Genomic DNA, 53,368 nt, shown 5'->3' with positions numbered 1-53,368 from the left:
CGTTCGTCGACAAGTACGTGATCATCGACGAAGCGCAGAACCTGACGCCCAAGCAGATGAAGACGCTCGTCACGCGCGCGGGCCCTGGCACGAAGATCATTTGCCTGGGCAATATCGCGCAGATCGACACGCCGTATCTGACCGAAGGCAGTTCGGGGCTGACATACGTCGTCGACCGCTTCAAGGGCTGGACGCACAGCGGTCACGTGACGCTCGCGCGCGGCGAGCGTTCGCGTCTCGCCGATTACGCGTCCGATATTCTCTAATCACGGCGGAATTTCGTCGCATCGAGACGGCCTGGCGGAGCGATCCGCCAGGCCTTTTCTTTTGCTGGACGTGCACCGGCGGCAACACTTACGGCACAAACTTCATGTAAATCCTCAAGACATCTTGCCGCACGCCCGTTCGGCGGGCTAGTATCGGCACAACCGCCCTTCCTGGCGAATTTTCGCTCGCCTTTCTGCAATGTCTCGAATCTGGTTGCCGCTTCTCGTCGCCGTGCTGCTCGCCGCGTGTGGAACCGCGCCGCAGCAGGCTGCGCGCAGCAAGCCCGCCGCCAGCACGAGTGCGAACCGAACCTATAAGCCGCCGCCCGGCTTCCCGACCTTCGTCGATCACAGCGTCGGGCGTGAGGAAATCTCCATCCAGGCGATGTCGCTCGTCGGCGTGCCCTACCGCTGGGGCGGCAACACGCCCGACGCGGGTTTCGATTGCAGCGGCCTCGTGCGCTATGTCGTCGATCGCGCGGCGTCGGTGAATCTGCCGCGCACGACGGCGGAAATGAGTTCGCGCGGCGACTCGGTCGAACCCGACGAGATCGCGCCCGGCGATTTGATCTTCTTCAACACGACCGGGCGGCCGCATTCGCATGTGGGGATCTACGTCGGCAAGCTGCGTTTCGTGAATGCGCCGTCCACGGGCGGCACCGTGCGGCTCGACTATCTGACAAACCCCTATTGGGCGAAGCGCTTCGACGGCATCCGGCGGGTCGCGCCGCCGAAGTCGACGCCAGCGCCTTTCGATGCGCCGACTTATTTGGCATCGCCTGCGTCCGCGCCTGCCGCGACGCCGCCTGTCGCGACACCTGCGCCGCCGCCCGCACCCGCGCCGACTTACGCGCCGACTTACGCGCGTCAAGCGCCGCCACCGGCAAGCGCCGACGCCTTCGAGCCGCCGCCATCGACGCTCACCGCGGCGCAGCGACAATCGCAAGCCGCCGGCGCGACGACGCCATCGGTTGCCGCCATCGGCGCCGCGCCCGATCCGATCCAGGCCGCCGCCGACGCCTTCGAGCCGCCGCCCCCCACTTCACGCGCTGCGCGTCAGCAGGCGCGCACTGCGCAGGCCGCCGCCGACGACCCCGCCGAACCGCCCGTTCGCGTCATGCGCGCCTCTACAGGATCGCTTGCCGCGCCCCGCCCCGTGCAAAACGACGATCCTATCGCCCGCTTCGCGACCGGCACGAACTGACGCGCGCGGCGCGTCTCTGCTATCGTGTTCCGATCATTCGTCGACGGAGCGGAACATGGACTTGGGACTCGCGGAAAAGGTCGTCCTGATTACGGGCGGCAGCAAGGGAATCGGATTTGCATGCGCGAAAGCGTTCGCGAGCGAGGGCGCGAAAGTCGCCATCGTCTCGCGCGATGCCGCGAATCTCGCCCGCGCCCGCGAGCAACTGGCCAGCAGCGGCTATCACGTGCATCTCGCGCGCGCCGATCTGCATGAGGCGCACAGCGCCGAGGATGTCGTCGAGGAAGCGAGCGCCGCGCTCGGCCCCATCGACATTCTGATCAACAGCGCCGGCGCCGCGCGCCGCTACGACCCCGATACGCTCGATGCCGCCGCGTACAAGGCGGCCATGGACGCGAAATACTTCTCCTACGTCTATCCGCAGCAAGTCGTGCTCAAACGCATGGCCGAGCGACTGCGCAACGAACCGGGCGCCGAGCCGGGCGCGATCGTCAATATCGTCGGGATGGGCGGGAAAATTGCGACGGACATTCATATCGCGGGCGGCGCGGCGAATGCGGCGCTGATGCTCAATACCGTCGGACTCGCGCATCATTACGCGAAGCTCGGCATCCGCATCAACGCGATCAATCCGGGCGGCACGCTCACGGAGCGCGTCGAGGAAGCGCTGGAGCTGGAAGCGAAGCGGCAAGGCGTCACGCGCGATCAGGTGCTCGCCGAGAGCCAGGCGAAGGTGCCGCTCGGGCGTTATGCCAGGCCCGAGGAAATTGCCGACGTGGCGCTGTTTCTGGCGAGCCGCCGCGCGAGTTACGTGTCGGGCGCGATCATTCCGATGGACGGCGTGTCCTCGCCGATCATCTGACGCGCGCCCGCGGGCGCGGGGTGCGGCTCAGAGGAAGTGGTGGCCGACCCACCAGCCCGCCGCGGCAAGCGCGGCGGACGCGGGGATCGTCAGAATCCACGCCCACACGATGTTCCCGGCGACGCCCCAGCGCACCGCGCTGAACTTCTGCGTCGCGCCCACGCCGACGATCGCGCCGGTGATCGTGTGCGTCGTGGATACGGGAATGCCGAGGAACGACGCGACGAAAAGCGTGATCGCCCCGCCCGTCTCCGCACAGAAACCGCCCACGGGCTTGAGCTTCGTGATCTTCTGGCCCATCGTGCGCACGATGCGCCACCCGCCGAAGAGCGTGCCGAGACCCATCGACAGGTAGCAGAGCCCGATGACCCAGGCCGGCGGCGCATCGGCGGTGGACGAAGCGTAACCCGTCGCAATCAGCAGCATCCAGATGATGCCGATGGTCTTTTGCGCGTCGTTGCCGCCGTGGCCGAGCGAATAGAGGCCGGCCGAGACAAGCTGCATGCGGCGAAAACGCCGGTCGACCTTCGAGGGCGGCGTGCGGAAATACAGCCACGACACCAGCAGCATGAAGAACGAACCGAGCACGAAGCCGAGCAGCGGCGAGATGAAGATGAACGCCACGGTCTTGAGCAAACCGTCGATGTTGAGCGACCCCCAGCCCGACTTGGCGAGCGCCGCGCCGACGAGACCGCCGATCAGCGCATGCGACGAGCTCGACGGGATGCCGTAGATCCAGGTGACGATATTCCAGCCGATCGCGCCGACGAGCGCGCCGAAAATCACGTACTGATCGACGATTTCGGGGTCGATCGTGCCCTTGCCGACGGTCGCCGCGACCTTCAAGTGAAAGATGAAATACGCGATCACGTTGAACGCGGCGGCGAACGCGACGGCCTGCTGCGGCTTGAGCACGCCGGTCGAAACGACCGTGGCGATGGAATTGGCGGCGTCGTGAAAGCCGTTCATGAAGTCGAACGCGAGTGCGACTATGACGAGCAAGGCGACTGCCCAGATGGCGAGTTGAATCGAATGCATCAGTTGGTGTTGTTTTCTGCCGGCGCGCGAAACGGCGCGGGTTGTCTGTCGTCGTTACCCGCGGCGCGTCAGGCGTCGCGGGCGCGGCGGCATGATCAGGCGTTTTCCAGCACGATGCCTTCGATGATGTTCGCGACGTCTTCACACTTGTCGGTGATCGTCTCGAGCAACTCGTAGATCGCTTTCAGCTTGATGAGCGTCTTCACGTCGTCTTCCTCGCGGAAGAGCTTCGACATCGCCGAGCGCAGCACGCGGTCCGCATCCGACTCCAGACGGTCGATTTCCTCGCAGATCTTCAGGATCTCGCTCGCGCGCTTCATGTCGGCCAGCAATGCCACGGCCTGCTGCACGCGCGTGACGGTGCCCGTGCAAATATGCGCGAGCTGGCTCGCTTCGGACGTCACCGCCCGCACGTCATACAGCGAAATGGCCGTTGCGACGTCCTCCATCAGATCGAGGATGTCGTCCATCGTGGTGATGAGCTTGTGGATTTCGTCGCGGTCGAGCGGCGTGATGAACGTCTTGTGCAGCAGGTCGATGGTCTCGTGCGTGAGCTTGTCCGCGCGCTTTTCGTTCGCCTGGACCTTCTGCTTGTGAACCTCTGCTTCGTCGAGATTGTCGATCAGCAGCTCGAGCTCGCGGCTGGCGTCGACCATGCACTTCGCGTGCTCGTTGAAGATCTCGAAAAATTTGCCCTCGGTGGGCATGAAACGACCGAACATGAAAATCCCGTTAAATGGGTCAAATGTGAGGCAGACATCAAACTGACATATTGTACCTGCGACCACCATCCGACGCACCGCGCGTTGAACGGGCGCAGGCGCGCGGATGACGCGAACGCTTGACAGTTGATGCGATAAAAGGCTTATTCGCCGCCGTAGAAGTTCTGCGCGCCGGCGAAGTTGTCGAACTTCGTGTACTGACCGTGGAAGGTCAGGCGCACCGGGCCGATGGGGCCGTTACGCTGCTTGCCGATGATGATTTCCGCCGTGCCCTTGTCGGGGCTGTCGGGGTTGTAGACTTCGTCGCGATAGATGAAGAGGATCACGTCCGCGTCCTGCTCGATTGCGCCCGATTCGCGCAAGTCGGACATGATCGGCCGCTTGTTCGGGCGCTGCTCCAGGCCGCGGTTCAACTGCGACAGCGCGATCACGGGCACGTCGAGTTCCTTCGCGAGACTCTTGAGCGAACGCGAGATTTCCGAGATTTCGGTCGCGCGGTTTTCGCCGCCGCCCGAGCCCGACATAAGCTGAAGATAGTCGACGATGATAAGCCCGAGCTTGCCGCATTGCCGCGACAGGCGGCGCGCGCGCGAGCGCAGTTCCATCGGATTCAGGCCGCCGGTTTCGTCGATGAACAGCTGCGCCTCGCTCATTTTCTGCACGGCGTGCGTGAGTTTCGGCCAGTCTTCGTCGGTGAGGCGGCCCGTGCGCATGCGGTGCTGATCGAGCCGGCCGACGGAGCCGAGCATACGCATCGTCAGTTGCGTGCCGGGCATTTCCATCGAGAACACCGCGACGGGCAGACCGTATTCCACCGCCACGTATTCGCCGACGTTCATCGAGAACGCCGTCTTACCCATCGACGGACGGCCCGCCACGATGATCAGCTCGCCGCCGTGCATGCCCGAGGTCATGCGGTCGAGATCGACGAAGCCGGTCGGCGTGCCGGTCACATCGCTCGGATTGGCGGTGTGATAAAGCGTGTCGATGCGCTCGACGACCTGCGTGAGCAGCGGTCCGATTTCGAGGAAGCCTTGCGTGCCGCGCGCGCCGTCTTCCGCGATCGAGAACACGCGCGCTTCGGCTTCGTCGAGAATCTGGCGGACTTCCTTGCCTTGCGGATTGAACGCGTCGGCGGAGATTTCATCCGCGACCGAAACGAGACGCCGCAACACCGCGCGGTCGCGCACGATCTCGGCATAACGGCGAATATTCGCCGCGCTCGGCGTGTTCTGCGCGAGCGCGTTCAGATACGCGAGCCCGCCCACTTCCTCGGCCTTGCCGGCCATCGTGAGCGCTTCGTAGACGGTGATCACGTCGGCCGGGCGCGTCGCCGCGATCAGCTTGCCGATGTGCTCGTAAATGATGCGATGGTCGTAGCGATAGAAATCGCTCTGATGCATGACATCGGCAATACGGTCCCATGCTGCGTTGTCCAGCAGCAGGCCGCCGATCACGGATTGCTCGGCTTCGATCGAATGCGGCGGGACCTTCAGCGCGTCGAGTTGCGGGTCTTTGGACGGAGCGTTCATGGGGTGGAATTATCGATGAAATACAGCGTGCGCTACTACGTTCAGACGAAAAAAAGCGGGAGTCGCATCGACTCCCGCTTTTTGTAATACGACGCGAGGCGCGCGGCCTCGCTTGAAACTTACGCGTGCTCGCCGAGCACCGACACCGTGACGTCGACCAGCACGTCCGTGTGCAGCGCCACTTGAACCGGATGGTCGCCGACCATCTTGAGCGGGCCTTCCGGCAGACGCACTTGCGCCTTTTCCACTTCCGCGAAGCCTTGCTTCTTCAGCGCATCGGCGATGTCCGCGTTCGTGACCGAACCGAACAGACGGCCGTCGACGCCAGCCTTCTGCGAGATCTGAACCGTGAAGCCGCTCAGCTTTTCGCCTTGCGCTTGCGCAGCCGACAGTTTTTCAGCAGCGACCTTTTCGAGTTCGGCGCGGCGAACTTCGAATTCGGCGATTGCGTCTTTCGTTGCGCGGCGTGCCTTCTTGCCGGGGATCAGGAAGTTACGTGCGTAGCCGTCCTTGACCTTGACGATGTCGCCGAGGTTGCCCAGGTTGACGACTTTTTCCAAAAGAATGATTTGCATTTTTGGCTTTCCTTAGTGCGTCGTCTGATTAGGCCTTGTGCAGGTCGGTGTACGGCAGGAGCGCGAGGAAACGCGCGCGCTTGATTGCCGTGTCGAGCTGGCGCTGATAGTGCGCCTTCGTGCCAGTCAGACGAGCCGGCGTGATCTTGCCGTTTTCGCCGATGAAGTCCTTCAGCGTTTCCGTGTCCTTGTAGTCGATCTGCTCGACACCGGCTGCCGTGAAACGGCAGAACTTCTTGCGCTTGAAGAGCGGGTTTTGTTGCTGACGACGCTTGTCGAATTTCTTACCAGTCGGGCGGGGCATGATTAGTCCTTTCCAATGTCCTGCAATTCTGTGATGTGAAACACCAAAGTTCGCGCGTTACGGCTTCGTTTCGCAAGAAAACCCGTGAAGCGTGTTTCGACGCCCATCGGACAGCTTTCCAGCTTGCCGCTCGCTTCGCCGGCCGCGACCGCCTGCAGAGTCAGTTCGATCTTGCGGACGATGCCCGCTTCGACGACTTCCGCGGCGTGTTGCAACGTGCAGCTTGCGATCGGAATGCCGGCGGGCGTGTATCGCACCGGTTCGCGTTCCACGACGCTTGCTGTCAGTTGCAGCCGGTTCACTTAAACCTTGGTGGCTGTGGCGAATGCGTTCGCCTTAAGCCTGCGCTTCGGACGGCTGGCTGGCCGCCTTCTTGGCTTCTTCGCGCTGCACTTCCTTCATCATCGGCGACGGGCCGGTTTCGGCCTTCTTCATCTTGACGATGAGGTGACGCAGCACGGCGTCGTTGAACTTGAATGCGTGCTCCAGCTCTTCGAGCGTGGCCTGATCGCATTCGATGTTCATGCAGACGTAGTGAGCCTTGGCGAGTTTCTCGATCATGTAGGCCAGTTGGCGGCGGCCCCAGTCTTCGATGCGGTGGATCTGGCCACCGTGCGACGTGATCGTGCCCTTGTAGCGCTCGATCATGGCGGGCACTTGCTCGCTCTGATCGGGGTGCACGATAAAGACGATTTCGTAATGACGCATATTCACTCCTTGTGCGAACTTTTGGATAGAAGCCGCCCGGGCGTCGGACCGGTGCGGCAAGTGAGAAGCCGGAGATTATAGCTTTTTGTATGCGCTCGCGCAATTGCCATTTCGAGCGCGTTTTCAAGCAGTTAGCGGCCGTGCGCGGGCTCCCGCGCCGGTTCGCCCGGAAGCGTGAGCGGACGGCTCCAGTAACCGGGTTGCGCGTAGATTTCCTTAAGATAATCAATGAAGTAGCGCACGCGAGCCGGCACGTAGCGCTGCTGCGGATAGACCGCCAGGATGTCGTAGTCGGGCAATTCGAACTCGTCGAGCACCGTTTCCAGCTCGCCCGACTCCAGTTGCCGCTGGATTTCCCATGTCGAGCGCCAGCCGAGCCCGAGTCCTTCCGAGGCCCAGCGGTGCAGCAGCTCGCCGTCGTTGCAATCGAGATTGCCGGAGACGCGCACCGTCACGACTTTACCGTTGCGGCGGAAATACCAGCCGCGGTTCTGCCCGCCTTGCAGATTGAACGCGAGGCAATTGTGACTGGGCAGATCTTCCAGCGTTTTCGGCCGGCCGTGCTTCTTGAAATACGCGGGCGTGCCGCACACGACGCGCCGGTTGCTCGCCAGTTTCACCGCGACGAAGTTCGGATCGACCGCCCCGCCGATGCGTATCGACAGATCGTAGCCCTCGCGCACCAGATCCACGACGCGATCGGTCAGATTGAACGACATCTGCAATTCGGGCTTGTCCGCGAGGAAGACGGGCGCGTGCGGCGCGACATGCATGCGCCCGAACGCCGCCGGCGCCGACACGATCAGATGTCCGCCGACCGCGCGCCGTCCCGCCGCGAGTTCGTTTTCCGCCTGATCCCATTCCGACAGCAGATTCTTGCAGCGATCGAGGAACGCCGCGCCCTCTTCGCTGACGACGAGCCGCCGCGTCGAACGGTACATCAGCTTGACGCCCAGGCGCTTCTCCAGGGCGTCGATGCGCCGTCCGAGGATCACCGGCGACACGCCTTCCTCCAGCGCCGCGGCGGCGAGACTGCCTGCCTCGGCCACGCGCACGAAAGTCTCGATCTGCTTGAAACGGTCCATCTCGCGTCTCCAATCGTCTCCAAACCGCCCCGCAGCGCCATTCGAAACTTTTTGTACGGGATAAAGCGACTCCGACTGATCTTATCAAACCTTTTTCACAAACTTAAAGTGCAATGGAACCCTGCTTCATATGCAGACAGCGATTACGGATAGAGACCCCAGGAAGGAGACAATCATGCCCAAGATGAGAGCCGTCGACGCAGCCGTCCTCGTGCTGGAAAAAGAAGGAATCGATACCGCGTTCGGCGTGCCGGGCGCGGCCATCAACCCGTTCTACTCGGCGATGAAGAAGTCGGGCGGCATCAGCCACGTGCTCGCGCGTCACGTCGAAGGCGCGTCGCACATGGCCGAAGGTTATACCCGCGCGGCGCCGGGCACTATCGGCGTTTGCATCGGCACCTCGGGCCCGGCGGGCACGGACATGATCACCGGCCTCTACTCCGCCCAGGCCGATTCGATCCCCATTCTCGCGATCACCGGCCAGGCGCCGCGCGCGCGTCTGTACAAGGAAGATTTCCAGGCCGTCGATATCGAATCGATCGCCAAGCCCGTCACGAAGTGGGCCGTCACGGTGCGCGAGCCCGCGCTCGTGCCGCGCGTGTTCCAGCAGGCATTTCACCTGATGCGCTCGGGCCGTCCGGGTCCGGTGCTGGTCGATCTGCCGATCGACGTGCAGCTGGCCGAAATCGAATTCGACATCGACACGTACGAGCCGCTGCCGGTCTACAAGCCGAAAGCCACGCGCGCACAGATCGAAAAGGCGCTCTCGATGCTCAACGACGCCGAAAAGCCGTTGATCGTGTCGGGCGGCGGCGTGCTGAACGCCGCGGCGGAAGACCTGCTCGTGCAATTCGCGGAAACGCTCGGCGTGCCCGTGATTCCCACGCTCATGTCCTGGGGCGCGATCCCCGACGATCATCCGCTGATGGCCGGCATGGTCGGCTTGCAGACGTCGCACCGCTACGGCAACGCGACGATGCTCGCCTCCGACTTCGTGCTCGGCATCGGCAATCGCTGGGCGAATCGCCACACCGGCAGCGTCGAGGTTTACACCAAGGGCCGTAAGTTCGTGCACGTGGATATCGAGCCGACGCAGATCGGCCGCGTGTTCGGACCGGACCTCGGCATCGTGTCGGATGCGAAGGCCGCACTCGAACTGTTCGTCGAAGTGGCGAAGGAATGGAAAGCCGCGGGCAAGCTGAAGGATCGCAGCGCGTGGGTTGCCGATTGCCAGCAGCGCAAGCGCACGCTCCAGCGCAAGACGCACTTCGACAACGTGCCGATGAAGCCGCAGCGCGTCTACGAAGAAATGAACCTCGCGTTCGACCGCGACACCTGCTTCGTGACGACGATCGGTCTGTCGCAGATCGCCGGTGCGCAATTCCTGCATGTGTTCAAGGCGCGCAACTGGATCAACTGCGGCCAGGCCGGCCCGCTCGGCTGGACGATTCCCGCCGCGCTCGGCGTGCGTGCGGCCGATCCGCAACGCAAGATCGTCGCGCTGTCGGGCGACTACGACTTCCAGTTCATGATCGAAGAACTGGCTGTGGGCGCGCAGTTCAAGCTGCCGTACGTGCATGTGGTCGTGAACAACTCGTATCTGGGCCTCATCCGTCAGGCGCAGCGCGGCTTCGACATGGACTACTGCGTGCAGCTCGCGTTCGACAACATCAACGCGCCTGAACTCGAAGGCTATGGCGTCGATCACGTCGCGGTGGCCGAAGGTCTCGGCTGCAAGGCGCTGCGCGTGCACAAGCCGGAAGACATCGCGCCGGCGCTCAAGCAGGCGCAGGCGCTCGCGGCGGAGCATCAGGTTCCGGTCGTCGTCGAGATGATTCTCGAGCGCGTGACGAACATCGCGATGGGCACCGAGATCGACGCCATCAACGAATTCGAAGAGCTCGCCGAAACGAAGGCCGATGCGCCGACCGCCGTCACGCCGCTCGACTGAACGAAGCGCCCTTCACTGACCGACCAACAGGAAAGAACAATGCCGAAATTTGCCGCGAATTTGACCATGCTTTTCAACGAAGTCCCGTTCCTCGACCGCTTCGCGGCGGCGGCGAACGCGGGTTTCAAGGCGGTCGAGTTCCTGTTCCCGTACGCGTTCTCGATCGGCGATATTCAGCAGCGCCTGAAAGAGAACGATCTGCGGATCGTGCTGCACAACCTGCCCGCGGGCAACTGGGAAGCGGGCGAACGCGGCATCGCCTGCCTGCCGGACCGCGTCGCGGAATTCCGCGAAGGGGTGCCGCGCGCGATCGAGTACGCGAAGGCGCTGAACGTGCCGCAACTGAATTGCCTCGTCGGCATTCCGACGGCGGGCGTGTCGGCGGAACAGGCACGCACGACGATCATCGAGAACCTGAGATTCGCAGCCGAAGCACTGAAAAAAGAAGGTATCAGGCTGCTCGTCGAGCCGTGCAACGCGTATGACATTCCGGGCTTCGCGCTGAACCGCTCGAAGGAAGGCCTGGACGTGATCCGCGCGGTCGGCTCGGACAATCTGTTCCTGCAGTACGACATCTATCACATGCAGCGCATGGAAGGCGAGCTCGCCGCGACGATCAGGAAGAACCTGCCGCAGATCGCGCATATCCAGCTCGCCGACAACCCCGGCCGCAACGAACCGGGCACCGGCGAGATCAACTACGCGTTCCTGTTCGCGCTGCTCGACGAGATCGGCTATCAAGGCTGGATCGGCTGCGAGTACAAGCCGCTCAACGGGACGGAAGCGGGCCTCGGCTGGCTGCAGAGCATCGGTGGCGTGAAGACCGCCGCCACCGCGTAAAAAACGTTAAGGAGGAGCACAAAGTATGGCAACGATCGGTTTCATCGGCCTCGGCATCATGGGCGCGCACATGGCGCGCAATCTCATCAAGGGCGGTCATTCGCTCGTCGTGAACGGCAAGTATCCGGTGCCGGACGATATCCGCGCGCAGACGAAAGTCGTGGAAGATTCGAGCGCGGTGGCACAGGCGAGCGAGATCGTCATTACGATGGTGCCGGACACGCCCGATGTCGCCAATGTGCTGTTCGCCGATGACGGCGTCGCGAAGGGCCTGTCGAAGGGCAAGCTCGTCATCGACATGAGCTCGATCGCGCCGCTCGAAACGCAGGAATTCGCGAAGAAGATCAACGCGCTCGGCTGCGATTATCTCGACGCGCCGGTGTCCGGCGGCGAAGTCGGCGCACGCGAAGCGACGCTCACGATCATGGTCGGCGGACCGGAAAAGTCGTTCGCGGTGGCCAAGCCGCTCTTTGATCTGATGGGCAAGAACATCTCGCTCATCGGCGACAACGGCGCGGGCCAGACCTGCAAGGTCGCAAACCAGATCATCGTCGCGCTGAACATCGAGGCCGTCGCCGAGGCGCTGCTGTTCGCCGCGCGCTCGGGCGCCGATCCGGAACGCGTGCGTAAAGCGCTGATGGGCGGCTTCGCATCGTCGCGCATCCTCGAAGTGCACGGCGAGCGCATGACCAAGCGCACGTTCAATCCGGGCTTCCGTATCGAACTGCATCAGAAGGACCTGAACCTCGCGCTCGATGGCGCGCGCAAGATGGGTCTCGCCCTGCCCCACACCGCGAGCGCGCAACAGTTGTTCAGCGTGTGCGCGGCGAACGGCGGCAAAGCATGGGATCACTCGGCGCTCGTGCGCGCGCTCGAGATCATGTCGAACTTCCAGGTGGCCGACGAGCCGGCGCAAGCCAAGGCCGCGTAACGCGTCACCTGAACCGTGGGGCGTCCCGCGTATGGGCACGCGGGACAACTGCCGCTCTGGGCTGAGGGCGGCACAGTGGGGTCCGAGAAGCGGCACCCGGCGGTGCGCCGGGTAAGCCTTGGTCGGTCAGACGGTTTGTCGTCGGGTGTCCGCGTCGGATTGTTGCTAGTTGTGTCCTACCGTTGACGCATGTGCGGTGCTACAAATCCTTTTGTTGAAACTCAGAACTATCTGGTGGTCATCGCGACTAATCTGCCTAGACTTCGCGAGCCCTCAATCACCATTTAATTAAGGAGTTGAACAATGGGTATCCTCAGCTTTATCAAGGAAGCAGGCGAAAAACTCTTCGGCGCAGCCACGCCGAGCGCGCAGGCCGCTCCCGCAGCGGCGCCTGTCGATGTCGCCGCGCTCAACCAGAAAGCGGGCGAAGCCATCGCGACGTATATCCGCTCGCAAGGTCTCGACGCGGACAATCTGCAAGTCAAGTACGACGGCGCGTCGCATACCGTGACCGTGTCGGGTCAGGCAGCGGATCAGGCCACGAAGGAAAAGATTCTGGTCGCCGCAGGCAACGTGCAGCACGTCGACAAGGTCGACGATCAGCTGACCGTGCCGAATGCCGAGCCCGAGTCGCAGTACTACACCGTCGTGTCGGGCGACAATCTCTGGAAGATTGCGGAAAAGTATTACGGCAACGGTTCGAAGAACGATCTGATCTTCGAAGCGAACAAGCCGATGCTGAAGAGCCCGGACAAGATCTACCCGGGTCAGGTGCTGCGCATTCCCGCCGCCTGATACCGCCGCAAGCATGAAGCAAAAAACGCGAACCTCCGTTCGCGTTTTTTGTTTTCAGTACGCTCAGTACGTATCGAAGATGCGCTGCAGGTCTTTCGCGCCCGCGGCCAGCGCCAGCATCAGCAGCACGCGCGCCTTGTACGGATTGAGCGTGCCCGCGCTGACGGTGCCGAGCGCATCGTCGCTGGCCGCGCCGTTGCGCATCACATGCCCCGAGCCCACGCGCGACGCGCGCACCACCGCGACGCCCTGCTTCACCGCATCGGCGATCGCCTGCGTGAGCGTCGCGTGCATCGAGCCATTGCCCGTGCCCGCCACGACGATGCCTTGCGCGCCCGCCGCGACGAGCGCATCGACCGTCACGCGCGAGGCATCCGCATGGCTCGTGACGACTTCCACCATCGGCCACCGATCGGCCACCGCAAATTCGCTCGCGGCGGTATGCGGCCGCAGCACCATGCGCTGAAATTCCACGCGCCCGTCCTGCACGAAGCCGAGCGCGCCGGTTTCGGGCGACCGGAACGCATCGACCGCGTAGGTGCTCGTCTTGACGACATCGCGCGCGCTGTGAATCTGGTTGTTGAACGCGACGAGCACGCCCTTGCCCGCCGCGTCCTTCGACGCCGCGACCGTCACCGCATTGAGCAGATTCAGCGGGCCGTCGGCGGACAGCGCGGTCGACGGGCGCATCGCCGCCGTCAGCACGACGGGCTTCGCGCTCTTCACCGTGAGATGCAGCAGGTAAGCGGTTTCTTCGAGCGTATCGGTGCCGTGCGTGACGACGACGCCATCGATATCGTCCTGCGCGAGCAATGCATCGATGCGGCGCGAGAGCGCGGTCCACAGCGCGGCGCTCATGTCCTTGCTGTCGATGCTCGCGATTTGCTCCGCGTGAATGCGCGCGACGGCCGACAACGCGGGCACGGCATCGAGCAATTTGTCGACGCCGACGACGCCCGCCTTGTAGCCCGCCGTCTTCGATGCATCGCCCGCTTGTCCGGCGATGGTGCCGCCCGTTGCGAGCACGGCGATGCGAGGTAGAGAAGAAGTGTTCATGCCGGCGATTGTAAATCAGCCGGCGCGCGACTCACGGTTCGATCAAGCCGCTTCGCGAAGCTGCGCGGCGATCTGCGCTTCGTCGAGTTGCGGCGCGAACATTTCGATCAGCCGGTACGCGTACGCGCGCAGGAACGCGCCCTTTCTCAGGCCGACGCGCGTCGTGCTGGCTTCGAACAGATGCTGCGTATCGAGCGCGACCAGTTCGGTGTCGCGCTTCGCGTCGTACGCCATCGCCGCGACGATGCCGATGCCCATGCCCAGCTCGACATACGTCTTGATGACGTCGGCGTCGATCGCGGTCAGCACGATGTCGGGAATCGCGCCCGCGCTCGCGAACGCCTGATCGACGTGCGAGCGGCCGGTAAAGTCGGTGTCATACGTGACGATCGGATATTCGGCGATTTGTTCCAGTGTGATGTTTTCGCGCCCGACGAGCGGATGATCCTTCGGCACCACGACCGTGTGATGCCACGAATAGCACGGAAACGTGACGATGTCCGGATAACGGTCGAGCGCTTCGGTCGAAATGCCGATGTCCGCCTCGCCGTTGATGATCATCTGCGCGATCTGCTGCGGGCTGCCCTGGCGCAGCGCGAGATGCACTTTCGGGAAGACTTCGGTGAACCGGCGGATAACCTTCGGCAGCGCATAGCGCGCCTGCGTGTGCGTCGTCGCGACCACGAGATGGCCGTTGTCCTGATCCGCGAACTGGCGCGCCACGCGCCGCAGATTTTCGGCGTCGAGCAGCATGCGCTCGATCAGTTGATGCACCTCTTTGCCCGGCTCCGTGAGACCGGTGAGCCGCTTGCCCCGGCGGATGAAGATATCGACGCCGAGTTCGTCCTCGAGATCCTTGATCTGCTTCGACACGCCCGACTGCGACGTATAAAGCACGTTGGCGACCTCGGTCAGATTCATGTTCTGACGCACGGCTTCGCGCACGAAGCGCAATTGCTGGAAGTTCATTTCAGCCTCTCTATTTTTATGGTGTCTTCATTGCGCGGGAAACACGCGCAAGGCGCGCGGCACGGCGGTGACGCCATCGCCGATATCGAGCCTGAGCGCGCGCCATGCCTCGCGATCCAGTTCCGCCTCGATCACGCCGCCGCTGCCTTCGAGCTCGACGCGCACCGAGCCGCCGAGCGTCACGACGCGCCGCACGCCGACCGTGATGCCGTCGCGGTGCGCGCCATCGGCGGGATACAGCGCGAGGTCGTGCGGGCGCACGTAGGCGAGCGCGCGGCCGCTGAAATGCGCATTCGCGGCGATCGGACTTGCGGCGCCATCGGCGATGAAGCCGTTCGCATCGACATTGCCCTGCAGCCGGTTCGCCGCGCCGAGAAATTCGTAGACGAACGACGTCTGCGGATGATCGTACACGTCTTGCGGACTGCCCACCTGCTCCACACGCCCGTGATTCATCACGACGATGCGGTCCGCCACTTCGAGCGCCTCTTCCTGGTCGTGCGTGACGAAAAGCGTCGAGATATGCAGATCGTCGTGCAGACGGCGCAGCCAGCTACGCAATTCCTTGCGCACTTTGGCGTCGAGCGCGCCGAAGGGTTCGTCGAGCAGGAGCACTTTCGGCTCGACGGCGAGCGCGCGCGCGAGCGCGATACGCTGACGCTGCCCGCCCGAAAGCTCCGACGGAAAGCGCTCCGATAGCCAGTCGAGCTGCACGAGTTTCAGAAGCTCGTGCACCTTCTCGCGAATCACGGATTCCGCGGGACGCTCGCGGCGCGGCTTCACGCGCAGGCCGAACGCGACGTTCTCGAACACGGTCATATGGCGAAACAGCGCGTAATGCTGAAACACGAAGCCCACTTGCCGCTCGCGCGCGCCGACTTCCGCGACGTCCTCGCCGTGCAGCACGACCTGTCCCGCATCGGCGAATTCGAGGCCCGCGATCACGCGCAGGAGCGTGGTCTTGCCGCAGCCCGACGGCCCGAGCAGCGCGACCAGCTCGCCCGCCGGAAAGTCGAGCGAGACGTTGTCGAGCGCGGTGAAATCGCCGAAGCGTTTTTGCAGATTGCGAACGATGATGCTCATGATGGTGTCGGCCTCTTCAATTCTGTGCGGTGGCTTTGGCTTCGGTGACGGCTTGCGTCATGCGCCGCTCCGCGAGGAGCTTCAGCGCGAGCGTCACGAGCGCCAGCAGCGCGAGCAGCGACGCCACCGCGAAGGCAGCCGAGAAGTTGTATTCGTTGTAGAGAATTTCAACGTGCAGCGGCATCGTATCGGTCTGGCCGCGGATGTGGCCCGAGACCACCGAGACCGCGCCGAACTCGCCCATCGCGCGCGCATTGCAGAGAATCACGCCGTAGAGCAGGCCCCACTTCACGTTGGGCAGCGTCACGCGCCGGAAAATCTGCCAGCCCGATGCGCCGAGCACATGCGCCGCTTCCTCTTCGTCGTTGCCTTGCGCCTGCATCAGCGGAATCAGCTCGCGCGCGACGAACGGGAACGTGACGAAAATCGTCGCGAGCACGATGCCCGGCACCGCGAAGATGATCTGCACGTCGTGCGCGGCGAGCCACGGACCGAACCAGCCCTGCGCGCCGAACATCAGCACGTAGATGAGACCGGAGATCACCGGCGACACGGAGAACGGCAGGTCGATCAGCGTCGTCAGGAGCGCCTTGCCCTTGAATTCGAATTTCGCGATCGCCCATGACGCGGCGAGCCCGAACACGACGTTCAGCGGCACGGCGATCGCGGCTGTCATCAACGTCAGCTTGATCGCCGACCACGCGTCCGGGTCCTTCAGCGATTCGAAGTAATAGTCGATGCCCTTCGCGAACGCCTGCACGAACACGGCGGCGAGCGGCACGACAAGAAAGAGCGCCAGGAAGACGAGCGCGATGCCGGTCAGCAGCCAGCGCACCGCGCGCGGCTCGGTGACGGGATTCATGTTTTGCGCGTCGCGACGGGTCGCCGTTTGCAACGGAAGCACCTTGCTCATGCCGTTTCTCCCGCTGCCAGCGCGACATTGGCGGGCGCCGCGCCGGTCTTGCTCGTGCGCCGTTGCAGGAACCACTGCAGCGTGTTGATGAGCAGCAGCATCAGGAACGACACGCACAGCATCACCACCGCGAGCGCGGTCGCGCCGGCGTAGTCGTACTGCTCCAGCTTGGTGATGATGAGCAGCGACGTGATCTCGGACTTCATCGGCACGTTGCCCGCGATGAAAATAACCGAGCCGTACTCGCCGAGCGCGCGCGCGAACGCGAGCGCGAAACCGGTCAGCAGCGCGGGAAAGAGCGAAGGCAGCACGACGCGGCGGAAGGTGAGCCAGCGCGTCGCGCCCAGGCACGCGGCGGCCTCTTCCTGCTCGCGCTCGAAGTCTTCGAGCACCGGCTGCACCGTACGCACGACGAACGGCAAGCCGATGAACGTCAGCGCGACGAGCACGCCGAGCGGCGTGAACGCGACCTTGATGCCGAGCGGCGCGAGATACTGTCCGATCCAGCCGTTGCCCGCGTACACGGCCGCGAGCGAAATGCCGGCCACCGACGTCGGCAGCGCGAAAGGCAGATCGACGATCGCATCGACGATGCGTTTGAACGGGAACGTGTAACGCACCAGCACCCACGCGACGAGAAAGCCGAATACCGCGTTGATGAGGGCGCCGCCGAGCGCCGCGCTGAAAGTGAGCCGATACGAAGCCAGCACGCGCGGCGAAGTCACCGCGCGCACGAACTGCGCCCAGTCGAGCGTCGCGGTCTTCGCGAAGGTCGCGGCAAGCGGAATCAGCACCACGAGGCTCAGATACGCCACCGTGATGCCGATCGTCAGGCCGAACCCGGGAAGCGCGCTCGGCTTCCTGAATGTGAGGGTCGTCATCCTTGAGTCATCCTTGTTTGCGCGCCGGGGTCGGACGCGTCTTCTCGCGGGCGCGGCGTCTTGTGCGCCGCGTCGCCGCTTCGTTCGCTTATTGCGGTTGATAGATCGAATCGAACACGCCGCCGTCCGCGAAGTGCGTCTTCTGCGCCTTGGTCCAGCCGCCGAACGTGTCGTCGATGGTGTAGAGCTTCAGCTTCGGGAACTGCTTCGTGAGCTCGGCCGGCACCTTGTCCGAGCGCGGACGATAGAAATTGCGCGCGGCGATCTGCTGGCCTTCGTCGCTATACAGGTACTTGAGATACGCTTCCGCGAGCTTGCGCGTGCCGTGCTTGTCGACCACCTTGTCGACGACCGCGACCGGCGGCTCCGCGAGAATGCTCACCGAAGGCACCACGATCTCGAACTTGTCCGTGCCGAACTCCTTGAGCGACAGGAACGCCTCGTTCTCCCACGCGATCAGCACGTCGCCCTGCCCGCGCTGCACGAAGCTCGTCGTCGCGCCGCGCGCGCCGGAATCGAGCACGCCCGCGTTTTTGTACAGCTTGGTGACGAAGTCCTTCGCGGTCTGCTCGTTGCCGCCCGGCTTGTGCTGCGCATAGGCCCACGCCGCGAGATAGTTCCAGCGCGCGCCGCCCGACGTCTTCGGATTCGGCGTAACGATGGAAACACCCGGCTTCGCCAGATCGTCCCAGTCCTTGATGTGCTTCGGATTGCCCTTGCGCACGAGAAACACGATCGTCGAGGTGTAAGGCGACGCATTGTCCGGCAGACGCTTCTGCCAGTCCGCGCCCACGAGGCCCTTGCCCGCGAGCGCATCGATGTCGTAGGCCAGCGCGAGCGTCACGACATCGGCCTGCAGGCCGTCGAGCACCGCGCGCGCCTGACCGCCCGAGCCGCCGTGCGACTGCTTGAACGTCACCGTCTCGCCCGTATCGGCCTTCCATTTTTTCGCGAACGCCTGATTGAAGTCCTGATACAGCTCGCGGGTCGGATCGTAGGAAACGTTCAGAAACGACGTGTCGGCATGCGCCGGTGCAGTCATGATCAGGCCCGCCGCGCCGAGCGTCGCCGCTGCCAGCAGCCTTCGCAATCCCGTGTTGATGCTTTGCATTCCCCGTTCTCCGTCTTATCGAATTGACGGAATCAGTCTATCGACGGGTCTATATGATTAGAAATAATCGTTTCTCACTTTTTTATACGTAAAACTGCTAAGAACCTTATTCCTGTGTGGAAGAAGCGCGAAGCGACGCGGCTTCGCGGCCGCACGGTCGAACTTAAAGTAAAGCTTGAAAAGTGGGCTATACTGTATAAAAATACAGTGACCTGTCCATTCATACAGTGCATCAGGGGCCTAGCCTGTGACCAGAACATCAAAACTTACCGCGCGGCAACAGCAGGTTTTCGAACTGATCCAGCGCGCGATCGACCGCACCGGCTTCCCGCCGACACGTGCGGAGATCGCGGCGGAGCTCGGCTTCAGTTCGGCGAACTCGGCTGAGGAACATCTTCGGGCGCTGGCGCGCAAGGGGGTGATCGAGCTGGCGGCGGGCTCGTCGCGCGGCATCCGGCTGCTCGGCGACGCGTCGCGCCTCGATCGCGCGGAGGATCTGCCGCATCAGTTCACGCTGCCGCATCAGAGCATCATGCAACTGTCGCTGCCGCTGGTCGGGCGCGTCGCGGCGGGCAGCCCGATCCTCGCGCAGGAGCATATCTCGCAGCACTACGCGTGCGATCCCGCGCTCTTTTCCAGCAAGCCCGACTATCTGCTCAAGGTTCGCGGCCTTTCGATGCGCGACGCCGGCATTCTCGACGGCGATCTGCTCGCGGTGCAAAAGCGCAACGAAGCGAAAGACGGACAGATCGTCGTCGCCCGTCTTGGCGACGACGTCACCGTGAAGCGCTGGAAGCGCCGGGCGGACGGCGTCGAATTGATTGCCGAGAACCCGGACTATGAAAACATCTTCGTGCGCTCCGGCAGCAGCGACTTCGCGCTGGAAGGCATCGCGGTCGGTTTGATCCGTTCGGGCGAGTTCTGACGGGGCAGCGGAGGGAGCGGCAGGCGGCAGAATAAATGTCGACTCGCTCGTCACAAAGAGACAGAAAATGTCTCGGTGGAAGCGGAAACTCTCTTCACACACTGCTTCGAACGCCCTCAGGCGTCTCAACTACAACAAGCATGACGGCCACCGCGCGCGGTGCGCCGCGGTGCGTCCTATCGTCTGGAGAGTCATCATGGAACGTTTTGCCCGTCTGCTGCCCTTCCGTCAATTCGGCCGCCTGCGCCATCTGCGCACGCTGATCGCGTGCGGCATGCCGCGCGCCGAAACCACGCCGGATCTCTTCGACGACATGCCCGCGCTGCCGTCCCGCCAGCCGGCTTTCGCACGCGTGTCGTTGAACAGCGGCGTGCACGCGGAGCCCGCTCAACGCGCGCCGGTGCGGGTCTATCGCGGGCAATCCCGCGTCATTCTGGTCGGCAAGATCGATGAAGTGTCGCGCATGATCGACCGTTGCATCGCAGAGGAAAGCGCGGAGCTCGCGGGCGGCATTCTCGCGTGAATGCACGATTGCTCCGGGATTTATCGCGCATCGGCGTGGTCAATCCCGGATCACGTTCTGCAAGAGAGGCTTCGCCGCCGCATGTCACGCACTTCCCGATCTGTTCTCACCGCGCTCGTCGTTCTGGTTCTCGTCGCGGCGCTCGGTTTCGTTTATGCGTCGCCGTATATCGCATTGAATCGCGTCAAGCGCGCAGCCGATGCGCGCGATGCGCAGACCGTCAACCAATACGTGGATTTTCCCGCGCTTCGCGCGAGCCTCAAGGACCAGGTCGCGGCGCTGCTCACGCGCCGCATCGATATCCAGAAGAGCGGCAATCCGCTTGCGATCATCGGTGCGATGATCGGCGCGGCGCTCGTCGGTCCTCTGGTGGATTCGTACGCGACGCCGGACGGCGTCGCTGCCATCCTGAACGGCATTCCGCCGCGCGGCGATCCCGGCGAGCGTCCGCCGCCCGCGGGCGACAGCGCAGCGCCGCACGGCAACGCAGCGGCGAACGCGCCTTCCTCCGGCGTCGCGACCGCGCAACAAGCGCCTGCCGAGCCGCCGCAGACCACCGCCGGGTACAGGGACTTCAACACGTTCGTCGTCACCTATCGTCACGGCGCCGGCGATGCGCGTTACTCGGCGATCTTCCATCGCTACGGGCTCGTGTCGTGGAAGCTCGTTGCGGTCGATCTCGCCGGTTGATCCGGCACGCGTGCGAACTCAGGCGCCGGCTTCGGCCTTGACTGGCTTCGCCGCGTACGCCGCTTCGTCTTCCGCCTCGGCCGATTCGCCCGCCTGACACACGGCGACGAGAATGCTGCACTTCACGCGGTCGAGCAGCGGCGTGTTGCCCGCGCCCATCCACCAGCGCGCGAGCCCGCTCCGGCAGCGATGCCCCACCACGACGAGATCGACCTGAAGGCTCTCGGCGAGCGCCGCGATTTCGTCGATCGGATGCCCGAACGCGAAGTGCCCCTGCGCCTGCAGGCCGCGTTCGCGCAGCCACTCGACGCCTTCCTGGAGAATGTCGCGCGCAGCTTCCTCGAAGCGGCCACAGGCCATATCGGTTAGCAGTCCGGCGCTCTGGGCGATGCTCGAACGCATATCCACCACCGCGAGCACGTGCGTCTCCGCGTTCAGGTCGAGCGCGAGATTGGCGCCCTGCCGCAAGGCCTTGCGGCCCTCTCTGGAGCCGTCGTAGCAGAGCAGGATCTTTCGATAGCTTTCCATCATGATCTCCCTGGCCAATGCCGTTCGCGTCCGCGCGCAGCCGAATGTGGCCGAATGCGTCTTCATCTTCGTGTGTCGCACCATGCGTGACAACGCTGGAAAACGCTAACCGAAGCAGCACGCTAGCTCGCACCGTGCCAGATCCGCGAGCCGCCCGGCGGACAAGCCTCTGGCAGTTTCAGCCGGAATCGGTTCGAGGCCGCCGCGCACAGGTTTGACCCGGGCGCGCCGCTTGCGGTTGCACGCCGAGCGCCGCGCTGGTGCATTGGATTACACTAGCCCGCTGGATTTCCCTATGCAGTTTTGCGGCTTTTTCTGCGTCACGAATGCATGACTGATCAAACATTGCAAGCAGCGACACGCACCGCCGGCGATGAAAGCGGCACGCGCGCCATCGAATTCACCGAAGTAAGGAAGCGCTACGGTGAGCGCACCGTCGTCGATGGCCTGTCGTTCGACGTGCGGCCCGGCGAATGCTTCGGGCTGCTCGGCCCGAACGGCGCGGGCAAGACGACGACGCTCAAGATGCTGCTCGGCATCACGTCGCCGGACAGTGGCGCGATCCGGCTCGTCGGCGAACCGGTGCCCGCGCGCGCCCGTTTCGCGCGCGAGCGCGTGGGCGTCGTGCCGCAGTTCGACAACCTCGATCCCGATTTCACCGTGCGCGAGAATCTGCTCGTCTTCGGCCGCTATTTCGGCCTGACGGGCGCGCGCATGAACGCGCTCGTGCCTTCGCTGCTGGAGTTCGCGCGGCTGGAGAGCAAGGCCGATGCGCGCGTCGGCGAGTTGTCGGGCGGCATGAAGCGGCGTCTCACGCTCGCGCGCGCGCTCGTCAACGATCCCGATGTCCTCGTGATGGACGAGCCGACCACCGGCCTCGATCCTCAGGCGCGGCACCTCATCTGGGAGCGTTTGCGCTCGCTGCTCGCGCGCGGCAAGACGATTCTCCTGACGACGCACTTCATGGAAGAAGCCGAGCGCCTGTGCGACCGGCTCTGCGTGATCGAGGAAGGCCGCAAGATCGCGGAAGGCCGGCCGCGCGATCTGATCGAATCGGTGATCGGCTCGGACGTGATCGAGATCTACGGACCCGATCCGCAGGCGCTCGCCGCCGAACTCGAACCGTTCGTCGAACGCATGGAAGTGAGCGGCGAAACGCTCTTTTGCTATGTCGACGATCCGCAGCCCGTGCATGCGCGCGTGAAAGGCCGCGCCGACGTGCGCTATCTGCATCGCCCGGCGAATCTCGAAGATGTGTTCCTGCGTCTCACGGGACGCGAGATGGTGGACTGAGCCATGGATACGCTCGAACGAACGCGCGTCGACCGAAAACGCCCGCGCATGCAGCCGAAGGGTTCGGACAATCTGACGCCGCTGTCCAATGCACTGCCCGCGAACGCGACGCACTGGATGTCGGTGTGGCGGCGCAACTATCTCGTCTGGAAAAAACTCGCGATCGCCTCGATGATCGGCAATCTCGCCGATCCGATGATCTATCTGTTCGGCCTGGGGCTTGGCCTCGGGCTGATGGTCGGGCACGTCGACGGCGTGTCGTATATCGCGTTTCTCGCGGCGGGCACGGTGGCGTCGAGCGTGATGATGTCGTCGAGCTTCGAAGCAATGTACTCGGGCTTTTCGCGCATGCACGTGCAGCGCACGTGGGAGGCGATCATGCACACGCCGCTCACGCTCGGCGATATCGTGCTCGGCGAGATCGTCTGGGCCGCGAGCAAGTCGGTGCTCTCGGGCGTGGCGATCATGCTGGTCGCGGGCGCGCTCGGCTACGCGAACTTTCCGTCGATGCTGATCGCGCTGCCCGTCATCGTGCTGACCGGACTTGCGTTCGCGAGCACGGCGATGGTCGTCACCGCGCTCGCGCCGAGCTACGACTTCTTCATGTTCTATCAGACGCTCGCGCTCACGCCGATGCTCCTGCTCTCCGGCGTGTTCTTCCCGATCGCGCAACTGCCCGCCTTCGCGCAGCACGCCGCGCAGGCGCTGCCGCTGTTTCACGCGGTGGAACTGATCCGCTGCGCGATGCTCGCCCGCCCGTTCGACGGCGTGGCGCTGCATCTCGGCGTATTGATCGCCTATGCGATCGTGCCGTTTTTCCTGTGTGCGTGGCTTTTCAGGCGGCGCATGATGAAGTGAAGACCGGCGATGGACCGAGACAGTCCATCGCCGTTTTCGAAGCCCTACTTCGCCGGAAACTCGTGATGCCCGCCGAAGCCGAAGCGCATCGCGGACAGCATGCGTTCGGGGAACGACTCGGCATCGCGCGAGCGAAACCGCGTGTAAAGCGCCGCCGACAGCACTTGCGCGGGCACCGCTTCCTCGATCGCCGCCTCGATCGTCCAGCGCCCTTCGCCGCTGTCCGCGACTTCGGCCGAATAGCGGTCGAGCGAGCCGTCGCCCGCGAGCGCGCCCGCGGTCAGATCGAGCAGCCACGAGGACACGACACTGCCGCGCCGCCAGACTTCCGCGATATCGGCGAGATCGAGCGAGTAGCGTTCGTTTTCCGGCAGTTCTTTCGAGTCCTTGCGTTCGAGCACGTGAAAGCCTTCGGCATAGGCCTGCATCAAGCCGTATTCGATGCCGTTGTGAACCATCTTCACGAAGTGCCCCGAGCCGACCGGCCCGCAATACATATAGCCGTTCTCGACGCGCGGATCGCGCCCTTCGCGGCCCGGCGTTTCGGGAATGTCGCCGCGTCCGGGCGCGAGCGTCGCGAGAATCGGATCGATGCGCTTCACGACCGCTTCCTCGCCGCCGATCATCATGCAATAGCCGCGCGTCAGGCCCCAGACGCCGCCCGACGTGCCGACATCGACGTAATGAATGCCCTGCTCGCGCAACTGCGCGGCCCGGCGGATGTCGTCCTTGTAGAACGAATTGCCGCCGTCGATGATCACGTCGTCCGCGCCGAGAATCTTGTGCAGGTCGTTGAGCGTGTCCTCGGTGATCTTGCCCGCGGGCAGCATCAGCCAGATAACGCGCGGCGCGTCGAGCTTCGCGACGAGATCGCCCAGATCCTTGGCGCCCGTCGCGCCTTCGCTCGCCAGCGCTTGGGTCGCCTCCGGAGCGTGGTCGTACACGACGCACGTATGCCCGTCGCGCATCAGCCGGCGCCCGATATTGCCGCCCATGCGCCCCAGTCCCACGATGCCGATCTGCATGATGGTCACTCCTTGCCGTTGGATTTGACGCGTTCGATCTGTTTCTTCGCTGCCTCGTACACCGCCTCCGGCGTGAAGCCGAACTTGGTCTTGAGCGCCTTCAGCGGGGCCGACGCGCCGAACGTGTGCATCACGATCTGCGATCCCAGGCGGCCGACATAGCGGTCCCAGCCGAGCGTGGCGGCCTGCTCCACACAGACGCGCGCGTGCACGTCGTCGGGCAGCACCGATTCCTTGTACGCCGCGTCCTGCTTTTCGAAGATGTCCCACGAAGGCATGGAGACGACGCGCGCCGCGATGCCTTCGGCCTTCAGCTTCTCGTAGGTGTCGATGCACAGCGACACTTCGCTGCCGGTCGCGAGCAGCAGCACCTCGGGCTTCTTGCCGCCTTCGGTATCGGCGAGCACGTACGCGCCGCGCCGCACGCCTTCCGCCGACGCGTATTTCGTGCGATCGAAGGTCGGCAGCGCCTGGCGTGTCAGCACGAGGCACGTCGGCTCCTTGCTATGCGACAGCGCCACGCGCCATGCTTCGCCGACCTCGTTGGCATCGGCGGGACGCAAGAGGCACAGGCCCGGCACTGCGCGCAGCGTCGCGAGCTGCTCGATCGGCTGATGCGTCGGTCCGTCTTCCCCGACGCCGATGGAATCGTGCGTGAACACGTAGATCACCGGCACTTCCATGATCGCGGAGAGGCGGATCGGCGGCTTCATGTAGTCGCTGAAGATCAGGAAGGTCGATCCGTACGCGCGCAGGTTCGACAGCGCGAGGCCGTTGCAGACCGCGCCCATGCCGTGCTCGCGAATGCCGAAATGCAGATTGCGGCCGCCGTAGCTGTCGTGCTCGAAGCTGCCCGCGCCTTCGAACTTGAGATTCGTTTTCGTCGATGGCGACAGGTCCGCCGCCCCGCCGATGAGCCACGGAATCTGCTGCGCGATCGCATTCAGCACCTTGCCCGACGAATCGCGTGTGGCGAGTCCCTTCGCGTCCGCCTCGAAGGTCGGAATCGCGCTTTCCCAGCCTTCGGGAAGCGTGTTGCGCAGCATGTGCCACGCCTCCTTCGCGAGATCCGGCTGCGCCTTTTCGTAGGCGTCGAAACGCTGCTTCCATTCAGCGTGCGCCTTCTTGCCGCGCGCGCCCATGCCGTCCGCGAAATGCTGCATCACGCCGTCGGGCACGTAGAACTGTTTGTCTTCCGGCCAGCCGTAGAACTTCTTCGCGAGCTTGACTTCCTCTTCGCCCAGCGCCTCGCCGTGCGCGCTCGCGGTGTTCTGCTTGTTCGGCGCGCCCCAGCCGATGATGCTCTTCACGACGATCAGCGTCGGCTTGTCGGTATGCGACTTCGCCTTGTTGATGGCGGCTTCGAGCGCGTTCGCGTCGTTGGCGTCGTCGACGTGCAGCGTGTGCCAGTTGTAGCCGTGAAAGCGCGCTTCGACATCGTCGCTGTAGGCGAGCTCCGTGTGGCCTTCGATCGTGATCGTGTTGCTGTCGTAGATCCAGATCAGGTTCGACAGCTTCAGATGCCCCGCGAGCGAAGCCGCTTCGTGCGAGACGCCTTCCATCATGTCGCCGTCGCCGCAGAGCGCGTAGACGCGGTAATCGAAGAGCGTGTCCTTGCCCTTGTTGAAGCGGGCTTCCTTCCAGCGCGCGGCCATCGCCATGCCGACGCTGTTGCCGAGACCTTGCCCGAGCGGTCCGGTGGTCGTCTCGACGCCGGTGGTCAGGCGAAATTCCGGATGGCCCGGCGTCTTGCTGTCGATCTGGCGGAACTGCTTGATGTCGTCGAGCGATACGGCGGGCTGGCCCGTGGGCTTGCCGTCTTCGTCGACTTCCTTCACGCCGGCGAGATGCAGCAGCGAGTACAGCAGCATCGACGCATGGCCGACGGACAGCACGAAGCGGTCGCGATTCGGCCATAGCGGCGCGTCCGGATCGTAGCGCAGATGGTTCTGCCAGAGATGGAAAGCGACGGGCGCGAGCGCCATCGGCGTGCCGGGGTGGCCGGAATTGGCCTTTTGCACGGCGTCCATCGAAAGCGTGCGGATGGTGTCGATCGTGAGGCGATCGAGATCTTTGGCCTGCGATGATGCTTGAGACATGAGCGACGACTCCTTTGCAAAGAGCGCGCTGTGGCGAAAGGCGCCGCAGCGGGCAACCAGGACCATCGAGCAAGTGTAGTGCCTCGCGAACGGCACCGCACCGCGGGTGACTCGGGGAGCGCGCCGCGAATCCCGCATTGCAGGACCCGGGGCGGCGTTACGGCAGAGTACGGGCCAAAAGTTAGCCCGGCGTTACAGACGACTATGTAGCGATATCGAATGAAAACGCGAACGTCAATGCTGACACATTCGCGTCCCGGCCATGCGATTTTTGGTCAAATCGTTGACCGGACAGGCAATTTCACGGCGCGGGATTCGGCTGACGTTCGTGCAGCGCGTCGATTTCGGCCAGAATTTCATCCGACAGTTCGACGTTCACGCTCTCGATGTTCTCCTTCAGTTGCGCGATCGAGGTCGCGCCGATCAACGTGCTGGTCGTGAATTGCCGCGTGTTGACGAAGCCGAGCGCGAGCTGCGTCGGCGTGAGGCCGTGGCGTTTCGCCAGTTCGACGTAGGAGGTGATCGCCGCGAGCGCCTGCGGCTTGCTGTAACGCTGGAAGCGCTCGTAAAGCGTGATGCGCGCGCCTGCCGGACGCGCGCCGCCCTCGTACTTGCCGGTCAGCCAGCCGAACGCGAGCGGCGAGTAGGCGAGCAGCCCGACGCCTTCCCGGTGCGTGAACTCGGACAAACCGAACTCATACGTGCGGTTCACGAGGCTGTACGGATTCTGAATGCTGACGATCTTCGGCAGCCCGGCCTTCTCGGCCGCGCGCAGGAATTGCGCGACGCCCCACGGCGTTTCGTTCGATACACCCACGTAACGGATCTTGCCCGCCTTCACCAGCTCGGCGAGCGCGACGAGCGTTTCCTCGATGGGCACCGTGTATTCGTCGTCGATATACGGATACGCCGTGCGGCCGAAGGTCATCGTGTTGCGGTCGGGCCAGTGCAGCTGATACAGATCCACGTAATCCGTTTGCAGGCGTTTCAGGCTGCCGTCGATGGCTTCGTTCAGATTCTTGCGGTCGAACTGATTGCCCGCGCCGCGGATGTGCCGCGGATTGTGCGGCTGGCGCGCGGGCCCGGCGATCTTCGTCGCGAGCACGATATCGCCGCGCTTCGCGGCGTGCTTCGCGAGCCACGTGCCGATGTATTCCTCCGTGCGGCCCTGCGTCTCCGGACGCGGCGGGACCGGGTACATTTCGGCGGCATCGATCAGATTCACGCCTTCGCCCAGCGCATGGTCGATCTGCTGATGCGCTTCGCTTTCAGTGTTCTGCTCGCCCCAGGTCATGGTGCCGAGCCCGATCAGGCTGACATCGACACCCGAATCACCCAGTTTCCGAAACTTCATGTGCTGTCCTCTTGTTGGCGTGGTGTTTGCGCGCTGTTGGCTTCGTGTCGGCGCGTTGTCGGAATGAAACTTGGCTGGTTTTCCGGCAATCGCAAAACCTACCATAGCCGCGAAAGGTCTGCTGTCGCGGCTAGAATGACAGCCTTCCGACCACATGAAGAGGAGCGCCCGACGATGCCGCCCACAAGCGTCCGCGAGAAGAACACGGGCTCGTCGCTCATCGTCATGCTCGTCGCCGCGACCTTCTTCATGGAGAATCTCGACGGCACGATCATCGCCACCGCCTTGCCGCAGATGGCGCGCTCGTTCAGCGTGCATCCCGCCGACATGAGTCTCGGCATCACCGCGTATCTGCTCACGCTCGCCGTCTTCATTCCGATTTCCGGCTGGGCCGCCGACCGCTTCGGCCTGCGCACGGTGTTCGCCAGCGCGATCGCCGTATTCACGGCGGCCTCCGTGCTGTGCGCGACCACCTCGACCCTGCCCGCCTTCGCCGCGGCGCGCGTGCTGCAGGGCATCGGCGGCGCGATGATGGTGCCGGTCGGACGCCTCGCCGTCCTGCGCGCGACGCCCAAGGAAGGCCTGATGCGCGCGATCGCGATCATCACGTGGCCGGGCCTCGTCGCGCCGGTGATCGGCCCGCCGCTCGGCGGCTTCATCACGACGTATTCGTCGTGGCGCTGGATCTTCTATCTGAACGTGCCGCTCGGTCTCATCGGCCTTCTGCTGACGCTGCGCTACATCGACAACGTGCGCGAGGACGCGAAGCGCCGCTTCGATCTGCCGGGCTTCGCGCTCTGCGGCATCGCCTGCACGACGCTGCTCTATGCGATGGAACTGATCGGCCGCAGCGATGCCGACTGGCGGCGCATCGGCCTGCTCGCCGCGGTGGGCGTGCTGGCGGGCATCGCGTCGTGGCGGCATCTGCGGCGCGCGGAGCAGCCGGTGGTGGATTTGTCGGCGCTGACGGTGAAGACCTTCGCCGTGGCGATGGGCGGCGGCTCGCTCTTTCGCATCGCCATCAGCGCGGCGCCTTTCCTGCTGCCGTTGATGTTCCAGGTCGGCTTCGGCATGAACGCGTTCGAATCCGGCTTGCTGACGCTCGCGGTGTTCGCGGGCAATCTGTCGATGAAGCTCGTGACGACGCCCGTGATGCGGCGTTTCGGCTTCCGTCCGGTGTTGATCGTCAACGGCGTGATCGCCGCGCTCTCGCTTGCCGCGATGAGCCTGCTCACGCCGTCGACGCCCACGCTCGTGATCGCCGTCGTGCTGTTCGCGAGCGGCTTGTCGCGCTCGCTGCAATTCACGGCGCTCAACACGCTCTCCTTCGCCGACGTGCCGAAATCGCAGATGAGCGGCGCATCGGCGCTGTCCAGCACGCTCTTTCAGATGACGATGGGCATCGGCGTCGCGATCGGCGCGATCGCGTTGCGCATCGGCGAGTGGATCCACGGCCACAATGCGCAGACCATCGGGCCGGAGGATTTCAGCATCGCGTTTCTGTTCGTGGCGTTCGTGGGTCTCGTCGGCGTGCTAGACCTGTTCGGGCTGTCACGCGATGCAGGGGCGCTTGTTTCGGGGCATGGGAAGAAGAAGGCGTGACGGTTTTATGAAGCGTTCACAAGTTCGAATCTGAACCGCTTGCCAAGCGCGGCCGCGGCGCTCGCCAAGGTCGTCAGTGTGAGGCTGGTATCGGTCGAGTCGAGCAGCCGGTTGAGCGCCGAGCGGCTCGTTTTCATCTTTGCGGCCATCGCCGTTTTGGTCATGTGCTGAGCCTTCATCTCTTGCTCGATCTGCCAGGCGATCACCCGCTTGATCGCGGTGGCCGTCGCTTCTTCGAGGATGCCCTCGGCTTCGAGGAAATCGTCGAAATCGCTGCCGACGTGTTTCTTAGTCATATGACACTCCGTCGTGGACGTCTTTCATGCGCGCTTCGGCCAGTTCGAAATCGTTCCTGGGCAACGCCTGCGATTTCTTGATGAAGCCGTGCAGCAGAATCATCTCCCCGTGTTTTACGGTGAAGAGAACGCGCGCGATCCGTTGGTGTAGATGAATCCGCACTTCCCATAAGCCTTTCTTCAGTTTCCGAACGAGCGGCATGCCAAGCGGCCAGCCGATTTGCACCGTTTTGATGTCTGCGCCGATCGCCTTCTTGTCTGCCGCGTCCAGATTGCTCAGCCATTCACGAACCGGTTCATTGCCTGGGGATTGCTGGAAAAAACGAACCTTCAAAACGAACTGCTGCATTACGTAATACCTTGTTTTTATTGCTTAGGGGTGTTTGCATGGCTGCTCGGTTTTGACTGTTTTCGTTATGCACGCGTATTTATGTCATCGCGCGCTGTTGATAACGTACCATAATTGGTACGCACGTACAACTTCGACGACGGCCCGAGAACGCTAAAGTCAAACCCCGCCGCGCCGATAACCGCGGTATGAACTCGCACACCCTTGACTCCCTCGCCGCCCTGACCGAAACGGTCGCCGTCATCCGCCACGCACGCGGTTTGAAAAACCCGCACGATCTCGCCGAAGGCTCGCAGGAATGGCAGCTCGCCGCCGATGCCTTCGCCGCCGACTTCCTTCGCGCGCTCGATGCCGAGCCGAGCGTCGGCGCGTGGTGGCGCATCTGAGCGTCACGCCACCGACATATCGGCAAGGGCGCCACGCCGGTCATCCCGATTTGCGCGCGCCGATTTCTCGAAACGGCGTCTTCTGAGTCAAGTCTTGCTATTTGGCGAAACGTTTGCGCGCGGCTATCAAGTCGCGCGAACGCGCGCCGACAACTCGCATATCGCCATGACTCAATCAGGAGATGCCAGTGAAGTGGGCAGCGTCACTTTTTGCCATCGCCGTCGCCATCGCCGTTACCGGCTGCGCGCCGATGCCCGCGGCCAGCACGGCCCAGACCGATAAACCGGCGATCGCCGCCGACATCCTGCGCTTCGAGATTCCCGCCGACGCCCTCGGCGCGCGCGATCCGCAATTGAGCGCGATCCTCGCGAAAGCAGGCGCGCTCGCCGCCGCGCAAAAACAGCCGACGACGATTCTCGTCACCGCGCTCGCCCAGGATTTTCCGTACCTCAATCAGGCGATCTGGAAAGGCGTGCCAGCGAAACACGCGGTCAGGCTCAGCCTGGAAAACCTGACGGCAAGCGCGCGACAGCCGTACAGCGTGTCGATCAAGCCGACGCAGGGAGGCTGACGCCATGCGCCGAATCTCCCGCCTGCTTCCCATCGCCGCGGGGCTGTTGCTGGCGTCGAGCGCCTTCGCCGGTCCGCTCGACGTAAGCGCGCCCGCGTCCGTGCAAACGCTCGCCGCGCTCGGGCCCGCGGTGCAAAAGGTCTATCCGCCCCTGCCCACACTCGCGATGCTGCCGCCCGCCGCCAGCGACGACGATCCGCCCGCCCGGGCGTCGAACAAGAAAGCAAAGAAAACGCGCCGCGCCGTCGATTGCAAGTGCAGCGCGCCCGAACCGCGCCTCGTCGTGTCCGACGAATCGCGCATCTATCTGAAAGACGTCGAGCTTCGCATCGATACCGCGCTCGCGCAGTAAGCCGCGTCCGCTCATCTCAAGTAGGGGTCACGTTCATGGTCCATCCGGCCTTCGGCGTTCTCGCCGCCTGCGTGCTGACGGGCGCCGCGCTCTTTGCGAGCGCCGCCCGCGCCGACGACTGCTTCGAGCAGGCAGGCGCCTATCAGGGCGTCAACCCGCTCGTGCTGCGCGCAGTCGCATGGCGCGAATCGAAAGGCGATACCGCCGCCATCAACCGCAACGCAAACGGCTCGATCGATGTCGGCCAGTTGCAGATCAACTCCATCCATTTCTCGGATCTCGCCCGTCACGGCATTCCGCATCGCGCGCTCACCGATCCGTGCGTCAACGTGTTCGTCGCCGCGTGGCTGCTGAAGCAGAAGATGGTGAAGTACGGCAACACCTGGCAGGCCATCGGCGCGTATCACTCGGAATCGCCGAAGCATCGCGATGCCTATGCGCGCAGCATCCAGCAAATCCTCGTCGGCTGGGGCGAACTGCAGCCCGCCGTGCGCGTCGTTCGCTAACGCCGCAGCCAGTCGAGCCAGCCGAGCGCGATGGCCGCATTGACGATCACGCCGATCGCCGAGGCGAGCGCCGCGATCATCGTCCAGAAGGCCGAGCGGCGCGACGCCTGCGCCGAATCGCGCGCCAGTTGCGCGGCGTCGTTGGCCGATGTCACCGATGCGAACATCGCGCGAAACTGCTCGTCCTGACGCGCCGCGTCCTTGCGGCGCAGCCAGGCGCGCTTGAACGGCGCTTCCGGATCGCCGTCCGCGGCTTCGTCGAGGTCCGCGCGAACCGAGGTCTCGCCTGCCGCTTCGTAACGCCGGTAGCGCGCTTCCCGTGCGGCCGCTGCGCTGTCGCGCGCTTCGTTTTCGCGCTCTTCGTTTTCGCTCATGCCGATGGCCCGTGTGGTCGCCTCGCGCGATTGTGCGCCGCCTTTACGCCGGACTCAAAGCTGGCTCATGCCGCCGTCGATGATGATCTCCGTGCCGACGATGAAGCCCGATTCCGGCGCGGCGAGATGCAACACCGTCGCCGCCACTTCGCTCGACTTGCCGAAACGGCCGAGCGGAATCTGGCTGCGCAGTTGCGCGGCGGCTTCGTCGGCGAGGCCGAGCTTGTCGTGCAGCGGCGTCGTGACCGGGCCCGGGCTCACCACGTTCACCCGCACGCCGCGCGGCAGCAACTCCGCCGACAGCGTCTTGGCGAACGACACGAATGCGGCCTTGCTCGCCGCATAGATCGACGACATCGGCATGCCGATATGCGCGTTGATCGAACCGTTCAGCACGATCGATGCGCCTTCGTTCAGAAGCGGCAAGAGCGACTGAATCTGAAAATACGGCCCCTTCACGTTGATGGCGAAGGTTTCGTCCCAGGCCTGTTCGTCGATGTCGGTGAACGGCGCGAACCGGGCGACGCCGGCGTTGACGAACGCCGCGTCGAGCCGGACGTTCGCATCGGCGAGACGTTGCGCGAGTTCGCGCGCCGCTTCGACCGTGCCGGTCACGTTGCGTATTGCAAGCGCGTTCGCGCCGAGCGACTCGCGCGCCGTCGCGAGCGAGCTTTCGTCGCGGCCCGTGATGACGACCCGCGCGCCTTCCGCGGCGAATGCCTGCGCCGTCGCGAGACCGATGCCGCTGTTGCCGCCAGTGACCAGAACTGTCTTGCCTTCGAAGCGATTCATGACGTTCTCCTTGTGAACGTTGATCAGTGTGAAAGCATTATGGGCGCGCTTGTGCGCCCTGCCGTACGATGCGCCCGGCGCACACGTTCGAAAACATCGAACGTTCTCGGTGAGTGTTGCCGGCCACATATCGGCTTGAACCCGGCACGCGCGCCACCTAGAGTTACGCAGATCTTCCGGCTTGCCTACCGACTCATCGAACCGCCATTCGTCGTACTTTCGACAGGAGGCGCATCATGCAGCACGCGCAAGATTCCACGAACGCCGGCCTCGATCCGCAGCGGGTGCTGCAAATCGGCATGGGTTTCTGGGCTTCGAAGGTGCTGCTCTCCGCCGTCGAGCTCGGCGTGTTCACCGAACTGGCGAACGGCCCGCGCTCCGCGGACGAACTCGCGCAGGTGCTCGAACTGCATCCGCGTGCGAAGCTCGATTTTCTGGATACGCTCGTCGCGCTCGATCTGCTCACGCGCGAAGACGGCCGTTACGCGAACGCGACCGATGCCGGTTTCTTCCTCGACCGCAACAAGCCCTCGTATGTCGGCGGACTGCTGGAGATGGCGAACGCGCGTCTCTACCCGTTCTGGGGATCGCTCACCGAGGCGTTGCGCACCGGTTTGCCGCAAAACGAAGCGAAGCACGGCGGCAATCTCTTCGAAGCGCTCTATAGCGATCCCGTGCGACTGCGCGGCTTTCTTCAGGCGATGAGCGGCGTCAGCATGGGCGCGGCTCAGGCGATCGCACGGCAGTTTCCGTGGAGCGAGTACCGCACGTTCATCGATATCGGCGCGGCGCAGGGCGCGCTGCCCGTGCAGGTTGCGCTGGCGCATCCGCATCTGACGGGCGGCGGTTTCGACCTGCCGGTGGTCGGCCCGGTTTTCGAGGACTACGTCGCCGCGCACGGCTTGCAGGACCGGCTGCACTTCTATCCCGGCGACTTCTTCGCGGACGCGTGCCCTTCGGCCGACGTGCTCGTGATGGGCCACATCCTCCACGACTGGAACCTGACGCAAAAGCTCGAACTGCTCGCGAAATGCCACGCGGCGCTGCCGCCGGGCGGCTGCCTCGTCGTGTACGACGCGATCATCGACGACGAACGCCGCCGGAACGCGTTCGGCCTGCTCATGAGCCTCAACATGCTGATCGAGACGCCGGGCGGCTTCGACTACACCGGCGCGCAATGCTGCGCGTGGATGAAGGAAGCCGGCTTTGCGACGGCGCGCGTCGAACCCCTGGCGGGACCGGATTCGATGGTGATCGCGACCAAGTGAGTGCGTCGCGAGCGCGCGCCGTGACGGTCAGCGGTCGTTCGACATCCCTTTCAGGCGATCGTTGCCCGCGTCGCGGGCCGCGTCGGCGGTGGCGAAATTCTCTTCGGACACCATCGCGCGTTTGACTTCGCGCGCGTTGAAATCGACGAGCGCGATGACCCAGACGAAGCCGCCCGCCTGTTCCGCGGTCTGCACGAATGCGCGCAGATTGCCTTCATTCGACGATGCCATACCGACCTCCTCGTTCACGTTGATGCGCCCGGCCGGCGATGCGCGATGTGCATGCACCGGCGATGCGATGCGCCGGCTGAACGGGCGCTAAGGGGCGGCAGCCGGCCGCCGTGATCAGGCTTCGAAGTCCAGACCGCCGAACAGCACCGACGGTTCCGCTTGCGAGCGCGTGGCGAGATCGACTTCGCGCGCGCCCTGCCAGGCGTCGAGCTTCGCTGCGATTGCATCGAGATAGCGCAGGAAACGGACCTCGCCGCCGGCGCCGAGCAGACGCTCGATTTCCTCGTCGTCCCAGGTGAGGAAAACATTGAGCGCACAGCGATAGACGTGCCGGTGCCCGTCGTCCTCGTCCTTGCCCTCGCCCGGTGCGCGGCCGGCGCTCACGTGCAGGCGCGTGGGCACGAGCGGGCTTTCATACGGAAGGATTGCGACGCGCACGCCGTGACCGACGATACGCGTCACGCGCTCGGCGATGCGCGGCATGAACTCGGTCTCGAACCGGAGCGCCTGTTCTCGATTCAACGCTTGTCTCCGCGCGTCCTCCGCAGGCGGCTCACACGGCTGGCAGGTCTTCGAGCGATTTCTCGATCTGCCCGTCCTGCACGCGCGCCTCGATGCCGATATGTCCGTTCGCATAAGGCAGCGCGGCGACTTTCGGGCCGAGGAAGCTGCGGCCGCCCAGGATGAAGAGCGTGCGGACTTCCTTGCCGCTCTTGATGGCGTCCACGACCTGCTGGACATCCACGATGGTGGTGGGCGTGGTCCACGCGTTCGTGCCCGGATCGAAACTGCCCCAGCGCACGCTGGTCACGCGGTCATTGGTCCAGCGCACGCCGTCGATCGCCAAAGTAGCCATAGCTGCCTCCCATGTCGTCTTTTCGGGGTGGTTTGAAAATGCTAGCACGGTGGGCGCGCGGCGGTTTGCGTTTGCGCCGGAGGCAATCGTGACCTCACCCCTACGCTAGATCTTCAGGCCGCAGAATCCCCGCCTGGATATGCCTGAAAATTTACGGGAACGAGACCGCAGCTGTGTTCGACGTTCCCCTTAAGCTCAAAGAACTTCACCTGTCCCGTGGACGCGCTGTAGTCGAAAACGCGATAGACGAAATAACTCTCCGCATGTCTGCGGGACGCAGAAACTTCATTGCGCGAGATGAAGAAAGGGGTGGATTTCGGCCCTTGAGTCGTTTTCACCTCGATGAGCTTTGGCGTGCCGTCGGCATGGAACGATTCAATGTCGAAACCCGCCGTGGAATCATGAAGCGCCACATGACAAACCTGCTCCGCCAGATCATCCCTCCCCGCGAGGCGAAGCATTTCAATCTCGTACTTGACCACAAGTTTTTCACCTTGCAAACCAAGGTGACGATTGCGTAGATCGCGCTCAAGCCAATTCACCGCGGACGCTTCGCGCAGTTCCGAGCGAGATCTCTTCGAATCGCGACTCGGGATAACGAGCTTTGGGGGTACTGCTTCCCTAGTAAGCATTTGCGTCGTCGTCTCTCGAAGTGGCGTGTAACCGGGATCGCGCGGCGCACTCACTTCGAGGCCAAGTTCAACCAGCCGTGCAGGGCTCAGGTCCCAATAACGAACACGCCAAACAAAATGCACGGGATTTCTTTTGCTAAGATCGTGTGAGAAATACTCCAAGAGTCCGAGATATACATACTTACTAGCCTTCTTCGAACGAACAAACAGGTGGATGTTCCTCTCTTGCGGATCATGCGCCAGTAGCTTCTGAATCGTGCGCGATTCGAAGTTATGCTGAGTCTGCGACTCCCACAGAAGATACCCATCCGCGGTCAAGACGTCGTGATATGGATTTCCATCGACCGGCCTGCCAAGCGTAACCATCAATACGAAGCTACCACTTTCCTTTGGGGTTTCCACTATCCCGGGCATTCCCCATCGGCCGGCCCCGCGCGTAAAAGCCACGCCAGGCTCAAAAAGTTGTGATATTTCCTCTCGGTTGTAAAGTTGGAAGCGTTGAACAACTGCACGCTTCTCGATATGCATTTCTGTAGGGACTTTTTTTTCAATGTGAAACCCCAGCCTCCTGAGAATTCGAAAGCAAGGCGTATCTTCTCCGCCCGAGAATTCGCTTGACTTGAGGCGGCGCCCAATCACGTGCTCGGCTGTCAGCCCCAGTATTGCCTTTGGCGGATATCGTCTGCCCTCGTGTATCAGATCGAATTCGGTAGAATCAATATATCCGGACTCTCGTGCATAAGCGAAAGAGAAGTCCGCTAAAACCTTCAGCACGTGATCAGTAGTCATTCCCGACAGCACGTTTGCTAACCGTCTGACGCGCCCGTCCGGTCCAATCTCAATCGTTGGTTCCATATCGCTTACAGTTCTTTTTCTTGTTCAAACGAACTTCTCGCGTAATTTCGTGAAAAGGTCCATGGCGGTGTGCCGCATGAAGATTCTATTCGTGACGTGGCGCTATTGGCATGAGTCGATCGAATCAGGAAACTTCAATGCAAAAAGCCCAGTCATTGGACTGGGCTTTTTGCATGAATTCTCGGTGGGGTGGCTGATGGGACTCGAACCCACGACGACAGGAATCACAATCCTGGACTCTACCAACTGAGCTACAGCCACCACTGTTACCGCGATCTCGACTGCTTCAGAACAGCAGTAGCAGCAATCAAGAAGCGAGATTATACGAACAAAGATTGCGCTTGCCTAGTCCCTTTGAGCATCTTTTTCCGACGCACGCGCCATCACGATTCGATCGCTTCCACGGCCTCGCGAAGATGGCCGCGCGCCTCGTCGAAAATGCCGAGATCGCCGGTGGCGAGGCGGCGGCTGTCCGACAGCACGCGACGCCATCCGCGCGCACCCGGCACGCCGCGATAAAGCCCGAGCGCATGCCGCGTCACCGCGCCGAGATACGTGCCGCGCGCGAGTTCATGGCGCGCATAGTCGATCAGTTCCGCTTCGATTGCTTCGCGCGAGGGAACCGGCGTATCGGCGCCATAGAAGCGCGTGTCGACGCCCGCGAGCACGTACGGATTGTGATAGGCCTCGCGTCCGAGCATCACGCCGTCGACGTGCTTCAGATGTTCCTCGACTTCATCCAGCGTCTTGATGCCGCCGTTGATCGAAATCTCCAGATGCGGGAAGTCGCGCTTCAGCCGATAGGCGTACTCGTACTTGAGCGGCGGAATCTCGCGATTCTCCTTCGGGCTCAGACCTTTGAGGATCGCGTTGCGCGCATGCACGATGAACACCTCGCAACCGGCATCGGCGATCGTGCCGACGAAATCGCGCACGAACTCGTAATCCTCGACCGTATCCACGCCGATGCGATGCTTGACCGTCACGGGAATGGACACCGCGTCGCGCATCGCCTTCACGCAATCGGCGACGAGTTGCGGCTCTTTCATCAGGCACGCGCCGAATGCGCCGCGCTGCACGCGTTCCGACGGGCATCCGCAGTTCAGGTTGATCTCGTCGTAACCCCATTGCTCGCCGAGCTTCGCGCTTTTCGCGAGATCGGCCGGCTCGCTGCCGCCGAGTTGCAGCGCAACGGGCGCTTCGGCGGGCGTGAACGCGAGATGGCGCGCGACATCGCCGTAAAGCAGCGCGCCCGTCGTCACCATTTCCGTGTAGAGCCAGGCGTGGCGCGACACGAGCCGGTGCAGGGACCGGCAATGGCGGTCGGTCCAATCCATCATCGGAGCGACGGATACGCGGCGGGGGCTGATCTTCGATACGGCTGACATGGATGACGGCGGCCGCGCTTTCGGGCGAACCGCTTGAATCTGAAGGGGAATCGGGGATTTTACCGCAGTGCGATCAATCGATCTAAGCCGACGTTGGGAACCTTCTAGCCTGACCGAATTTTTATCAGCCAAACAGGTCAACATTGGAGACTGCGACGTCTCTCATCGTTTGCTCGCGACCGCTTCGCGGAGACCCAAAATGGCACGGTACCATCTAGCACTAACCACCCTACTTCTCAGCCTTACACTCCCCGCCCACGCCCAAACCACCCGCCCCGACGACACCGCATCGATGGTAAAACCGCCGAGCGCCCCCGGCGCGCCGTCCGCGAGCGCGACGCGCCCCGACAATCCCGACAACATGCCCGTCAAGAAACCCAGCCCGCCGCCCAACAGCGACCGCATGCTGCATCACAGCCCGGCGAGCGACGCGATCGCGAAATAGCGCGGCCATGGCAACCGAGCGGCCAGGAAAACGCGCGCGACGCCACTATAATGGCGCTCGTTTCGAATAATCGGAGAGCACCGCGCCCTCGGCTCCAGGCGGTCCAGCCAATGCAAAAAGTCATCCTGCCGTTCGTTTCTGGTTTCCTCGCCGCGCTGTTCTTTCGCGAATCGACTCTGGCGCTGCTGCACGCGGCGGGACTCGTCGATCCGGCCGGCTTTTCCACCACGCCGTTCCTGCCGCTCGGCATTCCCGAATTCATCGCCAATGCGCTGTGGAGTTCGGTCTTCGCCGTCCTGATGGCATGGCTTCTGCGCGTCGCACCCGACCACAGTGCGCCGTGGATCGGCGCACTCGTCTTCGGCGGCATCGTGCTGACGGCGGTCGGCGCGTTCGTGATCGACCCGGCGCGCGGCATCTGGCCGAGCGGCAACATGCTGCCGCGCCTCGCGCCGAGCTTCATCGCCAATGCGATCTGGGGCTGGGGCGCGCTCGTCTTCATGCGCGCTTTCATGGCCGGCAGCGACTCGCGCTGAGCCGCGACGAGCGCTCGAATCGAAAAGCGGCCCGCTCGGGCCGCTTCGTCATTTCAGTCCTTCAAAAGCCGCAGCGGATGCGCCGCCGGCGTCCACGCGCTTTCGAACATGCGATCCACATCCGCGGCGTTGACGTCTTCGGCGCGCGCGATCTTCCAGCGCGGATCGTTGTCCTTGTCGACGATGCGCGCGCGGATGCCCTCCAGCACGTCGCCGCGCTCGAACGTCGTGCGCGTGAGATCGAGATCGCGGCGCAGCGTCTCGGCCATCGTCGAGAATTTGGCGCGATCGACCTGCTGCAGCGCTATATCGACGGAAAGCGGCGAGCGCTCGCGCAGCTCGGCCGCCGTGCGCTTCGCCCAGTCGTTGCCGTTGTCGGCCTCGCGCTCCAGCGACGCGATGATCGACGCGCCGTTGCCCGCCGCGAAATGCTTGTCGATCATCGTGCGCGCGGCGGCGAGTTCGCTCTTCTCCGGGATCGGCGCGACCTTGTGCTTGGTCGTTTCGGTCTGTACGAAGCGCACGATCTCCACGCCATCGAGAAAACGCTGATGCCGCAACGACTCGACGAGGCCCGGCAGCGCGCCATCGTCGAGATAGGCGTCGGCCATGCGGGCATAGAGCGCATCGGCGGCGGCGAGGCTCGCGCCCGTCGCCGCGAGATACCGGCCGATCGCGCCCGGCGCGCGCGCGAGGAACCAGCTCACGCCGACATCGGGAAAGAGGCCGATGCGCGTCTCGGGCATCGCCATCTTCGTCGACTGCGTGACGATGCGCAGTCCGCCGGTATGATGCGCGCCCTGCGAAATGCCCATGCCGCCGCCCATCACCACGCCGTTCATCACCGCGACATATGGCTTCGGGAACGTGAAGATCGCGTGGTTGAGCTTGTATTCGTCGATGAAGAACGCGTCGATCGCGTCGCGCTCGCCCGCCTTCGCGGACTCGTAGAGGAAGCGGATGTCGCCGCCCGCGCAAAACGCGCGCACGTGCGGGCTATAGACGACAACAGAGCGGATCGCCTGATCGTGCCGCCAGGCGCGCAATGCCTCGCTGATCGCGCGCAGCATCGGCGGAGTCAGCGCGTTGAGTGCCTTCGGACGATCGAGCGCAATGAAGCCGATGCCGTTGGCGGTGTCGATACGGATGTCTTCGGTGGTCATCGTGTTGAAGTGTCGGGTCGGTTTCGAGGTTCGGCGCCTCGCGCTTCAATTCGGTCGACCGGCGCGAACCACGCATCGAGCGACAACTCGACGAGCGTCGCGGCCGGCGTCTCCGGCAACGGCGCGCCATTCAGCTTCAGCGCGACGATGCCATGCAGATTCGCCCACAGCCCTTCCGCGCAGGCGAGCGGCGCGGCGTGCGGCGGCAGCCGGTCGGCCGCGCGCAACTCGACGAACGCGTCCGCGATCAGCGAAAGCGTCGCCGCGCCTGACTCGGCCGCCTTGTCCACGCGGCCGGCGCCGTTCGCGTCGGGCTCGGCGCACACTGCGGATTCCATGTACATCAGCCGATACGTCTCAGGCTCGGCCAGCCCGAATTCGACATACGTGCGCGCCATTGCGTTCAGCCGCGCGGCTGGATCGGCGATCGTCGCCTGCGCGAGAAACGCGTCATGGAGACTCGCGTGCCCTTCCATGCGCAACGCGCGCGCGATCTCGCCGCGGCTCCTGAAATGAAGATAGAGCGCGGCGGGCGAATAGTCGATGGCCTCGGCCAGCTTTCTCATCGAGAGCGATGCGAACCCTTCGCGCTTCACGATCGCTCGCGAAACCTCAAGTATGCGCTCGCGCAGCGCGTGACGCTGCTCGCGTCTTTGCTCGGTGCGCCGCTGCTGCGGTTCCATGCGAGGCATTGTCGGCAGCGCCCCTCTCGAAGTCAAATGGCGGCGCGTGTGCGCGCGCTCAGACGGTCATCTTGCTGTCGTCGTCGCGACGCGATGCAGCGCGATAAAGCGGCTCGTCCGATTCGCGCAACACGACCGACGCGAACACGATGCAAAAGCCGAGAATCAGCACACCGACGGCTGCCCAGATGAGCCATAGCGCATTGGACTCGATAAGCGAGTGAACAAAGGATTGAAGCATGACGACCCCGCGCGATTTTTATAATGGTTGCTCTGGACAGCGCATGCCGTTGAGCAAGTAATGTGCCGAGCGAATCGCATCGCGTACGGCGTGTTATCGGGATGGTACTCCGTTGCGCGATCGCGCGGAAGACAGCGCGACATCTCTCGCAGCGATAGGACGAACAGCGCGATGGAGGTCTTACATCGGCCGTGTAAGAAGAAGAATGCCGCGCCGCGTTAATGACGCGACCGACGCATCAGACGGTCACGCGGCCCGGCGGGAAATGGCCGCTTTTCAGCAGCACGGGCATGCCGTTGGTCACGCGCAAGTGCTCGCGCGCCACCGCTTCGATGTGCGGACGTGCTGCAGCGAACGCGCCGATCCAGCCGGCGCTGTCATACGTCTGCGCGCCGAAATGATCTTCCAGCGCCTCCACCGATATCGCGCATGGCACGCGTCTGCCATCGACGAGCGCGGCGAATTCGACGGTCAGGTTGGAATCGCGATAATCGGGCGCGTCCGGGAGGAATCGAATATTCATGATTGTCTCGTTGCTGGGCGTGGCGGCCGGCTACGTTCAAGCGCTTGTTGCGTCACCGAGGCGGCGAAGCTGTTTGCGGCACCGCAAACGATCGCACCAATCGATTCGGCGATTATGGTACTCGCGCTCGCGCCGTGCGGTCCAGCATCCCGCCTGTCATACCGCTTCAGGCGGCGAGAACGGATTCGTCGACATCCACGACGAGCAGCGAGCTCGCCAGCGGATCGGCGTAATTGAAGTCGAGCAGTCGGCTCATGTCGCGCACGCGTTCGCACACGCGGTCGCGCGCGGCTTCGGGCAGATGCGGATAGTCGCGCAGCACTTGCGCGTCGAAGCGGTAATGCACGCCCCACGCGATGTTGCCGGGATGATTCGCCACGCCGCCCGTGCGCCAGCTCACGAACAGCGCGGGCGCCGACTCGTGCCCGATTTCCGCGACGTCGGCACCGCTCGGAAACAGATCGATGAGGCAATTCGCGACGTCGTACAGCACCGCGTGCCGAAGATGAATGGGGCGCATCATGTCGAGTGCAGCAATCGGTCGATGTACTCGCGCGCCGCCCGCTCCACATGTTCCAGCGCTTCTTCTTCGGTCGCAAAGCGCTGCTCGGGCCCGAGATCGACGAGCGCCTCGAAGCGATGCACGTCGTCCGGTCCGCCACGCGCGAGGCTCACTGAGCCGACGTAGATCGGCGCCCCGCCATCGCTGCCGCTTTCGCCTTGTGTTTGCACGAGCCGCGCCGATGCGCTGATGTAATAGCCTCGATAAGGCCCCGTGACTCGTTCCGCCATGTCTTTCTCTCCCTTTTCGTGCGCGCCGCATGCGCGGTTTCGTGGTTCTCCGGACTGGCAATTCCAACCGGAAGTGCAGTGAAATAAGGCGCGCGATCCGGAAAATAGTTCATCGGCCAGGATGGGCGCATGCGGGCGCGTGCCTTTTGCTTTCGCAAGTGGCGCGCCCGAAGCCACCGCTAACATCCGCTTACGTGTCGCGTAAGCCGCGTATGGGACAATGCACATCTCAAAAAGCGCCCTCGCCGCGAAGCCGCGACGGGCGGCGCGCATCGCCATTCGATCTCACGAGGTAAAGATGAAGGAACCCGGTCGGCGCATGCGCCGTATCTCCGCACGCGTCGCGCATGGCGGCGCCGTTTCGCGTTTCGTGTCGTTGCGCGCGCTCGCACTGGGCGCGGCTGCCGTCGCGCTCGCGAGCCTGGGCGCGTGTGCGTCGTCGAACGAGGCATCGCTCATCAATCTGCCTGACGGACAGACCGGCTACGCGGTCAACTGCAGCGGCGCGGATGCCGGATCGAGCTGGGGAAGCTGCTACGTGCTCGCCGGCAAGAAATGCGGCGCGACGGGCTATGACATCGTCTCGAAGGACAACGAGGAAGGCGGCCCGACCGGCGGCGGCATCAGCAACGTGATCTCGGCGAACGTCAAGAATCGCTCGATGATCGTGCGCTGCAAGTGAGCGCGATCGGGCGCGCCCTTCAGTGCGCGCTCATTTTCGAGAACGCATTGAGCACGACGACGCCCGCGACGATGAGGCCCATGCCGAACATGGCGGGCAAATCGGGCGTCTGCTTGAAGAGCAGCGCGGCGACGAGTGTGATGAGCACGATGCCCGCGCCCGACCACACCGCATACACGATGCCGACGGGCAGCGCGCGCAGTGTCAGCGACAGCAGATAAAACGACAGCCCGTATCCGACCACGACAATGGCTGCGGGAAGCGCGCGCGTGAAGCCATCGGAGGCGCGCAGCGCGGACGTCGCGATGACTTCGGCGACGATCGCGATGGCGAGGAGCACATAAGCGGTTGAGCGCATCGTGTTGTCGTATTCGTTCGTTTGTCGTTCGTCGTTTGTCGCTTGTCGTTTGAAGCGATGGCCTTCACTCGTGTCCGAGCGACAGCTTGCCGAAGTTTTCGCCGAGCACGGCGCACAGTGCCTCGACGACCATCTGATGATCGTCGCGCTGCGGCAGTCCCGACACCGCCACCGAGCCGATCACGCCCGCGCCTGCGACGCGCAGCGGAAACGCGCCGCCATGCGTGGCGAACTCGGCGGTTTGAAGGCCGTACTTCTCGGCGAGCGTCGTGCCCGCCTGCTGCAGCGCGAGGCCGAGCGCATACGAGCTGCGGTGAAAATGCTCGACGGTGCGCGACTTGCGCTCGACCCAGCGCGCGTTGTCAGGCGTGGTGCCGTCGAGCGCGAAATAAAAGAGCTTGCGGCCGAATGTGCGCACGTCGATCACGACGGCCGCATCGCGCGCCAGCGCCATCTCGCGCAATTGCGTGCCGATCTGCCATGCATGGTCGGCATGGAACTGCGGGAACACGAGCGTGCGCTCCTGATGCGCGATGGCCTGCAGAACGTGTGGAATGTCCATGAGCGGGCGACTCCTTTTGCGTGTAGCTGGATTGGGTGGGCGCGTGGGGATGCAGCGCCGCATCTTCGCGATTTTGACATGCGCATGCGATGCGGCCACGTGCGAGTCGGCCATGAACCGGTGCAAATGCGACTTCGGCGGCAAGGTGTCGAAGGTGTCGGCTTCGTGGCGATGCACCAAAATTTGTGCTTGCTGCAAGCTCAGTTACATCGCCGCTCAATGCGCCCGGCGCATAGGTGGAGCGTTCAAGTGGCGGGGCTAGCCGTCCTCCCTTTCTTTCGTCACCGCTATATACGATTTGAGCGCCGGTTGCTGAATCGCGAGTAGAAGCAATGACGCTCCCCCTAATTTACGGGCGAATTCGTCATCCAGCTTTCCGCCGTGTTCGGCAATGGACCACGGCATCACCATTGAGGCGGCTCGCAAATGTTCGATGGCCGCGCGATCAACAGTGCAGGTTTCGATCTGGTTGTTATCCTCGTCGTAAGCAATAACGACACAGCGCGGTTTTGTTTTCATCCCACGGCCCTCCCTCTAAGACAGTTTGAATATCGCTGCATAGCCCTTTCTTTGCAGACGCTCCAGTATCTCTTGTCCATTGCGGCGTAGGCGCTACACTCGGCCATATCTAAGTCGTATCCGAGTTCGCACTCAGCTTCTTCGGCTGGTGTCAGAAAGATCCCCGCGACGTCTTGTCCCTGATCTAATAACCCGTCCGGATGGTATTCAAACGGCTGCGCATCGCCTAGCAGCGAACCGCTGTCGCCGTCGTCAATTCCGTCGAAGCTTTCGAGCATCGAGTCGCCGCCGCTGTCGTCGTCCGAACCCGAATCACTGAGCACGGCTCCGACCACTGCTTCGGCAACGCCTGGCCAATCGAAACCGCTACCGCCGCGAGTGGCTCCGCTATGACTGATTGCGTCACTCGCGCCGGATGCGAAATCGTGCACGGAACCGAAGCCCGATTTGCCATCGACGCGCTTCAATGCCGCGACTTCGCGTAAGTCCGAGAGCGCGTCGCTCTTGGCTCTGAAGCTGACGCCGGCGCCCGGTTTCGGCCAGGATTGTGGCGCATACCACTTGTACACCTCTTGCCCGCTCCACCAGAATCGTTTGCGATTAATCGCAGGCACGAGACGGCCATCCTGAACCGCGCGGCGCAACACGCGCGTGATGCCGTCACCATCGACAGGTAGGTCGCGACTCGATATCCGCAATTCATGACGGATAAAATGGACATACTGGCGGAATTCAGTACTCAGGTAAATGCTGCGTCGATCGATACGCGGCCGAAACAGCCGGTCGAAATCGCGCCGATCCTGCGCGATCTGTCTCTCCTGCTCTTTCTCCTTATCGCTGCGCTCTTCGTAGGACAGATCTCCGTATGGGTGAGTCCGCCACATATACCAGTCAATCTGATGAAATTCGCGTCGAGTCATCAGCGTGCATTGCCAGCCGAAGCCGCCTGACAGCGGCACATACAGCGCATTGAACGAGCGGCCCCATTTGGGAAACGCCATGTCACCTCCAGTTTGAATAGGAGTGCCAATCCTATCGGGCCGTAAAACGATCGTTCGCAGCTATCGTTTAAAGCCACGAAATTTGACGCGGAGGCCCCCAGCGAAAGAAGGTGCGCGGGGTGAAAAGGCAGGAATGGCTGTCCAGTCCCGTGGCGAGTCGCTCGCGGCGGGTGATACAGCGTTTGCAGGAGACCAGAAAAGTGAAAAGGGCTACCGCGAAAACACGGTAGCCCTCTGAATTCTTTGGTTGCGGGGGTAGGATTTGAACCTACGACCTTCGGGTTATGAGCCCGACGAGCTGCCAGACTGCTCCACCCCGCGTCCGTCGAAGAAAAGATTATAAGCCATCACTTAGTTGGGCGCAATGCCTCGTTTGCTTCGAAGCGAAGAAAAGATAGTGAGGCTGCGTCGAAGCATCGCGCTGCGCGTCGAAGTGCATCGAAACACGCGTGGCATAATCGTTTGTTCATCATCGTATCGAGCGCGGCATGCAGCACTTGCGTCGGAGCATCATGAAGAAGATCGGCGGGTTCGCGGCACTATGCGCGATGCTGCTGCTTTCGCTCGCGCCCGCCGCATCGCAGACGCTCGAACATGCACGCATCGAATCGCTGCTTGCTTCGGTATGCGCGACGAATGCACAAGCGCCGCAGCATGCGCAACACGGCGTCGCCGATCATCTGCGGGCATGCGACTACTGCGACCTCATCGCGCACGCGCCCACACCGCCCTCGTCTCTCGATACAGCCGGCTTCACATTCTCGCCGCGCGAGGTTTTCACTGCGCCCTTGCGCGCCGACGCGCCGCGTCGCGCGTGGCTCGCCTTTGCGCAACCGCGCGCCCCGCCCGCTGTCGCCTGAGTTGCGCAGGCGCACGCACGCCTTCCATTTGCTCTCTCGCACACATCGCTCGATGACCGAACGGCTTCGGGCACGCAAGGACACATCATGCTTTCATCATCGATCATGCGCGGCGCGCTCGCCCTCGCATTCATCGGCTCGGCGCAACTCGCGTTCGCGCATGCGTTGCCGAAGATTCAGAACCCCGGCCCCGGTGCGACCGTCGGCGCGCCGCATGAAGTCGCGATCGACTTCGGCGAGGCGCTCGAACCGACCTTCAGCAAGCTCATCGTCACCAATGCTCAGGGCACGCAGGTCAACACGGCGAAATCCATCGTCGACGCCAACGACAAGAAGCACATGAGCGTCGCGCTCGGCGATCTCGCCCCGGGCGTCTACAAGGTGCAATGGACCGCGGTCGCGGCGGACGGGCATCGCACGCAAGGTCACTACAACTTCACCGTCAAGTGAGAACAGAATGAAAAAGATCGCTGTACTCGCAAGCGCGCTCGCCTGCGCTTCCTTCGCTCAGGCCGCGTCGCTCGAAGCCCGCGACTGCTGGGTTCGTGCGATGCCGCCGAATCTGCCTTCGTCGGGCTACTTCACCGTCGCGAACAACGGCGACAAGCCCGTCACGATCACCGCCGCCGCAACGCCCGCGTTCGGCATGGCGATGATGCACAAGTCGGAAACCAAGAACGGCACGGCGACGATGTCGCATGTCGAATCCGTCGATGTGCCCGCGCACGGCACGCTGAGTTTCGCGCCGAAGGGCTATCACCTGATGCTCGAAGAACCGGGCAAGCCGCTCAAGGTCGGCTCGACGATTCCCCTCACCCTCACGTTCGCGGACAAATCCACGCTCGACGTGAACTGCGCGGTGAAATCGGCGGCGACGGTCGGTCAATAAACGTCATCCCCAAAAGCGAAGCGCGCCGGGCTCACACCCGGCGCGCTTTTTTTGCGCTCGACGACAAGCAGACCGTCAGTGCTTGCTGAACAGATCCATGATCTGCTTGCGCTCGTCGGTCGTGACTGGCGGCGCGGGCGGCGCCTGCATGCCCGCCGGACCGACGCCGCCCATCGTGGTGGCGTCGCCCGCCATCGGATTGGTGTTATCCAGCCCGATGCTCGCGACGAAGCCCGCGCCCGGCGTGCGGTCCGCGTAGAACAGTTCGCCGTCGACGGTCGTGATGCCGTCGGGCTTGGCCATCTGCTCCTGCGGAATGCCACGCAGCGCGCGTCCCATGTACTCGACCCAGATCGGCAACGCCAACTGCGCGCCGAACTCGCGGCTGCCGAGCGTCTTCGGCTGGTCGTAACCCATCCACGCCACCGCGACGAGCTGCTTCTGATAACCCGCGAACCAGCCGTCTTTCGCGTCGTTGGTCGTGCCGGTCTTGCCTTGCAGGTCGTTGCGCTTGAGCACGTTGGTGCCCGAACCCGTGCCCTGCGACGCGACCGTATGCAGCAGGCTGTTCATGATGTACGCGTTGCGCGGCTCCAGCGTCTGCGGCGCGTTGCTGCCGGCGATAAGCGGACTCGCGCGCGAGATCACGCTGCCGCGCGCATCGGCGACATCGGCGATCAGATACGGATTGATGCGATAGCCGCCGTTCGCGAACACCGAATACGCGCCCGAAAGCTGCAACGGCGTGACGAGCCCGGCGCCGAGCGCAAGCGGCAGATAAGGCGGCGTCTTGTCCTTGTCGAAGCCAAACTTCTGCGTGACGAAGTCCTGCGCGTAGTTCGTGCCGATATACGACAGGATGCGGATCGACACGAGGTTCTTCGACTTCTGCAGACCGGTGCGCATCGACATCGGGCCGTCGGGCTGGTCGTCGTCCTTCGGCTCCCATGCGTCGCCGCCGCCCGCCGCCGGGAAGTACAGCGGCGCATCGTTGATGATGGTCGCGGGTCCGATGCCCTTGTCGAGCGCGGCCGAATAGATGAACGGCTTGAAACTCGAACCCGGCTGACGCCATGCCTGCGTCACGTGATTGAACTTGTTCTTGTTGAAGTCGAAACCGCCGACGAGCGCGCGAATCGCGCCGTCCTGCGGCGTCATCGACACGAGCGCGCCTTCGACCTGCGGAAGTTGCGTGATCTGCCAGTTGCCCTTGGCGTCCTGCGTGAGGCGCACGATCGAGCCCGGCTTGATCGCAAGCGCCTTCGACGCGTTGCTGCGCAGCCCCGCCGCCGCGAAGCGCAGGCCTTCGCCCGAAACGTTGGCCGTATCGCCGCCGACGAACTGCGCCGTCACCTGCTTCGGGCTCGCAGCCGTGACGACCGCCGAAACGAGCTCGCCGTTGTCGGGATGATCGACCAGCGCGTCTTCGATCGCCTCGGCGCGGTCGTCCGCATTCGACGGCAAGCTGATGCTGCCCTCCGGCCCGCGATAGCCGTGACGCCGCTCGTAATCCATCACGCCCTTGCGCACGGCTTTGTACGCCGCGTCCTGATCGGCGGAATCGATCGTCGTCGTTACCGTGAGGCCGCGCGTGTAGGCCTCTTCCTTGTACTGCGCGTACATCATCTGCCGCACCATTTCGGCGACGTACTCGGCATGCACGCCGTATTCGGTGCCGCCCGACTTCGTATGGATTTCTTCCGCGGCGGCCTGATCGTACTGTGCGCGCGTGATGAAGTTCAGATCCAGCATGCGCTTCAGGATGTATTGCTGACGCACCTTCGCGCGCTTCGGATTGACGACCGGGTTATACGCGGACGGCGCTTTCGGCAGGCCCGCGAGCATCGCCGCCTCGGCAAGCGTGATGTCCTTCAGATCCTTGCCGAAGTACACGCGCGCCGCGGCCGAAAAGCCGTACGCGCGCTCGCCCAGATAAATCTGGTTCATGTACAGCTCGAGAATCTGGTCTTTGGTGAGCGCGCGCTCGATTTTGTAGGCGAGCAGCATCTCGTAGACCTTGCGCGTATAGGTCTTCTCGCTCGAGAGGAAGAAGTTGCGCGCGACCTGCATCGTGATCGTGCTCGCGCCCTGCGATGCGCCGCCGTGCATGAGGTCGGTCACGCCCGCGCGCAGGATGCCGATGAAGTCCACGCCGCCGTGATCATAAAAGCGGTAGTCCTCGATCGCGAGCACGGCCTTCTTCATCTGATCGGGGATGTCCTGAAAGCGCACGAGACTGCGGCGCTCTTCGCCGAATTCGCCGATCAGCACGTGGTCGGCGGTATAGACGCGCAGCGGCACCTTGGGCCGATAGTCGATCAGCGCGTTGAGCGACGGCAGATTCGGCTCCATGACGACGAGCGCGTACCCGACGATGAGCGCGCCGACCACCGCGCCGATGGCCGCGATGCCGCCGAACCATAGCGCGATGCGCGCCCACGGCGAGCGGCGGTTGCGATCGTTTCTGTCGTTGCGGTCATGACGACCGTTGCCGCCATTGCGACCGCCGCGGCCGTTGCCGCCATTGCCATCGCGTCCGCCGCCGTCAGCGTGCCTGGCATCGTTGAGGCTGTTCCAGCGGGGTTCGCGATCGTGTCGCGAGGATCTCGATGAGTCGGGTCGTTTGATGATAGGCATGACTGGGTTCGTTGGCGCGCCGTGAAGCGCGCGCGCTGCCGCGCTGCGATGCGCCGTGTGCGTGGCGCTACTGCAAAGACGGGACGAGCAAATGAGCGGGCCGGCTTACACCGAGCGTAACAGGCCATTTTAAAGAATTCGGGGGCGCCACTACAAAACCGCCGGAGATTTTTTGTAAGTAAATGACGCGCGGCGGCGGAATCGGCATGATTCGAGGAGTTACCCACAGAAAGTGTTGAGAGCCTTGTGGACAACCGTATGAGAAAATACCCAAGTCGTTGAACGCGCGCCTTTTTTGCGCGACGCTCATCGCGCGTGATGCGGGGTGGGCCACACCCACGTCCGCGCACAAACCGATATGATGGATGAACGGATCGCAGGTTCCCGGCCACACCGCGAGAGCCCGCCGTTGCGCTGTCGTGCCGTTGTTTGATGAACCGAAGTCGCGATCGCCGTTACGATCGCCTTACTGTTTGCGAGCCGCTCATGACGACCAAACCCAGCGAACGCATCGTTGTTTTCGTGACTCCCGCGCAGAAGATGGCCATCAGCCAGACGGCGGACACGCTCGGCATCAGCGTGAGCGAACTCATGCGGCGCGCGGTGCTCAACTTCAACGCGACGAGCGAGCAGATCAAGGTGGCCGGCATCGTCGACCGCCTGCGCGCGCCGAAAGCACCCGATGCGCTCAATGCCGCGCTCAAGAGCGTCGCCGCGAAAGCCGCGGCGCGCGAAGCCCGCGAGGCGGCGGCGAGCGCGACCAAGCGGGCCGCGCAGGCGCGCAGCTTGCCACGTTCGCATCCCGCGCCGGCTGCATCCGAAGAAGAAGTCGAGCACGACACCGATCCTGGCGACGACGCCTCGCTCACCGACGGCACGCGTTCCGGACGCTGACCGCCGCGCATCCGTGCTTCACGCCATCGGCGGGACGCGTCGCGGCATCGCACGTCCATGTCGTTACACTCCTTAACCTTCATTAAGTCCCGATTAAGTCGCGGCATGATCTAATGAGCGGGTAAACCCGGTGCGCGCGTCGTCGCACTGCGCGCTTGCAATCCCGCGCGTTGCGCCTCACATTCGAGCCGCGTGGCACGCAGGCGGGCGCGCACCCCGCCGTCTTCATCCAGGAGAAATACATGTCGCTTTTCGATTCCATCACGCGCACGGTCAAAGGCCTCTTGAACGACGCCGCCGACACCATGCAGGACCCTTCGCGCGACGCTCGCCAGATCGTGCGCGAGCTCGACGAAAGCATCGCGAAGGCGGAAAACTCGCTCATCGAGATCGAAGCGCAGGTCGCGACGCAGCAAAGCAAGCGCGACGCCGCCAACGACAAGGCGAAGAAGTACGAAGACGGCGCGAAGCGCGCGCTGCAGTCGGGCGATGAAGGCCTCGCGCGCGAAGCACTCGCGGCGCAGGCGAACGCCGAAACCGAACGCGACGCGCTCGCGGCCGAACTGCAGACGCTGGAGCCGTCGGTCGATCATCTGAAGAAGCAGATCGCCGACATGCGTCAGCGCCGCAACGATCTCAACGCGCGCTCGAACATCCTTCAGGCGAAGCAGCAGATCGCAACCGCGAAAGATACCGCCGCGACGGCGCTCGGCGGCATCGGCGGAAAAAATCTTTCCGAAGATTTTCAGAAGCTCGAAGACAAGGTTCAGCTCGCCAACGCGCGCTCGGATGCGCGCCTGAATTCGGCCGATCAGAAATCGGGCAAGGCGCTCGACGACAAGCTCGCCGAACTCAATCGCGGGCCGTCCGTCGAAGATCGTCTCGAAGCGCTGAAGAAGCAGTTGAACACGCCGGCGCAGTAAAGGCCGGCATCGGAAAGCGGGCACGCGCCGCGAACTACCTGGCGAGCGGCGCGTCGCACGAATATGCGCTACCTTGTGCAGTACACGATTGCATCGACAGGAGGCGGACGTTCATCGCGTCCGGCCGGTATCATGAAAAAGATGTTGACCGCTCTGGCGTTGTCCTTGTCGCTCGCTTCCCCGCTCGCGTTCGCCGTGCCGACCGCGCAGCAGGTCGAGCAGTCGATGACGCAGGGCAACTGGCAAAAGGCCGACTCGCAACTGAGCGAAGTGCTCGAAGCGCATCCGAAAAACGCGCACGCGCATTATCTCTACGCGCAGGTGCTCGACCGCGAAGGCCGCTACAGCGACGCGCTTTCGCATCTGCAGCAGGCGAAATCGCTCGATCCGTCGCTGAGCTTTACGGACCCGTCGCGCTTTGCGGCCACGCAAGCCCGCATTCAGGCCGACGCGACGCGCGCCAGCATTTCGCCGCGCTCCGACAACGGCACCACACGCGGCACGACGGGCACGGTCACGCAGAATCCGTTCAATCAGAATCAGGCCGCCGCGCCCGCGCAGCAAAGCCACGGCCTCGGCATGGGCGCGTGGATCGGTCTGGCGGTGCTGATCGCGGCGATCGCATTCGTGCTGCGCTGGGGCCTGCGCCGCGCCCGCACGCGCGACGACGGCCGCGCCGACGATGACCGCCGCGCCCAGCTCAAACGCGCTACCGAATTGCTGAACGACGTGCGCACGCTCAAGCTCGACGTGCGGCTCTCCACAGCGCCGGGTCACGAAGCGCTGCTGCGCGACGTGGAAGGCGCGGAGACGCAGTTGCGCGAAATGGTCGAGGCGTTGTCGAACGCGAAGAATCCGGTGCCGCCCTACGCTATCGAAGATCTGGAGAATCAGGTCGAGAGCCTGAAAGCGCGCGCTGAAGGCCGGCCCGACCCGAACGCGCAGAATTACGCGCCAAACGGCGCACCGGGCGGTTCGCCGTATGCGCAGGAAGCGGAACGCTTTGGACGCAACCAGCAGCAGCCTTATCCGCAGCAAGGGCCGTATCCTCAGCAAGGGCCCTATCCGCCGCAGCAAGGC

General features: G+C 63.6%; 64 protein-coding genes, 2 tRNA genes and 1 pseudogene (2 of these 67 only partly in view). 27 read left to right on the top strand and 40 right to left on the bottom strand.

The features are described 5' to 3' along the window. The 3 genes from AWB70_RS06285 to AWB70_RS06275 all read left to right on the top strand — a co-directional run. Positions 1–266, top strand: the 3' end of a protein-coding gene (locus AWB70_RS06285) for a PhoH family protein (RefSeq protein ID WP_053568045.1). The gene continues 1,594 nt to the left of window position 1, outside the view; only the last 266 of its 1,860 coding nucleotides appear in the window; its start codon lies off the left edge, out of view; it ends in the stop codon at positions 264–266. A gap of 199 nt (positions 267–465) precedes the next feature. After that, a complete protein-coding gene (locus tag AWB70_RS06280; RefSeq protein ID WP_053568044.1) occupies positions 466–1,470 on the top strand; it encodes a C40 family peptidase in 1,005 nt (334 codons plus the stop codon). A gap of 55 nt (positions 1,471–1,525) precedes the next feature. Then, the gene (locus AWB70_RS06275) at positions 1,526–2,332 is read left to right on the top strand and encodes an SDR family oxidoreductase (RefSeq protein ID WP_053568043.1); all 807 of its coding nucleotides are present in this window, start codon (positions 1,526–1,528) and stop codon (positions 2,330–2,332) included. A gap of 27 nt (positions 2,333–2,359) precedes the next feature. On the opposite strand, the gene AWB70_RS06270 is transcribed toward AWB70_RS06275, so the two are convergent. From AWB70_RS06270 to AWB70_RS06235, 8 genes are all read right to left on the bottom strand, one after another. Further along, a complete protein-coding gene (locus tag AWB70_RS06270; RefSeq protein ID WP_014191237.1) occupies positions 2,360–3,370 on the bottom strand; it encodes an inorganic phosphate transporter in 1,011 nt (336 codons plus the stop codon). Between the two features lie 95 nt (positions 3,371–3,465). Then, positions 3,466–4,092 carry a DUF47 domain-containing protein gene (locus tag AWB70_RS06265; protein ID WP_014191236.1) on the bottom strand — a complete coding sequence of 209 codons (627 nt, stop codon included), beginning with the start codon at positions 4,090–4,092 and terminating at the stop codon, positions 3,466–3,468. A 143-nt stretch (positions 4,093–4,235) separates the two neighbouring features. After that, positions 4,236–5,624: a replicative DNA helicase gene (locus AWB70_RS06260; RefSeq protein WP_014191235.1), complete on the bottom strand. Its 1,389-nt coding sequence runs from the start codon at positions 5,622–5,624 to the stop codon at positions 4,236–4,238. Positions 5,625–5,743: 119 nt separating this feature from the next. Next, positions 5,744–6,199 (bottom strand): 50S ribosomal protein L9, encoded by a 456-nt coding sequence (rplI, locus tag AWB70_RS06255; RefSeq protein ID WP_014191234.1) that lies wholly within the window; start codon positions 6,197–6,199, stop codon positions 5,744–5,746. A gap of 28 nt (positions 6,200–6,227) precedes the next feature. Continuing rightward, positions 6,228–6,503: a 30S ribosomal protein S18 gene (rpsR, locus tag AWB70_RS06250; RefSeq protein WP_014191233.1), complete on the bottom strand. Its 276-nt coding sequence runs from the start codon at positions 6,501–6,503 to the stop codon at positions 6,228–6,230. A 2-nt stretch (positions 6,504–6,505) separates the two neighbouring features. Further along, the gene (gene priB / locus AWB70_RS06245) at positions 6,506–6,805 is read right to left on the bottom strand and encodes a primosomal replication protein N (protein WP_014191232.1); all 300 of its coding nucleotides are present in this window, start codon (positions 6,803–6,805) and stop codon (positions 6,506–6,508) included. A gap of 34 nt (positions 6,806–6,839) precedes the next feature. Beyond that, on the bottom strand, positions 6,840–7,211 hold the full coding sequence (rpsF, locus tag AWB70_RS06240; protein ID WP_014191231.1) for a 30S ribosomal protein S6: 372 nt from the start codon (positions 7,209–7,211) through the stop codon (positions 6,840–6,842). 131 nt (positions 7,212–7,342) lie between these two features. Next, the gene (locus tag AWB70_RS06235; RefSeq protein WP_045450462.1) at positions 7,343–8,296 is read right to left on the bottom strand and encodes a LysR family transcriptional regulator; all 954 of its coding nucleotides are present in this window, start codon (positions 8,294–8,296) and stop codon (positions 7,343–7,345) included. A 175-nt stretch (positions 8,297–8,471) separates the two neighbouring features. Here AWB70_RS06235 and gcl point away from each other — a divergent pair, with 175 nt between their 5' ends. The 4 genes from gcl to lysM all read left to right on the top strand — a co-directional run bounded on the left by gcl (position 8,472) and on the right by lysM (position 12,813). Further along, a complete protein-coding gene (gcl, locus tag AWB70_RS06230; protein ID WP_053568042.1) occupies positions 8,472–10,247 on the top strand; it encodes a glyoxylate carboligase in 1,776 nt (591 codons plus the stop codon). 39 nt (positions 10,248–10,286) lie between these two features. Next, entirely contained in the window at positions 10,287–11,087 is an 801-nt protein-coding gene (gene hyi / locus AWB70_RS06225; RefSeq protein WP_014191228.1) for a hydroxypyruvate isomerase, read from the top strand. 25 nt (positions 11,088–11,112) lie between these two features. Next, positions 11,113–12,018, top strand: coding sequence for a 2-hydroxy-3-oxopropionate reductase (locus AWB70_RS06220; RefSeq protein ID WP_053568041.1), 906 nt, complete (start codon positions 11,113–11,115; stop codon positions 12,016–12,018). Between the two features lie 303 nt (positions 12,019–12,321). Further along, a complete protein-coding gene (lysM, locus tag AWB70_RS06215; RefSeq protein WP_014191226.1) occupies positions 12,322–12,813 on the top strand; it encodes a peptidoglycan-binding protein LysM in 492 nt (163 codons plus the stop codon). 63 nt (positions 12,814–12,876) lie between these two features. On the opposite strand, the gene AWB70_RS06210 is transcribed toward lysM, so the two are convergent. The 6 genes from AWB70_RS06210 to AWB70_RS06185 all read right to left on the bottom strand — a co-directional run bounded on the left by AWB70_RS06210 (position 12,877) and on the right by AWB70_RS06185 (position 18,826). Next, positions 12,877–13,869, bottom strand: a complete 993-nt coding sequence (locus tag AWB70_RS06210; protein ID WP_075644213.1) for an asparaginase — start codon at positions 13,867–13,869, stop codon at positions 12,877–12,879. Positions 13,870–13,911: 42 nt separating this feature from the next. Beyond that, positions 13,912–14,838 carry a CysB family HTH-type transcriptional regulator gene (locus AWB70_RS06205; RefSeq protein WP_014191224.1) on the bottom strand — a complete coding sequence of 309 codons (927 nt, stop codon included), beginning with the start codon at positions 14,836–14,838 and terminating at the stop codon, positions 13,912–13,914. Between the two features lie 27 nt (positions 14,839–14,865). Further along, positions 14,866–15,921 (bottom strand): sulfate/molybdate ABC transporter ATP-binding protein, encoded by a 1,056-nt coding sequence (locus AWB70_RS06200; protein WP_053568039.1) that lies wholly within the window; start codon positions 15,919–15,921, stop codon positions 14,866–14,868. A 16-nt stretch (positions 15,922–15,937) separates the two neighbouring features. Then, a complete protein-coding gene (gene cysW, locus AWB70_RS06195) occupies positions 15,938–16,834 on the bottom strand; it encodes a sulfate ABC transporter permease subunit CysW (RefSeq protein WP_014191222.1) in 897 nt (298 codons plus the stop codon). Then, positions 16,831–17,715: a sulfate ABC transporter permease subunit CysT gene (gene cysT, locus AWB70_RS06190; RefSeq protein ID WP_053568038.1), complete on the bottom strand. Its 885-nt coding sequence runs from the start codon at positions 17,713–17,715 to the stop codon at positions 16,831–16,833. Before cysT ends, cysW begins: the two co-directional genes overlap by 4 nt. An 88-nt stretch (positions 17,716–17,803) precedes the next feature. After that, positions 17,804–18,826 carry a sulfate ABC transporter substrate-binding protein gene (locus tag AWB70_RS06185; protein ID WP_014191220.1) on the bottom strand — a complete coding sequence of 341 codons (1,023 nt, stop codon included), beginning with the start codon at positions 18,824–18,826 and terminating at the stop codon, positions 17,804–17,806. A gap of 247 nt (positions 18,827–19,073) precedes the next feature. Between AWB70_RS06185 and lexA the strand changes: the two genes are divergently transcribed. The 3 genes from lexA (at position 19,074) to AWB70_RS06170 (ending at position 20,964) form a co-directional block, all read left to right on the top strand. Further along, positions 19,074–19,751, top strand: a complete 678-nt coding sequence (lexA, locus tag AWB70_RS06180) for a transcriptional repressor LexA (RefSeq protein ID WP_053568037.1) — start codon at positions 19,074–19,076, stop codon at positions 19,749–19,751. A 196-nt stretch (positions 19,752–19,947) separates the two neighbouring features. Continuing rightward, the gene (locus AWB70_RS06175) at positions 19,948–20,274 is read left to right on the top strand and encodes a hypothetical protein (protein WP_014191218.1); all 327 of its coding nucleotides are present in this window, start codon (positions 19,948–19,950) and stop codon (positions 20,272–20,274) included. An 81-nt stretch (positions 20,275–20,355) separates the two neighbouring features. Next, on the top strand, positions 20,356–20,964 hold the full coding sequence (locus AWB70_RS06170; RefSeq protein WP_053568129.1) for a DUF2939 domain-containing protein: 609 nt from the start codon (positions 20,356–20,358) through the stop codon (positions 20,962–20,964). Between the two features lie 18 nt (positions 20,965–20,982). Here the strand turns inward: AWB70_RS06170 and AWB70_RS06165 are convergent, their stop codons facing one another. Further along, positions 20,983–21,492 carry a universal stress protein gene (locus tag AWB70_RS06165; protein ID WP_041731023.1) on the bottom strand — a complete coding sequence of 170 codons (510 nt, stop codon included), beginning with the start codon at positions 21,490–21,492 and terminating at the stop codon, positions 20,983–20,985. 330 nt (positions 21,493–21,822) lie between these two features. Between AWB70_RS06165 and nodI the strand changes: the two genes are divergently transcribed. After that, complete coding sequence (gene nodI, locus AWB70_RS06160) at positions 21,823–22,785, top strand: nodulation factor ABC transporter ATP-binding protein NodI (protein ID WP_053568036.1); 963 nt, start codon at positions 21,823–21,825, stop codon at positions 22,783–22,785. Positions 22,786–22,833: 48 nt separating this feature from the next. Further along, positions 22,834–23,643 (top strand): nodulation factor ABC transporter permease subunit NodJ, encoded by an 810-nt coding sequence (gene nodJ, locus AWB70_RS06155; protein WP_053568128.1) that lies wholly within the window; start codon positions 22,834–22,836, stop codon positions 23,641–23,643. A gap of 44 nt (positions 23,644–23,687) precedes the next feature. On the opposite strand, the gene gnd is transcribed toward nodJ, so the two are convergent. The 3 genes from gnd to AWB70_RS06140 form a co-directional block, all read right to left on the bottom strand. Continuing rightward, on the bottom strand, positions 23,688–24,668 hold the full coding sequence (gene gnd, locus AWB70_RS06150) for a phosphogluconate dehydrogenase (NAD(+)-dependent, decarboxylating) (RefSeq protein WP_053568035.1): 981 nt from the start codon (positions 24,666–24,668) through the stop codon (positions 23,688–23,690). A gap of 5 nt (positions 24,669–24,673) precedes the next feature. Beyond that, a complete protein-coding gene (tkt, locus tag AWB70_RS06145; protein ID WP_053568034.1) occupies positions 24,674–26,767 on the bottom strand; it encodes a transketolase in 2,094 nt (697 codons plus the stop codon). Between the two features lie 301 nt (positions 26,768–27,068). Next, positions 27,069–28,121 (bottom strand): NADP(H)-dependent aldo-keto reductase, encoded by a 1,053-nt coding sequence (locus AWB70_RS06140; RefSeq protein WP_053568033.1) that lies wholly within the window; start codon positions 28,119–28,121, stop codon positions 27,069–27,071. A 174-nt stretch (positions 28,122–28,295) separates the two neighbouring features. Between AWB70_RS06140 and AWB70_RS06135 the strand changes: the two genes are divergently transcribed. Continuing rightward, complete coding sequence (locus AWB70_RS06135) at positions 28,296–29,723, top strand: MFS transporter (RefSeq protein ID WP_053568032.1); 1,428 nt, start codon at positions 28,296–28,298, stop codon at positions 29,721–29,723. A gap of 5 nt (positions 29,724–29,728) precedes the next feature. Here AWB70_RS06135 and AWB70_RS06130 read toward each other — a convergent pair whose 3' ends face one another. Beyond that, positions 29,729–30,019 carry a helix-turn-helix domain-containing protein gene (locus tag AWB70_RS06130; protein WP_053568031.1) on the bottom strand — a complete coding sequence of 97 codons (291 nt, stop codon included), beginning with the start codon at positions 30,017–30,019 and terminating at the stop codon, positions 29,729–29,731. Beyond that, entirely contained in the window at positions 30,012–30,368 is a 357-nt protein-coding gene (locus AWB70_RS06125) for a type II toxin-antitoxin system RelE/ParE family toxin (protein WP_053568030.1), read from the bottom strand. The genes AWB70_RS06130 and AWB70_RS06125 overlap by 8 nt, the downstream gene beginning before the upstream one ends. Positions 30,369–30,556: 188 nt before the next feature. On the opposite strand from AWB70_RS06125, the gene AWB70_RS06120 reads away from it, so the two are divergent. The 4 genes from AWB70_RS06120 to AWB70_RS06105 all read left to right on the top strand — a co-directional run bounded on the left by AWB70_RS06120 (position 30,557) and on the right by AWB70_RS06105 (position 32,184). Then, complete coding sequence (locus AWB70_RS06120; protein ID WP_053568029.1) at positions 30,557–30,754, top strand: hypothetical protein; 198 nt, start codon at positions 30,557–30,559, stop codon at positions 30,752–30,754. 182 nt (positions 30,755–30,936) lie between these two features. Further along, the gene (locus AWB70_RS06115) at positions 30,937–31,326 is read left to right on the top strand and encodes a hypothetical protein (protein WP_053568028.1); all 390 of its coding nucleotides are present in this window, start codon (positions 30,937–30,939) and stop codon (positions 31,324–31,326) included. A 4-nt stretch (positions 31,327–31,330) separates the two neighbouring features. Then, on the top strand, positions 31,331–31,678 hold the full coding sequence (locus AWB70_RS06110) for a hypothetical protein (RefSeq protein ID WP_053568027.1): 348 nt from the start codon (positions 31,331–31,333) through the stop codon (positions 31,676–31,678). Positions 31,679–31,713: 35 nt separating this feature from the next. Then, positions 31,714–32,184 (top strand): lytic transglycosylase domain-containing protein, encoded by a 471-nt coding sequence (locus AWB70_RS06105; RefSeq protein ID WP_053568026.1) that lies wholly within the window; start codon positions 31,714–31,716, stop codon positions 32,182–32,184. Here the strand turns inward: AWB70_RS06105 and AWB70_RS06100 are convergent. Both AWB70_RS06100 and AWB70_RS06095 read right to left on the bottom strand, forming a co-directional pair. Continuing rightward, complete coding sequence (locus AWB70_RS06100) at positions 32,181–32,558, bottom strand: hypothetical protein (RefSeq protein WP_053568025.1); 378 nt, start codon at positions 32,556–32,558, stop codon at positions 32,181–32,183. The two genes, AWB70_RS06105 and AWB70_RS06100, sit on opposite strands and share 4 nt — an antisense overlap. Positions 32,559–32,612: 54 nt before the next feature. Then, positions 32,613–33,350, bottom strand: coding sequence for an SDR family oxidoreductase (locus tag AWB70_RS06095; RefSeq protein ID WP_053568024.1), 738 nt, complete (start codon positions 33,348–33,350; stop codon positions 32,613–32,615). 236 nt (positions 33,351–33,586) lie between these two features. Between AWB70_RS06095 and AWB70_RS06090 the strand changes: the two genes are divergently transcribed. Then, positions 33,587–34,618: a methyltransferase gene (locus AWB70_RS06090; RefSeq protein WP_053568023.1), complete on the top strand. Its 1,032-nt coding sequence runs from the start codon at positions 33,587–33,589 to the stop codon at positions 34,616–34,618. Positions 34,619–34,645: 27 nt separating this feature from the next. Here AWB70_RS06090 and AWB70_RS06085 read toward each other — a convergent pair whose 3' ends face one another. From AWB70_RS06085 to dusA, 6 genes are all read right to left on the bottom strand, one after another. After that, the gene (locus AWB70_RS06085; RefSeq protein ID WP_041731021.1) at positions 34,646–34,849 is read right to left on the bottom strand and encodes a hypothetical protein; all 204 of its coding nucleotides are present in this window, start codon (positions 34,847–34,849) and stop codon (positions 34,646–34,648) included. A 114-nt stretch (positions 34,850–34,963) separates the two neighbouring features. Continuing rightward, the gene (locus AWB70_RS06080; RefSeq protein ID WP_014191202.1) at positions 34,964–35,371 is read right to left on the bottom strand and encodes a DUF5594 family protein; all 408 of its coding nucleotides are present in this window, start codon (positions 35,369–35,371) and stop codon (positions 34,964–34,966) included. 31 nt (positions 35,372–35,402) lie between these two features. Next, complete coding sequence (locus AWB70_RS06075; protein ID WP_014191201.1) at positions 35,403–35,705, bottom strand: hypothetical protein; 303 nt, start codon at positions 35,703–35,705, stop codon at positions 35,403–35,405. A 113-nt stretch (positions 35,706–35,818) separates the two neighbouring features. Continuing rightward, on the bottom strand, positions 35,819–37,126 hold the full coding sequence (locus tag AWB70_RS06070) for a DUF3427 domain-containing protein (RefSeq protein ID WP_159680174.1): 1,308 nt from the start codon (positions 37,124–37,126) through the stop codon (positions 35,819–35,821). Positions 37,127–37,377: 251 nt separating this feature from the next. Then, positions 37,378–37,453: transfer RNA gene (locus tag AWB70_RS06065), tRNA-His, on the bottom strand. 122 nt (positions 37,454–37,575) lie between these two features. Further along, positions 37,576–38,580, bottom strand: a complete 1,005-nt coding sequence (gene dusA, locus AWB70_RS06060; protein ID WP_014191200.1) for a tRNA dihydrouridine(20/20a) synthase DusA — start codon at positions 38,578–38,580, stop codon at positions 37,576–37,578. A 292-nt stretch (positions 38,581–38,872) separates the two neighbouring features. Here dusA and AWB70_RS38670 point away from each other — a divergent pair, with 292 nt between their 5' ends. Further along, positions 38,873–39,025 (top strand): hypothetical protein, encoded by a 153-nt coding sequence (locus AWB70_RS38670; RefSeq protein WP_159680171.1) that lies wholly within the window; start codon positions 38,873–38,875, stop codon positions 39,023–39,025. 110 nt (positions 39,026–39,135) lie between these two features. Beyond that, positions 39,136–39,561, top strand: coding sequence for a hypothetical protein (locus tag AWB70_RS06055; RefSeq protein ID WP_014191198.1), 426 nt, complete (start codon positions 39,136–39,138; stop codon positions 39,559–39,561). Between the two features lie 53 nt (positions 39,562–39,614). On the opposite strand, the gene AWB70_RS06050 is transcribed toward AWB70_RS06055, so the two are convergent. The 6 genes from AWB70_RS06050 to AWB70_RS06025 form a co-directional block, all read right to left on the bottom strand. Next, a complete protein-coding gene (locus tag AWB70_RS06050; RefSeq protein WP_053568021.1) occupies positions 39,615–40,724 on the bottom strand; it encodes an enoyl-CoA hydratase/isomerase family protein in 1,110 nt (369 codons plus the stop codon). Next, entirely contained in the window at positions 40,721–41,407 is a 687-nt protein-coding gene (locus AWB70_RS06045; protein ID WP_014191196.1) for a TetR/AcrR family transcriptional regulator, read from the bottom strand. The genes AWB70_RS06050 and AWB70_RS06045 overlap by 4 nt, the downstream gene beginning before the upstream one ends. A 58-nt stretch (positions 41,408–41,465) precedes the next feature. Continuing rightward, a complete protein-coding gene (locus AWB70_RS06040) occupies positions 41,466–41,648 on the bottom strand; it encodes a hypothetical protein (protein ID WP_041730329.1) in 183 nt (60 codons plus the stop codon). 238 nt (positions 41,649–41,886) lie between these two features. Continuing rightward, on the bottom strand, positions 41,887–42,171 hold the full coding sequence (locus tag AWB70_RS06035) for a DUF1488 family protein (protein ID WP_014191195.1): 285 nt from the start codon (positions 42,169–42,171) through the stop codon (positions 41,887–41,889). 166 nt (positions 42,172–42,337) lie between these two features. After that, positions 42,338–42,694: a hypothetical protein gene (locus tag AWB70_RS06030; protein WP_014191194.1), complete on the bottom strand. Its 357-nt coding sequence runs from the start codon at positions 42,692–42,694 to the stop codon at positions 42,338–42,340. Next, on the bottom strand, positions 42,691–42,963 hold the full coding sequence (locus tag AWB70_RS06025; protein ID WP_014191193.1) for a hypothetical protein: 273 nt from the start codon (positions 42,961–42,963) through the stop codon (positions 42,691–42,693). The genes AWB70_RS06030 and AWB70_RS06025 overlap by 4 nt, the downstream gene beginning before the upstream one ends. Positions 42,964–43,261: 298 nt before the next feature. Here AWB70_RS06025 and AWB70_RS06020 point away from each other — a divergent pair, with 298 nt between their 5' ends. Beyond that, on the top strand, positions 43,262–43,645 hold the full coding sequence (locus tag AWB70_RS06020; protein WP_053568020.1) for a hypothetical protein: 384 nt from the start codon (positions 43,262–43,264) through the stop codon (positions 43,643–43,645). Between the two features lie 19 nt (positions 43,646–43,664). Here AWB70_RS06020 and AWB70_RS06015 read toward each other — a convergent pair whose 3' ends face one another. The 5 genes from AWB70_RS06015 to AWB70_RS05995 all read right to left on the bottom strand — a co-directional run bounded on the left by AWB70_RS06015 (position 43,665) and on the right by AWB70_RS05995 (position 46,406). Next, positions 43,665–44,003: a DMT family transporter gene (locus AWB70_RS06015; RefSeq protein WP_014191191.1), complete on the bottom strand. Its 339-nt coding sequence runs from the start codon at positions 44,001–44,003 to the stop codon at positions 43,665–43,667. Positions 44,004–44,067: 64 nt separating this feature from the next. After that, positions 44,068–44,565, bottom strand: a complete 498-nt coding sequence (locus AWB70_RS06010; RefSeq protein ID WP_014191190.1) for a heme-degrading domain-containing protein — start codon at positions 44,563–44,565, stop codon at positions 44,068–44,070. A 258-nt stretch (positions 44,566–44,823) separates the two neighbouring features. Then, positions 44,824–45,084 carry a hypothetical protein gene (locus AWB70_RS06005; protein ID WP_053568019.1) on the bottom strand — a complete coding sequence of 87 codons (261 nt, stop codon included), beginning with the start codon at positions 45,082–45,084 and terminating at the stop codon, positions 44,824–44,826. Further along, complete coding sequence (locus tag AWB70_RS06000; protein ID WP_060854059.1) at positions 45,081–46,085, bottom strand: hypothetical protein; 1,005 nt, start codon at positions 46,083–46,085, stop codon at positions 45,081–45,083. Before AWB70_RS06000 ends, AWB70_RS06005 begins: the two co-directional genes overlap by 4 nt. A 244-nt stretch (positions 46,086–46,329) precedes the next feature. Beyond that, positions 46,330–46,406 (bottom strand) — tRNA-Met (locus AWB70_RS05995). 191 nt (positions 46,407–46,597) lie between these two features. Between AWB70_RS05995 and AWB70_RS05990 the strand changes: the two genes are divergently transcribed. From AWB70_RS05990 to AWB70_RS05980, 3 genes are all read left to right on the top strand, one after another. After that, positions 46,598–46,945, top strand: coding sequence for a DUF2946 domain-containing protein (locus tag AWB70_RS05990; RefSeq protein ID WP_235024146.1), 348 nt, complete (start codon positions 46,598–46,600; stop codon positions 46,943–46,945). 87 nt (positions 46,946–47,032) lie between these two features. Beyond that, entirely contained in the window at positions 47,033–47,395 is a 363-nt protein-coding gene (locus AWB70_RS05985) for a copper resistance CopC family protein (protein ID WP_014191188.1), read from the top strand. A gap of 7 nt (positions 47,396–47,402) precedes the next feature. Next, complete coding sequence (locus AWB70_RS05980; protein ID WP_053568016.1) at positions 47,403–47,834, top strand: copper chaperone PCu(A)C; 432 nt, start codon at positions 47,403–47,405, stop codon at positions 47,832–47,834. 75 nt (positions 47,835–47,909) lie between these two features. Here AWB70_RS05980 and AWB70_RS05975 read toward each other — a convergent pair whose 3' ends face one another. Further along, on the bottom strand, positions 47,910–50,471 hold the full coding sequence (locus AWB70_RS05975) for a penicillin-binding protein 1A (protein ID WP_053568015.1): 2,562 nt from the start codon (positions 50,469–50,471) through the stop codon (positions 47,910–47,912). A gap of 486 nt (positions 50,472–50,957) precedes the next feature. Here AWB70_RS05975 and AWB70_RS39170 point away from each other — a divergent pair. The 3 genes and pseudogenes from AWB70_RS39170 to AWB70_RS05960 all read left to right on the top strand — a co-directional run. Further along, positions 50,958–51,185: pseudogene (locus AWB70_RS39170) on the top strand (plasmid mobilization protein); the annotation flags it as partial. Positions 51,186–51,607: 422 nt separating this feature from the next. Beyond that, positions 51,608–52,288 (top strand): PspA/IM30 family protein, encoded by a 681-nt coding sequence (locus tag AWB70_RS05965; RefSeq protein ID WP_014191184.1) that lies wholly within the window; start codon positions 51,608–51,610, stop codon positions 52,286–52,288. A gap of 132 nt (positions 52,289–52,420) precedes the next feature. Continuing rightward, a protein-coding gene (locus AWB70_RS05960) for a tetratricopeptide repeat protein (RefSeq protein WP_053568013.1) crosses the window boundary here: on the top strand, positions 52,421–53,368 show its 5' portion. Its footprint extends 303 nt past the window's final position; 948 of the gene's 1,251 nt are visible here — the first part of the coding sequence; the start codon lies at positions 52,421–52,423; its stop codon lies beyond the right edge, outside the window.

Source organism: Caballeronia cordobensis (assembly GCF_001544575.2).
Classification (GTDB): Bacteria; Pseudomonadota; Gammaproteobacteria; order Burkholderiales; family Burkholderiaceae; genus Caballeronia; species Caballeronia cordobensis.
This window is presented reverse-complemented; position numbering and strand designations above follow the sequence as displayed.

Bases quoted from the DNA above. Each gene is read 5' to 3' on its own strand.
- AWB70_RS06010 (WP_014191190.1), bottom strand. From the start codon at position 44,565: ATGGACATTCCACACGTTCTGCAGGCCATCGCGCATCAGGAGCGCACG.
- AWB70_RS06055 (WP_014191198.1), top strand. From the start codon at position 39,136: ATGCAAAAAGTCATCCTGCCGTTCGTTTCTGGTTTCCTCGCCGCGCTG.
- AWB70_RS06135 (WP_053568032.1), top strand. From the start codon at position 28,296: ATGCCGCCCACAAGCGTCCGCGAGAAGAACACGGGCTCGTCGCTCATC.
- AWB70_RS06120 (WP_053568029.1), top strand. From the start codon at position 30,557: ATGAACTCGCACACCCTTGACTCCCTCGCCGCCCTGACCGAAACGGTC.
- AWB70_RS06170 (WP_053568129.1), top strand. From the start codon at position 20,356: ATGTCACGCACTTCCCGATCTGTTCTCACCGCGCTCGTCGTTCTGGTT.
- AWB70_RS06200 (WP_053568039.1), bottom strand. From the start codon at position 15,921: ATGAGCATCATCGTTCGCAATCTGCAAAAACGCTTCGGCGATTTCACC.
- AWB70_RS06075 (WP_014191201.1), bottom strand. From the start codon at position 35,705: ATGGCTACTTTGGCGATCGACGGCGTGCGCTGGACCAATGACCGCGTG.
- AWB70_RS06085 (WP_041731021.1), bottom strand. From the start codon at position 34,849: ATGGCATCGTCGAATGAAGGCAATCTGCGCGCATTCGTGCAGACCGCG.
- AWB70_RS06045 (WP_014191196.1), bottom strand. From the start codon at position 41,407: ATGGAACCGCAGCAGCGGCGCACCGAGCAAAGACGCGAGCAGCGTCAC.
- AWB70_RS06050 (WP_053568021.1), bottom strand. From the start codon at position 40,724: ATGACCACCGAAGACATCCGTATCGACACCGCCAACGGCATCGGCTTC.
- AWB70_RS06210 (WP_075644213.1), bottom strand. From the start codon at position 13,869: ATGAACACTTCTTCTCTACCTCGCATCGCCGTGCTCGCAACGGGCGGC.
- AWB70_RS05965 (WP_014191184.1), top strand. From the start codon at position 51,608: ATGTCGCTTTTCGATTCCATCACGCGCACGGTCAAAGGCCTCTTGAAC.
- AWB70_RS06035 (WP_014191195.1), bottom strand. From the start codon at position 42,171: ATGAATATTCGATTCCTCCCGGACGCGCCCGATTATCGCGATTCCAAC.
- nodI (WP_053568036.1), top strand. From the start codon at position 21,823: ATGACTGATCAAACATTGCAAGCAGCGACACGCACCGCCGGCGATGAA.
- hyi (WP_014191228.1), top strand. From the start codon at position 10,287: ATGCCGAAATTTGCCGCGAATTTGACCATGCTTTTCAACGAAGTCCCG.
- rpsR (WP_014191233.1), bottom strand. From the start codon at position 6,503: ATGCCCCGCCCGACTGGTAAGAAATTCGACAAGCGTCGTCAGCAACAA.
- AWB70_RS06000 (WP_060854059.1), bottom strand. From the start codon at position 46,085: ATGGCGTTTCCCAAATGGGGCCGCTCGTTCAATGCGCTGTATGTGCCG.
- AWB70_RS06025 (WP_014191193.1), bottom strand. From the start codon at position 42,963: ATGGCGGAACGAGTCACGGGGCCTTATCGAGGCTATTACATCAGCGCA.
- AWB70_RS06125 (WP_053568030.1), bottom strand. From the start codon at position 30,368: ATGCAGCAGTTCGTTTTGAAGGTTCGTTTTTTCCAGCAATCCCCAGGC.
- AWB70_RS06115 (WP_053568028.1), top strand. From the start codon at position 30,937: ATGCCAGTGAAGTGGGCAGCGTCACTTTTTGCCATCGCCGTCGCCATC.
- AWB70_RS05990 (WP_235024146.1), top strand. From the start codon at position 46,598: ATGAAGAAGATCGGCGGGTTCGCGGCACTATGCGCGATGCTGCTGCTT.
- AWB70_RS05980 (WP_053568016.1), top strand. From the start codon at position 47,403: ATGAAAAAGATCGCTGTACTCGCAAGCGCGCTCGCCTGCGCTTCCTTC.
- nodJ (WP_053568128.1), top strand. From the start codon at position 22,834: ATGCAGCCGAAGGGTTCGGACAATCTGACGCCGCTGTCCAATGCACTG.
- tkt (WP_053568034.1), bottom strand. From the start codon at position 26,767: ATGTCTCAAGCATCATCGCAGGCCAAAGATCTCGATCGCCTCACGATC.
- AWB70_RS06110 (WP_053568027.1), top strand. From the start codon at position 31,331: ATGCGCCGAATCTCCCGCCTGCTTCCCATCGCCGCGGGGCTGTTGCTG.
- AWB70_RS06280 (WP_053568044.1), top strand. From the start codon at position 466: ATGTCTCGAATCTGGTTGCCGCTTCTCGTCGCCGTGCTGCTCGCCGCG.
- AWB70_RS06040 (WP_041730329.1), bottom strand. From the start codon at position 41,648: ATGCTTCAATCCTTTGTTCACTCGCTTATCGAGTCCAATGCGCTATGG.
- rpsF (WP_014191231.1), bottom strand. From the start codon at position 7,211: ATGCGTCATTACGAAATCGTCTTTATCGTGCACCCCGATCAGAGCGAG.
- AWB70_RS38670 (WP_159680171.1), top strand. From the start codon at position 38,873: ATGGTAAAACCGCCGAGCGCCCCCGGCGCGCCGTCCGCGAGCGCGACG.
- rplI (WP_014191234.1), bottom strand. From the start codon at position 6,199: ATGCAAATCATTCTTTTGGAAAAAGTCGTCAACCTGGGCAACCTCGGC.
- AWB70_RS06030 (WP_014191194.1), bottom strand. From the start codon at position 42,694: ATGATGCGCCCCATTCATCTTCGGCACGCGGTGCTGTACGACGTCGCG.
- AWB70_RS06140 (WP_053568033.1), bottom strand. From the start codon at position 28,121: ATGAAGTTTCGGAAACTGGGTGATTCGGGTGTCGATGTCAGCCTGATC.
- gnd (WP_053568035.1), bottom strand. From the start codon at position 24,668: ATGCAGATCGGCATCGTGGGACTGGGGCGCATGGGCGGCAATATCGGG.
- dusA (WP_014191200.1), bottom strand. From the start codon at position 38,580: ATGTCAGCCGTATCGAAGATCAGCCCCCGCCGCGTATCCGTCGCTCCG.
- cysW (WP_014191222.1), bottom strand. From the start codon at position 16,834: ATGAGCAAGGTGCTTCCGTTGCAAACGGCGACCCGTCGCGACGCGCAA.
- gcl (WP_053568042.1), top strand. From the start codon at position 8,472: ATGCCCAAGATGAGAGCCGTCGACGCAGCCGTCCTCGTGCTGGAAAAA.
- AWB70_RS06020 (WP_053568020.1), top strand. From the start codon at position 43,262: ATGAAGGAACCCGGTCGGCGCATGCGCCGTATCTCCGCACGCGTCGCG.
- AWB70_RS06095 (WP_053568024.1), bottom strand. From the start codon at position 33,350: ATGAATCGCTTCGAAGGCAAGACAGTTCTGGTCACTGGCGGCAACAGC.
- AWB70_RS06185 (WP_014191220.1), bottom strand. From the start codon at position 18,826: ATGCAAAGCATCAACACGGGATTGCGAAGGCTGCTGGCAGCGGCGACG.
- AWB70_RS05975 (WP_053568015.1), bottom strand. From the start codon at position 50,471: ATGCCTATCATCAAACGACCCGACTCATCGAGATCCTCGCGACACGAT.
- lysM (WP_014191226.1), top strand. From the start codon at position 12,322: ATGGGTATCCTCAGCTTTATCAAGGAAGCAGGCGAAAAACTCTTCGGC.
- AWB70_RS06105 (WP_053568026.1), top strand. From the start codon at position 31,714: ATGGTCCATCCGGCCTTCGGCGTTCTCGCCGCCTGCGTGCTGACGGGC.
- AWB70_RS06090 (WP_053568023.1), top strand. From the start codon at position 33,587: ATGCAGCACGCGCAAGATTCCACGAACGCCGGCCTCGATCCGCAGCGG.
- AWB70_RS05985 (WP_014191188.1), top strand. From the start codon at position 47,033: ATGCTTTCATCATCGATCATGCGCGGCGCGCTCGCCCTCGCATTCATC.
- AWB70_RS06005 (WP_053568019.1), bottom strand. From the start codon at position 45,084: ATGAAAACAAAACCGCGCTGTGTCGTTATTGCTTACGACGAGGATAAC.
- AWB70_RS06220 (WP_053568041.1), top strand. From the start codon at position 11,113: ATGGCAACGATCGGTTTCATCGGCCTCGGCATCATGGGCGCGCACATG.
- AWB70_RS06205 (WP_014191224.1), bottom strand. From the start codon at position 14,838: ATGAACTTCCAGCAATTGCGCTTCGTGCGCGAAGCCGTGCGTCAGAAC.
- AWB70_RS06275 (WP_053568043.1), top strand. From the start codon at position 1,526: ATGGACTTGGGACTCGCGGAAAAGGTCGTCCTGATTACGGGCGGCAGC.
- AWB70_RS06130 (WP_053568031.1), bottom strand. From the start codon at position 30,019: ATGACTAAGAAACACGTCGGCAGCGATTTCGACGATTTCCTCGAAGCC.
- AWB70_RS06175 (WP_014191218.1), top strand. From the start codon at position 19,948: ATGGAACGTTTTGCCCGTCTGCTGCCCTTCCGTCAATTCGGCCGCCTG.
- AWB70_RS06100 (WP_053568025.1), bottom strand. From the start codon at position 32,558: ATGAGCGAAAACGAAGAGCGCGAAAACGAAGCGCGCGACAGCGCAGCG.
- AWB70_RS06070 (WP_159680174.1), bottom strand. From the start codon at position 37,126: ATGACTACTGATCACGTGCTGAAGGTTTTAGCGGACTTCTCTTTCGCT.
- AWB70_RS06265 (WP_014191236.1), bottom strand. From the start codon at position 4,092: ATGTTCGGTCGTTTCATGCCCACCGAGGGCAAATTTTTCGAGATCTTC.
- AWB70_RS06235 (WP_045450462.1), bottom strand. From the start codon at position 8,296: ATGGACCGTTTCAAGCAGATCGAGACTTTCGTGCGCGTGGCCGAGGCA.
- AWB70_RS06260 (WP_014191235.1), bottom strand. From the start codon at position 5,624: ATGAACGCTCCGTCCAAAGACCCGCAACTCGACGCGCTGAAGGTCCCG.
- AWB70_RS06270 (WP_014191237.1), bottom strand. From the start codon at position 3,370: ATGCATTCGATTCAACTCGCCATCTGGGCAGTCGCCTTGCTCGTCATA.
- AWB70_RS06165 (WP_041731023.1), bottom strand. From the start codon at position 21,492: ATGGAAAGCTATCGAAAGATCCTGCTCTGCTACGACGGCTCCAGAGAG.
- AWB70_RS06015 (WP_014191191.1), bottom strand. From the start codon at position 44,003: ATGCGCTCAACCGCTTATGTGCTCCTCGCCATCGCGATCGTCGCCGAA.
- cysT (WP_053568038.1), bottom strand. From the start codon at position 17,715: ATGACGACCCTCACATTCAGGAAGCCGAGCGCGCTTCCCGGGTTCGGC.